A 57,671-nucleotide genomic window follows, 5' to 3' on the forward strand; every position below is an offset into this window, starting at 1 on the left:
GCGGTGGCCGAACGGTTGACGGGCTGGCCACGCAATGAAGCACGCGGCCGCTTGCTGGGCGAGGTCTTTTGCGTCGTCGATGAAATCACGCGCGAGCCGGTGTCGTCGTTCTTGCGCGCGGATGAAGACATCGGCTTGCCGAGCCGCAATCTGCTGATCGCGCGTCACGGCCACGAAGTGCCGGTGGAAGCGAGCGGTTCGCCTATCGTCGATGAACGCGGCGAAGGGCTCGGCATCGTGTTCGTGTTCCGCGATGTCACGCAACGGAGGCGCGCGGAAGAAGCGGAGATTTTGCGTGAGACCAATGCACGATTCGAAGCGGCGATGTGCGGATCGAATGTCGGCGTATGGGAAATCGACATGCCCGACGGCGATTTTCGCCACGGCAAGGCACGCTTCTCGAACATCTGGGAATGGCTCGGCTATGGCGGCAAGGAGCCATTGCTCGACTACGAGTCGTACATGAGCGTGGTGCATCCGCAGGAACGGGCCGCGACCGAAGCGGCCGTCGAGCGTTACCTCGAACATGCGGATGGCGTGTTCGAGATGGAGAACCGCCTCTTGCATAGCGATGGCAGCGATCGCAAGGTGCTGGTACGCGGCATGGCAAGGCGCGATGCGAACGGTAAGCCCGTGCGCTTCGTCGGGAGTCTGGTGGACATCACCGAGCTCAAGCACGCCGAGAACGAACTACGCGCGAGCGAGGAACGCTTTCGCGGCACCTTCGAGAACGCGGCCGTGGGTATTGCGCATTGCGACCTCGAAGGCCGCTTTTTGCGCGTGAATCAGCGTGCTTGCGAGATCGTCGGATACGAACGCGATGCGTTGCTCGGCAAGCGCCTGCGCGATGTCACCGACGACGACTTCGTGACCGGAAGCCTGCAACGCTATTTCATGTTGACCGAGGGCGGCGTTTCGCATTACTCGGAAGAGAAACCGCTCGTGAGACGCGACGGTCAGCGCGTGTGGGTCAATTTATCGGTGGCGCTGCAATACGACTCTTCCGGGCACACGAGTCACACCATCGCCATCATTCAGGACATCTCGGCGCGCAAGGCACTGGAAGATGCGGTGCGCGTGGCGCGCGACGCCGCCGAAGCGGCCAACAAGGCGAAGGATCAGTTTCTCGCGAATATCAGCCACGAATTGCGCACGCCGCTCAACGGCATTCTCGGCTATGCGCAAATCTTGCGACGCGATGAAACGTTGAGCCGCAGACAGTTGTCTAGTCTTGGCGTGATCGAACAGAGTGGCGAGCATCTTCTCATGCTCATCAACGATTTGCTGGACTTCGCGCGCATCGGTGCGGGCAAGCTCGAAATGCAGGTGCGCGATGTGCCACTCGGTCCGTTTCTCGATGTCATCGCGGAGATCGTCGGCGTGCGCGCCCAGCAAAAGGGCCTGCAACTCCACTATCATGCGGCGCCGAATCTGCCGCGCGCGATCAGCGTCGATGAAAAGCGCTTGCGTCAGGTGTTGCTCAATCTGCTCGTCAATGCAGTGAAGTTCACGGATCAGGGCGAAGTCAGTCTCGCGGTTTCGGAAATATGGCCCGGACGTCTGCGCTTCGAAGTGAAGGACACGGGAATAGGTATCAGCCCCGACCGGCTCGATGTGATCTTTCAGCCCTTCGAGCAGGCGGGCGAACTCACGCGTCGGAGCGGCGGCGCGGGACTCGGTCTTGCCATCAGCCGGCAACTCGTGCGCATGATGGGAAGCGATATTCACGTCGCGAGTTCGCTTGGCCGAGGCAGCGCGTTCTGGTTCGAACTCGACGCGCCCGGCGCCACGGCGCAACCCGTGCCCGCGATTCTGCCGGTGGGCGTCACGCGCTATGAAGGCCGCGAGCGTCACATACTCGTGCTCGACGATGTCGCGGCCAATCGCATCCTGCTCGTCGATACCTTGCAACGTAGCGGCTTTCGCGTATCGCAAGGAGAGAACGGCCGCGAAGGACTCGCGATGGCGAGCGAGGACCGGCCCGATCTGATCGTCGTCGATACGCTCATGCCGGTGATGGGTGGCATCGAGATGCTGGAGCGTCTGCGCGCGCTGGAAGCGTTGCGCGACGTGCCGGTGATCGCCGTATCGGCCGATGCATCGCGCGGCAATGCGCAGGCCAATCTCGCGGCGGGCGCTAATGTGTTCATCGAAAAGCCGCTGAATCTGCATGTGCTGCTCAAGGAGATTACCGGCCTTCTGGCGTTGCAATGGGCGCCGCGCACGGGAAGACATGCTCGGGCCGACGAAGCGCTCGTCGTGCCGCCGCCCGAGGAAATGGCGCTGCTGCATCGCTTTGCGCTGCTCGGTTCGATGCGCGACATCATCGAGCGGGCCGAGCATCTGACGGTACTCGACAAGCGCTATGAAATTTTCGCAACGCGTCTGCGATGTCTTGCCGCCGGGTACGAATCGCAAGCGCTGTTGTCCCTGATCGAAGAACATCTGGACCCAAGCTCGTGAGTACGCAAGACTTACCCGATACCGCCACGCCAGTCGTTCTCGTTGTCGACGATACCGCAACGAATCTCGGCCTCGTGGTCGATGCGCTCGAAGGAAACAACCTGCGCGTGACCGTTGCGCGCGATGGCCGCGAGGCGCTGGGCCGCGCCGAACTCGTGCAGCCCGATCTGATTCTGCTCGACGTGATGATGCCCGGTCTCGACGGTTTCGAGACCTGCCGTCAGCTCAAGGCCAACCCGAACACGCGCGACATTCCGGTCATCTTCATGACCTCGCTCACGCAGACCGAGGACAAGATCACGGGCTTCAGCGCTGGCGCCGTGGACTTCGTCACCAAGCCACTGCACATGGAGGAAGTCGCCGCGAGAGTGCATACGCATCTCAAGTTGCGGGCTTTGCAGAAGTTGCAGCGCGAGCAGAATGTGCGGCTCCAGGAAGAGGTCAACACGCGCAAGCAGGCGCAGGAAGCGCTGATCGAAGTCATCAACGGCGTGCGCAACGTGTCGAATGCAATCGCCCATGATTTGCGTACGCCGCTTGCCGAACTGCGTTCGCGTCTCGAAGTGCTGATGATCGGCTTGCGCAAGGAAGGGAATGAAGCCACGCTCGCGCAACTGGAGCCCGCGCTTGCGGATGTCGATCGCGTGATCGGCATCTTCAATGCGCTCTTGCGGCTCGCCGAAATCGATGCGGGCGTGCGTCGCTCGGGTTTCGAGTCCAGCGACTTGCTCGCCATTGTCTCGGATGCAGTCGAGTTCTATCAGCCCGTGGCGGAACTGCGTGGCGTGACGCTTTCCATGACGCAGGCGGACGAACTGTACGCTGTGGTCGATCCCTTGCTGCTGGCGCAGGCTATCGGCAATCTGATCGATAACGCTATCAAGTTCGCGCGTGAAAATGGCGAGGTCGAAGTGTCGCTCCTGGCGCGCGATGACGGCATAGAGTTATCCGTATCCGACGATGGCCCCGGTATTCCCGACGCGGAAAAGCACAAGGTCACCGAGCGGTTCTATCGCGGCGACGCGAGCCGTGGGACGCCCGGTGTGGGACTTGGGCTCGCGCTCGTCAAGGCGGTGGCGACGTTGCATCACGGCAAACTCGAATTCGCCGATAAGCATCCGGGATTAAGCGCGGTACTGACTATTCGGTCGGCTGACATGCTCGCTTCGTAGCGAGCATGTCTCGTGAAGCATCAGGTTTGCAAAAACGCCAGCAGATCCGTATTCACGCGATCGGCTTCCGTCGTGCACATGCCGTGCGGCGCGCCAGCATAAACCTTTAGCGTCGCGTTCTTCACGATCTCCGCCGTGCGTCGTCCCGACGCTTCTATCGGCACGATTTGATCGTCGTCGCCATGCAAAACGAGCGTGGGAATGTCGATTTTCTTCAGATCATCGGTGTAGTTCACTTCCGAGAATTGCTTGATGCACTCGTACTGGCCTTTGATCGAACCCATCATGCCCTGCCGCCAGAACTCGTCGATGTTGCCTTGTATGACCTTCGCGCCGTCACGGTTGTAGCCCAGAAACGGTACGGCCAGATCCTTGAAGAATTGCGAGCGATTCGAAGCCGTATTGTCGCGGATGCCGTCGAACACCGACATCGGCAAGCCGAGCGGATTACTCTCGGACTTGAGCATCATCGGCGGCACGGCTCCGATCAGCACGGCCTTCGAGACGCGCGCGCTGCCATGACGTCCGATGTAATGCGCAACCTCGCCGCCGCCCGTCGAATGGCCGACGAGCATGGCGTCCTTCAGATCGAGCGCGTCGAGCACGGCGGCGAGATCGTCCGCATACGTGTCCATGTCGTTGCCTTCCGAAGTCTGGTCGGAGCGGCCATGACCGCGACGGTCATGCGCAATGACTCGGTATCCCTTCTGCGCCAGAAACAGCATTTGCGGGTCCCATGCATCCGCGCAAAGCGGCCAGCCATGCGAGAAGACCACCGGCTTGCCGCTGCCCCAGTCCTTATAAAAAATATTCGTGCCGTCCTTGGTCTTTACGGTGCTCATGGCGTGTCCTTTAGCGATGTTGGTCGAGCGCGTGCGCTAAGAATCATTCCTTGAGCGCGACGCGTGGACCGAATCTTAGCCGCGTGGAAGACGCCTGAACTTGAGAAAAGATTAATTGTTCTTAAGGCGGTTTAATCGCGGTGCATGCTCCCGCCAGCGAAAGGCGAAGTCCTGAAATTCATTTCCTGAAAATCCCACGCGCGAAAAATTGAAGTGCATTTTCTTAGCGAATATTCGTTAAGAACAATTAAGGGATTTTTCAAGGACTCGGCGAAGACGCGTGGCTATCATCCATCTCAATCCTTCCAGCCGCTCACCCGAGCACGGCATGTTCGTCCTGACTGCCGCATCTTTTCCAACGGAGCCTGCAAATGCCGCAAGAACTATTGACCCCGGATACCTGCGCGGTTGCGCTGATCGACTATCAGCCGCAGATGTTTTTTGGCACGACCTCGCATGAACGCACCACCATCCTGCATAACGTGCAGGCTATCGCCAAGGCGGCGAAGTTGTTCAAGGTGCCGACCATTCTCACTACCGTTGCCGCCAAAACCTTTAGCGGCGACATGGTGCCCGAAGTGCAAGGCGTGTTTCCGGAGCAGCAGCCGGTCGACCGTACCTCGATGAACTCGTGGGAAGACGCGGGCTTTCGCCGAGCAATCGAAGCGACGGGCCGCAAGAAGATCGTGCTCGCGGGTCTTTGGACGGAAGTATGCGTGACGTTTCCGACCGTGCAGATGATCGCGGAAGGCTATCAAATCTACGTCCCGACCGATGCTTGTGGCGACATCACGCACGAAGCGCACGAACGCGCCGTGCAGCGAATCATCCAGGCCGGCGCGGTGCCAATGACGTCGCTTCAGTTCATGTTCGAACTGCAACGCGACTGGGGCCGCACCGAGACTTACGAAGGTTGCATGGACATTCTCAAGTCGCATAGCGCGTATGGCATCGGCGTGCGTTATGCGAAATCGATTCTCGGCGAACACGCAAGCGAAGCGGGCTGATTCAGCTCGCAGTGGTATCGAAAAGGCTGGCGCGAAGTTCATCGCGCCGGCTTCCAGCAAGCGCCGCGTCGCGGCACGCCTCACACGAGAACGCCCATGAATTCAAGCACGAGCTCAGGCACGGGTTCAGGCACGCCCGCGCGCGCCGATACCGTATTCTTCAACGGCAAGATAGCCACGCAGGACGACAAGCGTTCGTTCGCGGATGCACTCGCCGTTGCCGATGGCAAGGTCATCGAAGCAGGATCGCGTGAAGTCGTGATGCGTCATGCGAACGACGCGACGCGCCTCATTGATCTCAACGGGCGCACCGTGATTCCCGGCCTCAACGATTCGCATCTGCATGTCATACGCGGCGGCCTCAACTTCAACATGGAGTTGCGTTGGGATGGCGTTCCGTCGCTTGCGGACGCGCTCGACATGCTGAGGAAGCAGGTTGCACGCACGCCCGCCCCGCAATGGGTGCGCGTGGTCGGCGGCTGGAACGAATTTCAGTTTGCGGAGCGCCGTGGTCCGACGCTCGAAGAGATCAACGCGATTGCACCGGACACGCCGGTGTTCATCCTGCATCTGTATGACAGCGCATTGCTCAACGCGGCGGCCTTGCGCGCGGTCGGCTATACGAAGGAAACAGCCGATCCGCCCGGCGGCGAAATTCAGCGCGACAAGCGCGGCAATCCGACCGGCATGCTGATTGCGCGGCCCAACGCGGGCCTTCTTTACGCGACGCTCGCCAAGGGTCCGAAGCTGCCGCCCGACGAGCAGCGCAATTCCACGCGCCACTTCATGCGTGAGTTGAATCGTCTTGGCGTGACGAGCGCGATCGATGCAGGCGGCGGATATCAGGCTTATCCCGACGATTACGCTGTCATCATGGACTTGGCGAAGCACAACGAATTGACCGTGCGTATCGCGTACAACCTCTTCACGCAGAACGCAAAGAAGGAGATTGAAGACTTCGCGAAGTGGGTGAAGATGACGAAGCCCGGCGAAGGCGACGACTTCCTGCGCGTGAACGGCGCAGGCGAAATGCTGGTGTTCTCGGCGGCTGATTTCGAAGACTTTCTGGAACCGCGCCCCGACCTGCCCGACACGCTCGAAACCGAACTCGAAGCGGTAGTGCGTCTGCTCGTTGCAAACCGCTGGCCGTTCCGTCTGCATGCCACTTATAACGAATCGATCGAACGCTTCCTCAATGTGTTCGAACGTGTGAATGCCGACATTCCCTTCGATGGCTTGCGCTGGTTTTTCGATCATTGCGAGACCATCACGCAGAAAAATATCGACCGTGTAAAGGCGCTTGGCGGCGGTATCGCAATCCAGCATCGCATGGCGTATCAGGGCGAGTACTTCATCGCACGATACGGCGAGGAAGCCGTGAAGCGCACGCCGCCTATCCGCCACATGCTCGATGCCGGTCTGCCCGTGGGCGCGGGCACCGATGCCACGCGCGTGGCGAGCTTCAACCCGTTCGTCTCGCTTTATTGGATGGTGTCGGGCAAGACGGTCGGCGGCACGGCCATGTACGACGGCGCGAACAAACTCGACCGCATGGAAGCATTGCGCCGTTATACCGTTGGCAGCGCGTGGTTTTCAAGCGAGGACGATCGCAAGGGCGCGCTCGTCGCGGGGCAGTACGCGGACTTCGCGGTGCTATCGGAAGACTTCTTCACCGTCGATGAAAGCCGCATCAAGTTTCTCGATTCGGTCATGACCGTGGTGGGCGGCAAGGTCGTCTATGCGAGCGACGAGTTCACCCCATACGGTCCCCCGGACTTGCCGGTGAGTCCGTCATGGTCGCCGGTGGCGGAGTTCGGCGGCTATAGCCGTTACAAGCCGACCGCGGTTGCCTGCGTGGACGGTTGCGTGAATCTTTGCAACGTGCATGCGCATGCGCACGGTTTCGCGTGGCGCAAGAACGTACCTGTCAGCGACTCGAACGGCTTCTGGGGCGCGCTGGGATGCAGTTGTTTCGCGTTTTGAACAAGGGCGAGTGACGCGATGCCGACCCTGACCGATGGCCTGCTCTTCGGCATCGCGATACTCGTCGTAGACTTCCTCGCGTGGCGCTTCATGGACCGCAGAAGCGAGCCTATGCGGCTCGCGTTTCGTGCGTCCATGTTCGCGTTATCGACGTGGGTGTTGTTCGCGCACGGCATGAATCCGCTCTTTGCGGCGCCCTGGCCCAACGAACCGCTGCGGCATCTGCTTGCCCAAGTGCTGGAGTTGATGTGGTGGCTGCAAGGCGCGCGGCTCGTCACGATCATGCTCGACCGCATCGTGCTGCCCGAAGCGTGGCACAAGGAGCGGCTCTTTCAGGACGTGCTCGGTGCGCTCGTCTATCTGGCTGCCGCGGTCGCGGCCGTTGCGTTCGTGTTGCAGTTGCCCGTGCGCGGGTTGCTGGCGACCTCGGGCGCGGTGGCCATTGTCATCGGCCTTGCAATTCAAAGCACGCTCAACGATGTGTTCTCGGGCATCGTGCTCAACGCGACGCAGCCGTTTCGTCTGGGCGACTGGATCACTATCGGCGATGCCGAAGGCAAGGTCGTCGAGAGCAACTGGCGTGCGACGAGCCTGCTCAACGGGCAGGGCAACATCGTCGTGATCCCGAACAGCGTCGCGGCGCGCACGAACATCGTTAATTCGAATCAGCCGTTCGATACGAACGGCATCAGCGTCGTGCTCTCGGTGGATCCATCGGTGCGTCCCGCTGTCGTGCTCGATGCGCTCGGCGATGCCGCAGCAAGTTGCATCGACGTTATCGACCGTCCCGCGCCGGTCGTAAGTGTGCGGCGCGCGACCGAAGACGCCATCGAATACGAGATTCTTTGTTACGTCGATTCGCTCGACAAGAAAGTTTCGGTGCGCAGCGATCTCTTCGATCTGGCGCATCGGCATCTAGGTTCGCGTGCGGTCGTGTTGCGTCCGTTGTCGGCGCCACGGCAAACGACGCAAGCCATCGACGAGAAGCTCGTGTTGTTGCGCGACGTGACCATCTTTCATACGCTCGATGCGGACGAACTGAACGAGCTCTCCAAACGCCTCACACGTCATGTTTTCGAAGTGGGCGAAACGGTGTTTGCAGCGGGCAGCGACGAAGGTCAGGCGTTGCACATCATTGCGCGTGGCGTGGCAAGCGTGACGGTGCCGAAAGCATCGCACGATCTCGAAGTGCGAAGACTTGCGCCCGGCGATTCCATCGGTCAATCCGGCATTCTCGCGGGCGTGCAAAGCGATGTGACCGTGCGTGCGACGACGCGCGTCGTCGTGTACCGGCTCGACAAGGAGGCGCTCACGCCTATTCTCGCGCGACGTCCCGAGGTCACGAGCGAGATGTGCAGGCTGCTTTCCGAGCATCGCGCGAGCGACCAGATGTTGCGCGCGGCGCCTGCCGGGCAGGCATCGGAACATAGCAGTCTTTTCGGATGGATTCGCGAGGGCGTGAAGCGTTTTCATCAATTGACCTTTTGAGGTCTTAAGGTTTTTTAAGCTTTATCCAAGGCCAATTATCAATCGGCTTGCTAGGCTTTCCCTTAAGGGAGAGACAGCGTTTCTTCTTTAGGAAAGGATGGGACAGAGAACATGGGCTATGTCATTTCACTCGGTGTGGGCTTCGCGGTCGGCCTGCTTTATTGGCTCTTGCGCGTGCAGTCACCCGCGCCGCCCTTGATCGCGCTAGCGGGACTGCTCGGCATGGTGCTCGGCGAACACGCAATACCGGTCGTGAAGTCGCAGTTCTTCGCGCAAACCGAAAGCGTGAACGTCGTATCGAAGGACAAGGCAGGCACGTCGCGTGAAGGCGGCTGAGGTTTCACCGGAGAAGTCCCTTGAAAGAGCATGAAGAGACGGTGCTCGCGTTGATAGCGGGATACGTCGATACGCTGGGATTCGTCGCGTTGTTCGGCCTCTTCACGGCGCATGTGACAGGCAACTTCGTGCTGATCGGCGCGGAGGTCGCGGGCGTGGGGCAAGGCGTGCTGCTCAAGCTGCTGGCGTTTCCGGCGTTCATCGTCGGCGTGGGATCGGCGAGCGTGGCGGCAAAGATCATGAAGGCACGTGGCGACGCCTACATCGCCGCAGCATTGCATCTGTGGCAAGCGTTGCTGTTGTTCGCGTTCTTCGGCACAGGACTGCTCGCGTTGCCTATCGATGACGCTTCATCGGGCATGGTGCTGCTCTGCGGCGTGTTGGGCGCCACCGCAATGGGCGTGCAGAACGCGCGCCCCAAAGTCTTGCAGAAGCCCGGGCTGCCCAACACAGTGATGACCGGCAATGTCACGCAGATCGTGCTCGATCTGGTCGATCTCGCGCATCGCGGTTCGCATCATGCAGAAGGGCCGCAAGTGCTTGCGCGTTTGCGCGCCACGCTCACGGCCATGCTTGCCTTTGCTATCGGCGCGGTGGGCGGCGCGCTCGCCTTCGTGCATCTCTCGTTCTACGGCCTGATCTTGCCCATCGCGCTGCTTCTGTTGCTCGCATGGCCGCCGCGCGTTGCCCGGGCGGCGTGACTTACGGTTCGCTCACTTCAAACATCAATGAGTATCGACATGATCAAGCTCGTTCGCTCAAGCGCCATCGCGGCGGCATTTCTCATCGGCATTGCGCCTCTCGCATCGTTCGCGGATGCCGGTCCGCATGACGCTACCGCTGCGTCCGCCATCAAGGGTCGAGTCGCGGTCGGTCCGCAATACGATACGACCCACGTCTACGTCGCATCCGCCGATGTCGATACCTTCGTGCAGAGCTTTCTCGCGACCTTCGGCGGCAAGGCATCGCAGAAGGCGGTTTTCACCGTGACGCCCACGCCGAGCAAGACGGCTTCGCAATACGTGCAGACGCCCGTGGGCATGCTGTCCGTGTTCGGCTTCGAAACGCCCGTGCCTTATCCGTTCGGCAACGAGCGCACGGGCTATCTCGTGACCGATATCGACGACGCCGTGAAGGCCGCGCGCGCGGCGGGCGCGGACGTGATCGTCGAACCGTTCGACGACCCCATCGGCAAAGACGCGATCATCCAGTGGCCGGGCGGCCTCGTCATGCAGCTCTACTGGCACACCAAGGCGCCGAACTACGCGCCGCTGCAAAGCGTGCCCGACAACCGCGTCTATGTCTCGCGTTACGAAGCAAATAACTTCGTGCGCCGCTGGCTGCGCTTTTCTCATGGCAAGGTGGTCTCGGACAATGCGCGTGCCGATGCGGGCGTGATCGGCAAACCGGGCGAGACGTTCCGGCAGATTCGCATCGACTCGAATTTCGGGCGCATGGTCGTCTTCGTGACCGATGGCAAGCTGCCGTTTCCGTTCGGCAAGGAAACGACCGGCTATGGTGTCGATGACCTCGCCGCGACCCTGCAACGTGCGCAAGCGGCAGGCGCGAAGGTGCTGGTCCCGGCTTATGCGAGCGCAAGCTACAAGACGGCGATGGTCGAGTTCCCGGGCGGATATATCGCCGAAATCCACGATGGCCGCTGATCGTTCCAGACGCTGCCGTGCGCTGCGTTCGCTGCGTATGTTCTTGATCGGCACGGGGATCGCGGCGGCGCTGCCCGTATCCGCAGCGGATACGGCGCTCGGCAGCGCAGGCGACGATACCAACGCCAGCGCCGCGCCAGGGGCATCGTGCGCTCGCCCGGCGATCAAGTTCAATCGCTGGCAGGAAGACTGGTCCGTGCTCGGTCTGCCTTGCGTGCCGAAACGCCCGCTCGACGCGCTCAAGTACATTCCGCTGTTCGGCAATCCGGACGCGTATGTGTCGCTCGGAGCGGTGCTGCGAGAACGCGTCGAGATGAACGACGCGCCGCTCTTCGGCCTAGGCTCCGGCCGCGACGATACCTACGTGCTGCAACGTCTCGAAGTCCACGCCGATGTGCATCTCGGCCCCTATGTGCAAGTGTTCACGCAACTGGAAGACGCGCGTCCGTATGGCAAGGACAACGTGACCTCCGTCGACAAGAATCCGCTCGATCTGCGTCAGGCGTTCATTGCGTTCACGCATCCGCTCGCGGGCGGGCTCGTCAAATTGCGCGCGGGGCGGCAGGAGATGGCGTTCGACTTGCAGCGCTTCGTATCGGTGCGCGACGGCCCGAACGTGCGGCAGGCTTTCGACGGTTTCTGGGGCGACTACGAGACCGGTCCGTGGCGCTGGATCGCCTATGCAACGCAGCCGGTGCAGTATCGCTTCAACACGGATTTCGACGATGTCTCCAATCGTCATCTCACCTTCAGCGGCGCGCGCGTCGAACGTCAGGGCGTGGGGCCGGGTGATCTGTCCGCGTATTACTCGCGCTATAACCGCAGCAATGCGCGCTTTCTCGATGCCAGCGGCGACGAGCATCGCGATGTTTTTGACATGCGATACGCGGGCAACGTCTCGCATATCGACTGGGACGTGGAAGGCATGTATCAAAGCGGTCATGTCGGCGAGAAGACGATCAGCGCATGGGCCGTGGGTTCGCTCGCCGGTTACACGTTGGCGGCGGCGCCCTGGACCCCGCGTCTGGGCATTCAGATCGATGCCGCCTCGGGCGACCGTCATCCGGGCGATGGGCGCGTCGGCACGTTCAATCCGCTCTTTCCGAACGGCTATTACTTCACGCTCGCGGGCTACACGGGATACACCAACCTGATTCATATCAAGCCGTCGCTCACGCTCAAGCCCAACAGCAAGCTCTCGCTGCTCGCGGGCGTCGGCTTGCAATGGCGTGAGACCACCGCGGACGCCGTCTATGGACAAGGCTCGGCGGTCGTGCCGGGAACAGCCGGGCGCGGCTCGCGCTGGACCGGCTTTTATACGCAAGTGCGCGCGGACTATAACGTCGCGGCGAATCTCGTGGCCTCGGTCGAGGCCGTGCATTTTCAAGTCGGCTCGTCCTTGCGCGATCTCGGCGCGAGCAATGCCGACTACGTGGGCGCCGAACTCAAGTTCGGCTGGTAAAGCATTCGATGGAGCCTGAGTCATGAGCGATTCCGATCTACCGAGGCCGTTCGGGCGTGCCGCGACGCCATCCGAACTCGAAGTGCCTTTTTCCTCGCTTGAATTTCGTCAGCACCAGATGTTTCCGCGTCTTTCGGATACCGAGATCGAAAGCGTGCGGCGTTTCGCGCGGCCCATGTCGTTCAAAAAAGGCGACATGATATTCGAAACGGGCAAGGTGGCGCTCGGTCTTTTCGTGTTGCTGAAGGGGCGCGTGCGTATCTCTTCGCGCGACAGCTTCGGGCGCTCCACGCTCGTCACCGAACACGACGACGGGCATTTCATGGCCGAGATGGCGCAACTCTCGGGCAAGCCCGCGCTGATCGACGGCGTCGCGCTCACCGACGCCGAAACGCTCGTCATCGAACCCGACAAGCTGCGCGCGCTGATCGTCGCCGACGCGCAACTCGGCGAGCACATCATGCGTGCGCTGATCCTGCGGCGGCTCGGATTGATCGAGCAGGGGCTCGGGCCGATCATCGTCGGCAATGGAGACGATGCGCGGCTGATCCGTCTGCAAGGCTTCCTGCGCCGCAACGCGCACCCGGCAACCGTGGTCGATGCCCGCACCGATCCCGAAGCGGTGACGCTGCTCTCCGGCATGACGACCGGTCCGGACGACTTCCCGCTCGTCTTCTGCCCGAACGGCTACGTGTTGCGCGCGCCGGACGAGGCGCAACTCGCGTCGTGCCTGGGACTCGTGCCGGCGTTCGAGCCTTCGCATATCTACGATGTCGCTATCGTCGGCGCGGGACCGGCCGGGCTCGCGGCGTCGGTGTATGCGGCCACCGAAGGGCTTTCGGTGGCCGTGTTCGATCAGCGCGCGCCGGGCGGTCAGGCGGGCGCGAGCGCGCGGATCGAAAACTATCTCGGCTTTCCCACCGGCATCTCGGGCCAGGCGTTGGCGGCCCGCGCGTTTCAGCAGGCGCTCAAGTTCGGCGCGCACCTCGCCATTCCGGGCAAGGTGACGTGCGTCACGCCCGAGAACGACGTCTTCGTCGTCACGCTCACCGATGGCCAGCGCGTGAGCGCACGCACGATCGTGGCGGCGAGCGGCGCGGCGTATCGCAAGCCGGACGTCGAGGACTTCGACCGCTTCGAAGGGCGCGGCACGTACTACTGGGCGTCGACCATCGAGGCGCGGCTCGTCAAGGGGCAGGACATCGTGTTGATCGGCGGCGGCAATTCGGCCGGTCAGGCGATCGTCTTTCTTGCCAACTTCGCGCGCAGCGTGCGGGTGCTCGTGCGCGGCGAAAGCCTGAGCGCGAGCATGTCGCGGTATCTGATCGACCGCATTGCCTCCCTGCCAAACGTGATGCTCTGCACGCGCTGCACGTTGAGCGGCCTCGAAGGCGACGAGGCGGGCCTCACGCACGTTCGCGTCCATCATGCGGACGAGGCACGTGACGAGGCCATCGCGACGCGGCATCTGTTCCTCTTCATCGGCGCGGACCCGGAGACGCGCTGGCTCGCGGCGAGCGGCGTCGCGCTCGACAACCGCGGCTTCGTGATGACGGGATCGGGTCGCACGGAACACGGCACGCGGCTGCGCTTCGCGCTGGAGACGAGCGTGCCGGGCATCTTCGCGGTTGGTGACGTGCGCTCGGAATCGGCCAAGCGCGTGGCTTCCGCGGTCGGCGACGGCGCGGCGGTGGTCAGTCAGATTCATGCGTATCTGAGCTTGTCGGTCACCGCCGATTAATAACATTTAAGGACGATTAGCGCGTCTGCCGATTTATGCGTGGCTATGCTTCGTGAGAACCGGTGCGTGCAAGGGAAACGCTCATGTCGAAGTGGAGAAGTCTCGGATGCCTCGTGCTTTGCGTCAGCGCCTTCATGACGACGGACGCGGCATTCGCCCGCGCGCCGATGGTCGGCACGCAAGGGCCGGGCTTTTATCGCCTGATGCTCGGGCAATTCGAAGTCACGGCGCTGTCCGACGGCACGCATCCTTTTCCCATCGATACGGTGGTGGAGGGTGTATCGAAGAAGGAAATCGCCGAGGACTTGCGGCGCGATTTCCTCGATGCGCCGGTTCAAGGCTCGATCAACGCGTTCCTCGTCAACACGGGCGCGAAGCTGATTCTGATCGACTCCGGCGCGGGCGTGTTGTACGGCGCGTGCTGCGGCCGGATGATGGCGAACCTGCGGGCGGCGGGGTATCGGCCGGAAGACGTAGATGAGATTCTGCTCACGCATCTGCATAAGGATCACGTGGGCGGCGTCATCGTCGATGGCGCGATGGCGTTTCCAAACGCCGTGCTGCGCGTAAACCGGACCGAGGCGGACTACTGGCTCGATGCCGCGAACAAGCCGAAGGCGCCTGCGTTTCTCTCGACTTTCTTCGATGCCGCGAGCGCATCCGTCGCGCCTTACGTGGCGGCGGGCCGTTTCGTGCCGTTCTCGGGCGATGTCGAACTCGAACCCGGCATTCGCGCCATCGCGACGCCGGGTCATACGCCGGGACACACGACGTATCGCATCGAAAGCGGCGGCAAGACGATGCTCGCGTGGGGCGACGTGATCCACGTGGCGAGCATTCAGTTGCGCAATCCGCAGGCGTTTGTCGAGTACGACACCGATGCACCGGCCGCGCGCCGTTCGCGCCGCGCCGCGCTCGATCTCGTGGCGCGCGAGGGCGATCTCGTGGCGGCGGCGCACATCGCGTTTCCGGGTTTGGGACATGTGAGAAAGGAGGGCGCCCGCTACGAGTGGGTGCCCGTCAACTACGAAGGCGATCCGGGCCATTGACGCGCCCGGCGCCTGACCACGCGGAGATGCGCGATGCCAGAAGCCCTCGTAGCAGAACGTAGAACCCTGCCGCCACGTGCCGCAAGAGGGGCGGAGGTGATCGCGAATCTCACGCGCGGCGCGGTCTGGACGCATGTGATCGATGCGCTGCAAGGCGGCAACGACATGGCGCATCGTGCGGCGCTGGAAGCCTTGAAGCGCATGCGCGGACGCGAGACGCAGCCGTTTGCGGACCATGCGCGCATCGAGGTGCTGGAGCGCCTGTCGTCGAGAACCATCGCGATTCTCTGGCAGGACGCGACGCGTTGCCGCTATGCGGATCAGGTCTGGGTGCGTTGCCAGGCGCGCAAGATTGGCCGTTGCGCGCTCACGGGCGCGGGGATCGTGCGTGGCGATATCGTCTACAAGCCGCAACGGCGCAGCGCTTCGTTGGGCAATGCACGCGCCATGATCTTGGCTTCCGCGTTGCCCGACTAGGTTCGACGCTGCGCCGCATGTGCAAAACGCATGTGCAAAATTATTGAACGATAAGCCCGGTTTTTTCCAAACATGGGAGAAGGCGGGTGCTCTATGCTTCGGGGGCACTTTCCAGGCGCCAGAATTTTGGGTGCGGCACCGGGGCTACGTTCAAACCTTCATATGCTGGACCATTGCGCATGATTCGCATCGGACCGCTTCAGGTGGATCTCGAGCGTCGGCAATTGCTGCTCGATGACGAACCTGTTCGACTCGGAAGCCGTGCGTTCGATATTCTCGCCGTGCTCGTGGCCGCCGACGGCGCGCTCGTCTCGAAGAACGACCTGCTCGCGGCGGTATGGCCGGATACGCTCGTCGAAGAGAACAATCTGCAGGTGCACATGTCGGCGCTGCGCAAGGTGCTGGGCGCGAACCGCGTGCTGATCCAGACCGTCTCGGGACGCGGTTACCGGCTCGTCAGGACGAGGCAACCGGCCGATGCGCCCACGAGCGTCGCCAACGCCGGCGTTGCACACAACCTGCCTTCGAATACCTCCCCGCTCGTCGGACGCGATACCGCCATCGCCGATATCCTGCTCGCGCTCGAAGCGGCGCGGCATGTGACGCTGATCGGCGCGGGCGGGATCGGCAAGACGCGGCTTGCCATCGAAGCCGGACGGCGCTCGCTCGACCGCTTCCCCGACGGCGTGTATCTCGTTTCGCTTTCGCCCGCGCAAGATTTGCCAAGCGTGCTGGCGGCGTTCACCGGCACGCTTCGCATCAATCCGGCGGCGGGGTCGCGCTCGCTTGCCGTCATCGCGCAGGAATTGCGCGAGCGCCGCATGCTCGTCCTGCTCGATAACTGCGAACACGTTCTCACGCCTGCGGCGAGTCTCGCCGATGCGCTTTGCACGGTGAGCGATTCCATTCGCGTGCTGGCCACGAGCCGCGAACCGCTCAAGGTGGTGAGCGAGCATCTTTACTGGGTCGCGCCACTCAGCGTGCCCGCGCCAAGCGCCTCGGGCGTCGACATAAAGCGATGCAGCGCCGTGCAACTGTTTCTGGCTCGCGCGCGCGCCATCGACCTGCGCTTTTCGTGCGATGAACGCAGTATGGAACTCATCGGCACCGTTTGCCGGCGGCTGGACGGCATACCGCTCGCCATCGAACTGGCTGCATCGCGCGCCACGATACTCGGTGTCGAAACGCTTGCGGCGCATCTCGATGACCGCTTTCGCATGCTCACCGGCGGCAATCGCACGGCGCTGCCACGGCATCAGACCTTGCGCGCGACGCTCGACTGGAGCCACGCCTTACTCGATGACGCCGAACGCACGACCCTGCGCCGCCTCGGCATTTTCGTGGCGGACTTTTCGATGGAAGCGGCGGTCGCCATCGTCGGCGACGATGCATTGCGCGAGTTCGATGTGATCGCGGCGGTATCGGGACTCGTGGAGAAATCGCTCGTCGCACGGCAGACGGGGAATGGCCGCGCGGCGTATCGTCTGCTGGAATCGACGCGCGCCTATGCTTTGCAAAAACTCGATGACAACGGCGAGCGGCAACGCGTATCGCTCGGTCACGCCAATCATTTCGCGAGCCTTTTGAACGACGACGCGCAGCATGGCGGCGGACATCACTCCGAAGGTTGGCAACGGCGCATGCGCGACATGCTCGGCGACCTGCGCGCCGCGCTGACATGGACGCTTTCGCCCAAAGGCGATGCCATTTTGGCGGAAACGCTGTGCGTGAAATTCGTCTCGCTGCTGTTCGAACTTTCGCTCGTCGAGGAATGCTGCGTGTGGGCGCGGCGCTCGCTTGCCGCGCTGCAAACCGGACGCGAGGCGGAAGCTTTCTCGCATCGCTGCATGCGCGTGCGGATGCGTCTGCAGGCGGCGCTTGCTGCCGCGCTCGTCTATGTGCATGGTCCGGACAAGGAGACTCGCGCGTTGTGGTCGGAAGTGCTGGCGTTGTCGCTGGCGCTGGCGGATCGCGTCTTCGAGGCGCGCGCGCTCTGGGGCATGTGGAACGCGAGCCAAAGCGCGGGCGAAGTGCGCAGCGCGTTGTCGTTCGCCCGGCGCTTCGCGGCACTCGCCGCCGATTCGCAGACCACCGACGCCGAGCCGGAATCGACCGATGTGCTGCTCGGCTACCGGCTGCTCGGCATTGCTTCCCACTATGCGGGCGAACAGGCGAAGGCGCGGGCATCGCTCGAACACTTTCTGCAGCATGCGGCGCGCTTGCAGACGCGTATGCCGCTTGGGAGATCGGTCGATCAGCGGATCGTCGGGGAGGCCACGCTTGCTCGCGTGCTCTGGCTGCAAGGCGCGCGCGACGAGGCGCGGCGGTTGGCCGAAGCGTGCGTCGTGGATGCATGCGCCGCCGAGCAGGCTATCGTGACCGCTTATGTGCTGATCGAAGCGCGCATCCCGCTGGCGTTGCTCTCGCGCGAACGGGAGGCGGCGCGGCAGGCTATCGACATGCTGCTTCGGATTTCGATGCGCACGGGTTTGAACGTTGCGCAGGCGTGCGGCGCGGCATTCGACGCGTACCTGATTTCGCTCGATGACATCACGCCCGACGTCCTTCAAGCGTTCGACGCGGCCTTGAAGGAACTCGATACGCTCGGCTTCAACGCGCCGCGCTCCATGCTTGCCGCGCAATATGCGCGTGCGCTCGGGCAGGCGGGACAGCACGGCGAAGCCATCGACACGACCGTGCGCGCGCTCAAGCGTTGCAACGACAACGGCGACGCGTGGTATGCGAGCGAACTCTTGCGCACGCAGGGCGAGCTTCTGCTGATGGGGCCGCCGAGCGAGGCCGTGTCGCTCGATGCGGAAGTCTGCTTTGCGTCCGCGCTGGAAACGGCGTCGATGCAGGATAGCGATTCGTTCTATCTGACCGCGGCCACGAGCTACGCGCGTCACTTGCATGTGAGCGGCCGCAATGCGCAGGCCGTGACGGTGCTGGAAACGGCGTGCGCGCGCTTTTCGCAATGGCGCGAGTGGGACGATTTTCGCGCGGCGTTGCGCCTTTTGAACACGCTCAAGACCGCGTGCGATTCAGCGGATTCGGCGGATTCCGCGGATTCGAGGGAAGCGAGGCGCTGAGTCATCTGCTTGCTCTGGCGCGCGAGTTGGACAAACTTGTGCGCGGCTCTGCGCCCTCTGAATACGCTAAGAACGCGTTCGATTCGGCGCATTCGATGGAAGGCGGCGTTGAGCCGATCTCACGCGAGCGCCATGCGGCGATGCGTCCGCCGCACGCCTTTCAGAACCGCATCGCCATCACGCGGCCGCGATGCGTTGATGCGCGGCGTCGTCGATCAGGTCCGGGCGGTCGAGCTGATCGACCCACCATTGCAGCGCGCGTCCGACGCGATCGCTGCGCCACGCGAGATAGAAGTACGTGATATCTCGCATGCCGATGACTTCCTTGCTGACGAGCGTGCCGCGCCGGAGATGTTCATCGGCGAGACATTCGGGATCGAAGCACGCACGCTAACTGATAAGTAAAAGATCGATTTGTTGGCCTTAAAGCGGCTCTTTCCAATTAGACGCTGACACCCGACATACATACTAATGTTTTAACCAACAAATTCGCTTGCATTCAATGAGCGCCATCAATTAAGCGGGAAATATTTTGGCTGAAAAAATAAGACAAACCTCATGGTAGTGATTGGAGTTTGTGCTTTATTATTTTTCTGCCTTAGCATTGGCGCATACAAAGATTGTAGATGCTGACATCATAAAATTCGAAACAACGAATCATTAAAAAGCCCTCTTATTTTAGCTGGCTGAAGATGATTAAGTCGCAGGAGAGCACACCTCGGATTACGCGGTTTTAATCGACATAAGTAAAGCCGTTTTGTCGTGTTGTTTTGACGAGCAACATGACCCACGCATATGCGTGGTGATTTTAAATGTTCAATTCTTCGGAATGAAATTAATACGGCAATAATCTTACCGAAATGTAGTAAGCGCCGTCTACGGATCGCTTATTCTCGCGATAAGACAACGCAATAAATTCATTTCGATCATAGAGGCAACCTTTGAAAGAACAGAAAGTCAGTCTACCTGAATACAGCTCAATGATTTTAGATTCGCTCAATCAAATCCCGGATAAAAATCGTCGAACCCTTGTGCTGGGAAGTGTTGCAGGTGCAGCCACTTCGCTATTTCCAGTAGCAAGGGTATTTGCTGCTCCAACAGTCGATTTAGGAATGCTACCGCCGATCATGGTGTATGCGAATCCGCCTAAAGGGGATGCCTACTACGGTCTCGGGGGAAATGTTAACGGCCCACCGAGTCCCCCGCCGGGTTCACCGCCAACGAATCCTGACTTGCTTGCGGCAAATGTCATAGCCAATGGGGAAAGAGTCTTTGCCGCTGCGAATTCAGGCAATGCGTTAGCTGCGCTCGACGCATTCTTCCAAGGTCTTAGCGCGCGGTCAGCAGGCTATATTTTTGGACAAATCCAGTCGCTGGGCTTGTTTTCGCAATGGTTAGCGGCAGGAAACTATCAGCAGCTGATTAATGCGAATGCGTTTGGGTTTCTTCCAACCCAGGCGCAGTTTACCGCTACGATGTTCGGTTTGTATTACACGCAATCGCGAACGAAACCGCCTATTCAGGAGTTCCAATTCTACGGTACACCGTTGATGGACATCGCAGCGATCTACTATTGGATTGCTGGTAACGGGCAAGCTAGGGCAATGAACATGCGATCGCTCAATTTAACGATGACGATCGACGATTTCCAACCGATAAAGGATATTGTAAATAATCCTGCCATGGGGCCGGGAACATATCCTATTTCGGCGGCGTTTAGCACGAATCTCTTTAATCATGCGCCGACCAATCTTTGGGCTGCGGGCGTGCTGGGTCGCGTCGGAGGGCAGGTCAGTGGAACCTTGGTTCTAACATCTTCAAACACCTATACATTCACCGGCGATTTTGTTTTTGCACCCGACGCGTTCGACGCCGATAGTTCACACCGGCCATTTCCCCAAGAGGCCCTGACTACCTTCCTCAGGGCAATTGGCAACCTCTTCGACGCCAAAACCTATATCATCAATTTCGTGGGATCTCAGTCGGTTTCAATTTCCGGAACACGTCAGAACGGTCGCTAATGTCACCTAATTCGATATGAACTTCATCTGGGTAACTTTTTACGCCGTCGGATTGATGTATCCAGTGCTTCAGATAATCTACCTACGGCGCCAAAAGACGCGGCGGATGATTCTGGTATGGGCGGCCGCGGCATCGCTCGTAATTGCGGGCGGGACATTGACCGCTTGGACGGCGGTTGAAGCGCCTGAACTCAATGTCATTGCAGCATTAGGAATTGCCGTTGCCACTATCGGGGCCGCGTGGGGAAGCATTGGGCTGGTGATCAATCTATGTGTCTGGTTTTATAAGCGCATCAGACGATCTACGCGACCACCTGTATGTCGCTAAAGGGTTAAACCGTTTGACCGCAGTGCCTGTCTGTATGCAACTGTTCTTAACCCGCTGCCTCGCACGAAAGGAAGCCGTGCATCGCCATCACGCGGCCGCGATGCGTTGATGCGCGGCTTCATCGATCAGGTCCGGGCGGTCGAGCTGATCGACCCACCATTGCAGCGCGCGTCCGACGCGATCGCTGCGCCACGCGAGATAGAAGTACGTGATATCTCGCATGCCGATGACTTCCTTGCTGATGAGCGTGCCGCGCCGGAGATGTTCATCGGCGAGACATTCGGGAATGGTGCCGGCCGCGATGCCTTGCAACTGCGCGTGCAGTTTGGCTTCGAGCGACGGCACGGTGAGCACTTCCTGATTCGGCCCGATGGCGATGGTGCGCGGCGCGAGTTCACGCGAGGTATCGCCGATGGCAACGGCGCGGTGCTGCGCAACGGTATCGGCGGAAAGCGGCGCTTTTGCCGACGCGAGCGGATGATTGGGCGCGACCACGAACACATGCTTGAGCGAGCCGATTGGCTTGGCGATGAGATCGGGAATGAGCGGCGGCTCGCCTGCCGCGCCGACGACGAGATCCGCGCGGCGCGTGAGCAGCGCGTCCCACGAACCGCCGAGCACTTCCTTGGAGAGCACGAGGCGCGTGTCGAGCTTGAGACTGTAGAAGGCGCTGACGGGCTTCCACAACATGTCGAACGGAATGATTTCGTCGATGCCGAGCCGCAGTTCCGTTTCCCAGCCGTGCTGCACGCGTTTGGCTTTGCGTTCGAGATCGGCGGCGGCTTCGAGCAAACGGCGGCCTTCATCGACGACGAGGCGTCCTGCCTGCGTGAGCGTCGCGCGCCGCCCGGTGCGGTCGAAGAGCGTCACACCGAGATCGAGTTCCAGCTTCTGAACAAGATACGTCAGCGACGAGGGGACTTTGTGAAGCGCTTCCGCCGCTTTTGCGAAGGTTCCGGTGCGGTCGATGGCGTCGAGGGCCTGGAGGACTTCGAAGGAGAGGTTCATGGGGAGCGTCGGTATCGAAAGGAAAATCCCCTCAAAACGTCTCCACCCAAGGCCGAACCTCGATCTCCCAAGACCACGCACTGCGATGCTGTCGCAGCAAATCCAGATAAGTTTGCGCGATGGCATCCGGATCGAGCGTGCTGTCGGGCTTGTCCACGGGATCAGGCCGATGCTCCGCCCGCACGCCGCCATCGACGACGATATGCGCGACATGAATGCCCTTCGGCGCCAGTTCGCGCGCCGCGCTCTGCGCAAGACCGCGTAGCGCGAACTTGCCCATCGCGAAAGGCGCGGACAGCGCAAAGCCCTTGATACCCGCTGTCGCGCCCGTCAGCAGAATGGCGCCTTTGCCCGCCGGCGTCATGCGCTTCGCCGCTGCCTGCACCGCGTAGAACGCGCCCAACGCCGTGACGCCGAGCGCTTTCCCGACCTCCGCCGGATCGAGTTCTGCGATGGGACCGCGCACTCGCCCGCTCGCGTTGTACACGACGATCTCCGGCGCGCCGATGCGCGCTTCGGTTTCCGCAAGGAGCCGCTCGACCTGAGCGGGATCGGCGGCATCGACGGTCAGGGCGATGGCGCCGGTTTCATCGACGAGCGGCTTCAGCTTGTCGATGTTGCGCGCGGCAATCACGACCGGCAGACCGGCGTCGCGCAAAAGCCGGGTGAGCGATCCGCTGATGCCGGAGCCCGCTCCGATGATCAACGCGTTGCGGTAGGGCATCTCGGTCATGGTTTCTTCGCCTAAGGGAGCATGGTTCGGTTCGGTTCGGCTCTGGCGTCGAGGCGCCAGAGCCATGACGAGCATCATAAATGTTGATCGCGAATCGCGCCCGCCCGCACCGAGGCATCAAGGCAAGTGATTGCCGCCTGTCACACCATAGACTTCTCCGGTCACGAAACTAGACTCTTGCGATGCAAGCAGCACGTAAATGGGCGCGAGTTCGGCGGGCTGGCCGGGCCGCTTCATCGGCACTTCGGAACCGAATACCTCGATCTTGTCCTGCGGCTGGCCGCCGCTCGATTGCAACGGCGTCCACACCGGGCCCGGTGCGACCGCATTCACGCGCACGCCCTTCGATGCGACCTGTTTGGCGAGCGCATGCGTGAACGCAGTGATCGCGGCCTTCGAAGGCGCATAATCGAGCAAGGACGGGCTCGGCTGATAGCTCTGAATGGACGTCGTATTGATGATGGTCGCGCCCGGCGGCATATGCGGGAGCGCCGCCTTGCACAGCCAGAACATCGCGAAGACGTTCGTGCGGAAAGTGGCTTCGAATTGCTCTGTCGTCAGTTCGGCGATGGTTTCCACCGACGTTTGCTTGCCCGCCACGTTGACGAGAATATCCAGTCCACCCAGTTCGGCAACCGTGCGGCTGACGAGATCGCCGCAGAAGGTTTCGCTGCCGATGTCGCCTGGCAGCGCCACGGCTTTCACGCCTGCGGCTTGCACGAGTTCAAGCACTTCGCGCGCGTCCGGCTCCTCGGACGGCAAATAATTGAGGACGAGGTCCGCGCCCTCACGCGCAAAGGCAATCGCCACGGCGCGGCCAATGCCGCTGTCGGCGCCCGTGATCAGTGCGCGGCGGCCCTTGAGACGGCCGAACCCTTGATAGCTGTCCTCGCCGTGATCGGGACGCGGCTTCATGTCCCGAGCGAGGCCGGGCGCGGGCTGCGGCTGGCGCTCGAAGTCGGGACCGGGATACTGCTTGAGCGGGTCCTGCATCGTGTACTGGTTCTTCGTTGCGGTCATCGTTGCGTTCCTTACTTGCAAAAAGGGATGAGTGTTCGCGGCGTCATTTCAGGGCGCTGATTCTGGATTTAGCGTACGCGACGGTTACGGCTCGGCTCTGCAATGGCCATGCCTAGCGACAGCGGTAGTCGCTCGCAGCCCGATCCACAGTATTCCGATGCATGTGAAACGCACCGCGGCCGTGCGCTTGCGCACAGTCGTCGGAGAGAAAGTCCGTCCCGGCACGCCGCCTGCTTGTCGTAACTCAAATGCTGCAACGGAGAGAGCCATGAGATTCGCATTTCTTCAGAACGTGGACTTCGAACGCGTGTCATTCGACATGGGTCGCCAGTTTTCCCAGTTTCTGAAGGGGAAAGGCCTGGTCGATGAGGAAAGCGCTGCCCAAAGGAACATCGATTCCGCCGACGTATTCGGCGCGGTCGACGACAGCTTTTCCGAAGCGGTCAACTTTCGCTTCAATGTGCGTGGCGTGGAACACCGCGGAGCCGTCACGCACGACGCCTTGCGCGATCGTCACGGCGTGCCAGGTGTATCCGAGCCCGAACTCGCCCTGTTCATCAGGCATGCGCCGGCAATCGGCCGGGCGGCGATGATCAAGCAGGCGCGCAGCCGATCCGGCTTCGTCGTGCTGGAAAGTGGCGATCTATGACAAGACCTCGTTGGTCGGACTGGTATCGCGGCAATAAGCGTTGTTGAGGGTAATCACAATTGCCGGGGCTTCGACTTTAGGTAGCGCGTCGGCGCCGGTTCGTAGCCAATCATGGAGAAGACATGGAAGATCATAAGGAACAGGACCGCATTCGCCGCCGCGCCTATGAACTATGGGAGCGAGAAGGCAGCCCCGATGGACGTGCCGAAGAATTCTGGGAGCAGGCACGCACTCAACTGGAAGCCGAGGACCCGGATAGTTCCACGAGCGAAGAACCTGCCACGGCCAGCGCCACGCAAGGCAAATAACGTCTCTTCGCAGGCAAGGCATCCGATGCGTCACGCGGCGCATCGGAGTTCGATTGACTAGAATACGGGCGCAACGCGTTCTCTCAATCGGACCACACAGACTCCATGCTCGCAGCGCTAGCCACCTTGCTCGTCTTCCAGTGTCTGGGCGAAGGCGTCTCCTATTTGTTCGGCATTCCCGTTCCTGGACCTGTCGTCGGCATGCTCATGCTGCTCGGCTTTCTCGCGATACGTCCGCAGGCCGCCAACGCGCTCGAACCCACCGCGCTCGAAATACTCCGTCATCTTTCGCTACTGTTCGTGCCTGCAGGCGTCGGCATCATGGTGTCGGCGAAAGCGCTGAGTGGCGACCTCGTCGCGGTCGTCGTGGCCATCGCGGTTAGCACGACGCTGGCGATTGCGGTCACCGCGCTCGTCATGCGCGCGATGCTGCGCCGACAGCGCCGCCTCTCCAACGATACGAAAGGCGCCGCATGACCGCGATCCCACGCCTCGGAGGTATTTGGGTCTATCTGGCGGCCACGCCGCTGCTCGGGCTCACGATCACGCTGCTCGCTTACCTCATTGCGCAGCGCATCTACGCAGCCTTCAAATTCAATCCGCTGGCAAACCCGGTGTTGATCGCGGTGGCGATCGTCGTCGTCGTGCTAAAGACCAGCAACACGCCGTACGACACGTACTTCGATGGCGCGCAGTTCGTGCATTTTCTGCTCGGACCCGCGACCGTCGCGCTCGCGTTGCCGCTTTACCGGCAGCTTGCGAATCTGCGGCGGCTCGCGTTGCCGATCATCGTGAGCCTTGCGGCGGGCTCGTTGACGGCGATCGTCTCGGCGGTGTCGGTGGGCGCGCTCATGGGCGCATCGCGCCAGACGGTGGCATCGCTTGCGCCGAAGTCGGCTACGACGCCTATCGCCATGGCGGTTGCCAAACAGGTCGGCGGTGTGCCGTCGCTCACGGCGGTGCTGGTGATATCGACGGGCGTCTTCGGTGCGGTTGCCGCGCGGGGCATCCTCAACCTTCTCCGTGTGAACGAAGTCGAGGCGCGCGGGTTTGCGCTCGGCGTGGCGTCGCACGGCATCGGAACGGCGCGCGCGTTTCAGGTGAGCGAGGAGATGGGCGCGTTTGCCGGGCTTGGAATGGGGCTGAACGGTGTGTTCACGGCGTTCGTCGTGCCGGTGTTGTTGCCGATGCTGGCGCGGTTTGTTTGATGCGGTATCGACGGACTAAGGCCCGGTTCTGACCGCATGACCCGGCGCCGCAATCGCGCGCTGTGCGAAGTCTATGAACGCATGCACCTTCCGCGAATGACGCCGGTTAGGCAGGTAAGTCGCATAGACGAAAGCGTCGCCGCCTTCCGGCGTGACCTGCGCGCCGTCGAACAAGGCAGTCAACGATCCGTCGCGTACCGACGCCCCGACGAGCCATTGCGGCAGCAGAGCGATGCCCAGCCCGCCGAGCGCCGCGCCCGCGAGCATGTCGAGATTGTTCGTCAACAATTGACCGCCGACATCGACGGATTCGCTTCTGTCAGGGTAGCGGAATACCCACTTCTGCCGGTTCCCGGGCTTATACGCAAACCGCAGACAGTCGTGTGCAACGAGTTCCGAAGCTGTGTTTGGATGGCCTCGCCTCTGCAAGTACGCCGGACTTGCCACGACGCATCGCGCACTGTGGCCGAGCCGCTTCACGATGAGACGAGGGTCGGCGGTCGGCACGCCAACGCGCAAGGCCAGATCGATCTTCTCGCTGACCAGATCCATGTGACTGTCAGACACGACCAATTCCAGGTTCACGCGCGGATGCTGCTGTAGAAACGTCGCGATATGCGGGGCGATATGCAGCCGGCTATAAGTTGCCGATACGCTCACGCGCAACGAACCCATGGGATCGATACCGGTGTCGATGACGCTATCGTCGGCGCCCGCCAGATCGGCCAGCACCTGGCGCACTTGCTCGACGTAGGTCACGCCGGCGTCGGTGAGCGTGACGCTGCGCGTCGTGCGTGTCAGAAGCGACGTGCCGAGCGACGCTTCGAGTCCGTCCATCAGCCGCATGACGGAAGACGTCGTCTTGCCGAGTTCATGCGCGGCTGCCGTGAAGCCGCCGGATTCCGCTACCGCCAGCAAGGTTCTCAATGCCAACAGCTTGTCCATGTGCTCTCTATGAGTTCGACGCCGCGACCTTCGAGCGTCGCTGACAGTGTACTCATCCAGAAAGAGGAGGGCAGACTCGGTGCATCGAATGATCGCGTTCAGAACTTGTGACGAATGCCGAGCGTCACCACGAGCTGACGCTTGCTGCTCGACGGTCCGTAGCCGAGCACGGTGGCGTGCGTGGCATCGCCCGCAGCTTGCTGGGCGAAGGCGAGCATGGCGATATCCGTGCGCTTCGAAAGAATGTAATCGACCGTGACGTTCAGCTCGTGCCACATCGGCGACTGGTCGGGATTGTCGTATTTCCCGCGCGTGAAAACGTAGGCGGTGCCGATCAGCAAGTCGGGCCGAATGTTGTAGTTGACGCTCACGTTGAAGTTTTTCAGATTCAGATGACTCTGGTCGAGATAGCTGTAATCCACGTTCGTGAACATTGCGCCTAAGCGAAGCGGGCCTGCTACATAGAAGCCGCCGGTGCCGAGAATTCTTTGTTTGCTGGCATAGGCCTTCGAAGGCAACGCGCTGTGCGTGAATAGCAGGTACGTGGGCGAGTAATCGTTGTCGACGGCGCCCGTTTGGTTGGTGTTGCTGTAGGGCGAGTCGTACTCCGCATACGCAACGTTCCAGTTGAAGGGACCGTGGTCGTATCGGAGGCCGAGGCTGAAGGCACGGTTGTCCGCAAAGCCGCCGGATGAGTTGCTGAAGCCATACAAGGCAGTGGCCTTGATACCGTGGAAGTCCGGGCTCGCATACTTCAACGAATTCTGAATGCGAATATTGTTGAAGGTGTTGTCGCTATCGCCAATACTCCCGAGCCAGCTCCATGCCGTATTGGGTCCCAGATAGTCGACGACGGCATCGTACTGACGGCCAGCGGTAAGCGTACCCCACGCGTCGCTCGAAAGGCCGACAAAAGCCTGTCTGCCGAACTCGCGGCCGTTGTTGCTCAATGCGCCGTTCAACGCATTGAAGCCGTTTTCTAGCGTGAATACTGCCTTCAGGCCCGAGCCGAGATCTTCGATCCCACGCAGTCCCCAGCGCGGGCTCTGATTTTGTCCGGTGATGGCCTGATACGTATGATGACCGGATTGATTCGGCGAATAAGCGACGCCCACCGATATCAACCCGTACAACGTAACGCTGCTTTGCGCATGCGCAATCGGGACTTGCAGGCCAGTCAAAAGTCCTGCCGCAACAGCGAGGTGCTTGAACTTCACGTGATACTCCATGATTTTGGCGCGACAAACGGGCTCGTCATGGTCGCGACGATCGATATCGGCAATACGAAATGGGTCGATGCGGTTGTCCCACCCGTCACGGTGAGACGGACGTGGGCGTCGGGCTAAAGGCCGGTCACTGCCTTTGCGCCGTTTGCGATGTCGGGAAGCTCAAAGCTGCACGGACGCGCGGCGGATCTCCCGTTCTCCGTCGCTCGTTCTCACGCCGAGCGCATAAAATCCCGAGGTCTTGCCGTTGTAACGAATCTCGAACGGGAAATCGGAAGGTCGTGCAATCTCGCCGAGCCACTTGGCCAGCGCGCTTTCGTCTTCGCCGATCTCGATCCAGTCGAGACCTTCGCCGCGTACGCTTCCAGTTCCCGGTTCCACGGGCAGACTCGCGGTATGCGGAGCGTTACCGGGCTTGAAGTACAAATTTGGCTTGCCAATAGGCCACGCTGTCATCGCGCTGGGCGTTTGCAGCGCAAAGCCGCGATTGCCGTTCATCATCTGGCGCCCGGCATCCTTGCCGGTCGTGCTTTCATCGATCACTGTTCCGTGATGCCGGGCGAACGCTTTCAGTTCATCGAGCGAATCGGTCCGCAGGCACCAGCCGACGAAACAGTCGCCATTTCGTGTCTGTTGCTCGAAAAACCTTGGCAGAGGTTGATCGCGCTGGAGAACGGTGTGATCGACGATTCCTTCCACTTCGATATAGATATCCGGCGCGAGCGGTACGACTTTATGGCCGATGCCGTAGAGTGGAAAGAAGCCGCCGTCGTAGTTGCCTAAGCCGGTTTCACGGCTGAGCCGGAACGTGGCTTCATAGACGTTGAGCGCTGCAAGGCAGACATGGTCGAAGTGGATCATTGCGTCATTCCTGATGAAGTAATACGTACTCGTTATGTGACTGCTCAATCGGTCGAGGTCAGTCCGAAGTTCTCTTGCCGGTGCGCGTCGCCAGCGGTGCCGTCGTAACGTGGCAGCAAGAGGAAAGTGAAGGCGGCGCCAGCGGCCAGCGCGGCGCACAGCACGAGCGCCGGTTGATAGCTGCCGAGACGATCCGCGAGCCAGCCGATACCAAGCGGGCCCACACCGGCCGCGATGCACAGCGAGCCGTACTGCCATGCATAAGCGCGTGGAAACATGCGCAACCCGAAGTAGCGAGTGCACATATAAGCGACCAAATCGATCTCTCCGCCGAATGCCCAGCCGACCGTGAAGGCATAGAGCGGTGCAAAGGCGAGGCCGCCCAGTTTGAGCGACAGGACGCCGCCCATCCCGACGAGGCAGGAGAACGCCATGAGGCGCGGCGCATGCACGTGGTCGGAGAGCCAACCGACGATCAGGCGCACGCAGATCGTGCCCACGCCGATCAGGCTCATATACTTCGCCGCCGAGGTCGGTGTCGCACCGAGTTCGCGAAGCATCGGCGCCATGTGCTGCGCGCTGCCTGCAACGAATAGCGTCGACAACGTGAAGGCCACGAACATGAGCCAAAAGGTCCGGCTTCGCTTGACCGCGGCAAACTCCTTCGCCAGCGCTTCCGGATCGGCGACTTCGGGATTGTTTGAAGCGTTCGAGATGTCTTGCTGATTGTCCCGAAGGATCAGGAGCGAGACGGGTGCACCAATAGCCGCGATCGCCGCGAGCATCAGATAACCGGCATGCCAGCCGGATCGGGCGATCGTCATGGCGATGATCGGCGGCAAAATGGCTCCGCACAGTCCCAGCCCGACTTGTGTCAGACCCAGCGCGAATCCCCGACTGCGGTCGAACCAGCCGCTGATTACCCGTGTGAACGTGAGGCCGCTTGTGCCGCCGCCGAAGAAACCGGCCAGGCCCACGAGCACGATATACGCGATGGGCGTGGAGATGAACGCCGCCATCCCTGCAAAGCACGCAGCCAGAGCGAGGGCGCTGCCTGCTGCGGTGCGGGCGGCGCCGAAACGCGAAAGCAGCCGTCCCCACATTTGCAGGCCAATGGCGAGTCCGAGCGTGAATGCCAGATAGCCCGCGCCGTATTGCGTCTTCGTCAGGCCGACCGCACTTTGCAGGTCTTTGGCGAACAGGCCGAGATTGTAGGAGCCCAGGCCGATTACGCCAATTCCAAGGCCGACGGTCGAGCCGATCAACTGCGCCCATCCGCGTCTGAATTCGCCTGGTGTGTTCGTTGAAACATTCATGGAAGCAATCGCCAATTATCGGTTGATCAATAAAAATTCGGCACGACGCGTAAATGTGCGCAGCGTTGAGCGTTCAGCAAGGCAGACAGCTCAAGATGGAACAGAACTCACGATTCCACTTGAACCGGAGGACACCGGTGTATCTCCACTTGTTATGTAGCTTATTGATGCCAAAAAAATTGATAAACGGGGCTTCAAGGCAACGCAGCATTGCATTCGCTGCCATGCAGAGAGGGTGAAGCGGCGCCGAAGCGGGCGCGCCAATGCCGGCAGAATAGGGACGAGAAGAGGAAAGACGGAGTCGCGGTGGCAACTCAAGCATCGCCCACTCATCCATTCTTTGCAAAACTGTTCCGAAACGCACGGCAGCGTCGCCGACTATACGAAGGTCTATAAAAATCCACCTCGGTCGTGATCCGGCAATCCCCACGGATAGCTTTTTACGCAGCGCCATCCGGCCTATCCTCCTCTACACGACGACCGCTGCGGCAGGGCGGTTCACCCACATCGGAGGAAACAAGCCGGCCATGACCACCTCGCTTTCTCACGCGGCACCCATCGTTCAGATTGGCACGAGCGCGCCGGACTTCACCTTGCAGGCCACGCCGGATCAGAAAATCTCGCTCTCCGAATTGCGCGGCACGCCGGTAGTCATCGCGTTTTATCCGGCGGACTGGAGTCCAGTTTGCGGCGATGAACTCGGTCTCTTCAACGCCGCGCTATCGTCGATCCATCGGCTGGGTGCGCAGCTCGTCGGCATCTCCGTGGATAGCGCGTGGTCGCACGCGGCGTTCGCATCGCAACGCAAGCTGCACTTTCCACTGCTCGCCGACTTCGAGCCGAAAGGCGAAGTGGCGCGACGCTACGGCGTGTATCGCGTGGCCGAAGGCGTCGCCGAGCGCGCGTTGTTCGTGCTCGATGCCAACGGCGTGGTGCGCTGGGCCTACGTTTCTCCGATCACCGTGAATCCGGGCGTCGATGGAATCCTCGACGCGCTCGAGCAATTGAACTCATCCACGAAACAGGACGCGCAATGAGCCATCTCTCTCCGCCGGTCGGCCCGCTCGATCACATTCAGGGCGACGCTGAAGCACCCGTGACGCTCGTCGAATACGGCGATTTCGAATGCCCCTATTGCGGCGCCGAGTACGGCGTAATCAAGGCCGTGCAGGCGGCCATGGGCGCGCAATTGCGGTTCGTCTTCCGGCATTTTCCGTTGACCGACATGCACGCGCATGCGCTTCATGCGGCCGAGTTCGCGGAAGCCGCAGCGAGCATCGGCAAGTTCTGGGAAGCGCACGACGTGCTGTATGAGCATCAGGCGTCGCTTGGCGATCGCGCGCTCGCGCAATACGCGGCGCAACTCGGCGTGCCCGCGCACGCGCTTTCGAATGCGTTCGATGGCGCCTTCGACGCGCGCATCCAGCAAGACTTCGATGGCGGCTTGCGAAGCGGCGTGAATGGCACGCCGACGTTGTTCATCAACGGGCATCGCTATGACGGCGAGCGCGATGCGGCGAGCTTGCTCGAAGCGTTGCGGGCGGTGCTCGATCGCGTGCAATAACCGAAGCACGAGCGCCTCAAGTCTCCCGGGGCGTTGCATTGCGTGAGTTCTCGTCAGCCAGCGGCTTGCGTTTCAACCCGCTGCATTCGTGCGCGGCGGCTAGTCCAACCGCCGCCGCAGCCCGTCGCCCGCTAGCGGCATGTCACGCAGCCTCTTCCCCGTGGCGTCGAAGAGCGCGTTGCCGAGCGCGCCCGCGGTCGGTCCCATCGACGCTTCCGCTGCACCGAGAAACGGCGCGCCCGGTCTATCGATCAGATGCACGTTGACCGCGCGGGGCACGGCGGAAAATCGCAGGATCGGGTAACTGCTCCAGTCGAAGCTGCGGATGCGCTTCGTGTCGAACTGCAATTCCTCGTACAGCGTCCAGCTCGCCGATTGCAGCACTCCGCCCTCGATCTGATTGCGAATACCGTCGGGATTCACGATCTGCCCGGAATCCACCGCGACCTCGGCATGTTCCAGCACCACCTGACCGGTTTCGGGAACCACGGACACCTCGACCGCTATCGCCACATAAGCCATCAGATTCTTGTATTTGGCGAATGCGAAGCCGACGCCGTGATTGCGCTTGCGCGGCGCACGCGGCCAGCCGAACTTCTCCGCCGCAAGCGCGATGACATCGCGGGCGCGCGGGTCGTGCATATGCTTCAGCCGGAACGCGACGGGGTCCGCGTTTGCGGCGGCCGCCAGTTCGTCCATGAACATCTCGATGGTGAACACGTTCATATGCGCGCCGAGCGAACGCATGGCTGACGTATGCAGCGGCATCGTCGGCGAGAAGTTGTTCATCACGTGAAGATTGGGGAACGTGTAGAGCGGAATGGCGTTGCGGTCGCCGCCGCCTTCAGGCTGCACCATCGGCGTCGAAGGCGCGGGCGCGAACGGATGTTCCAGCATCTGCGCCGGAATCAACCGGCCCGCGTTCACAATCCGCTCGTTATGCGAGCTGCTCCAAAGCGCATAATTCCAGTCGACGATATTCCCGCCAGCGTCGAGCGACGCGCTCAATTCAGTGACCATCGCGGGCGTGTAGTGGTCCCACGTGTGCTCCTGTTCGCGCATCCATTGCACGCGCACGGGCTGGCCTTCCATTTCCCGTGCGATGAGCGCGGCGTGCGCGGCGACATCGTCCGCGCCGTTGTGACCGTAGCAGCCCGATCCTTCGACATGGATGCAACGTACCTTTTCCTTCGGCATGGACAGCATCTCGGCGAGGCCGTCGCGTAACGGATACACGCCTTGCGAATGCGTCCATACAGTCATCGCGCCGTGCTCGAACATAGCGACGGCGCAGGATGGTCCGATCGAGCCGTGCATCATGTAGCGGCGCGTGTAGCGAGCGTCGAGCGTCTTTGCCGGCGTGCCAGCCGCGCCGTGTGTATCGGCGATCTCGATATGCTGCGTCGAGATCGTCTTCAAATCGCGATGCACGGTGGCCGGATCGGGTAAGGCGCGCCCCGCGCTCCACTGGCTTCCCGCGGCGAGCGCGCGTTGCGCCTGCACCGCTTGCCATTCGCCTTTGGCCACCACGGCAAGCATGCTGCCGTTTCTGATGACCTTGATGACGCCCGGCATCTTCATGATGGCGGGCGTGTTGGTTTCCATGAGCCGCGCCTCGTACACGGGCGGCATCACCACGCGGGCGTGGACCATGCCGGGCATCGTCATGTCCTGAACATAGCTCACGCCGCCCGTGACCTTGCGCGGAATATCCACGCGCGGCAACGACGTGCCGATCATGTCGAAGCTCGCGGGATTCTTGAGCGGCGAGACCGCCGACGCCACGCGATGCAGATCGATCATGCCGACCGCTTCGCCGTACGTCATGCTTCGTCCGTCTGGCGCTTCGATGACCGCATCGTGCGTGCGGAGCACATTGCTGGCGACGCCGAAATGACGAGCGGCCGCATCGACGAGAAGCCCGCGCACTTGTGCCGATGCGTTCAGCAACGCGCTGCCGCTATCGGCAATGGTGTGACTGCCCGCGGTGAGGCCTTCGTCCGGCGAGGCGCCCGTATCGGCGGTGAGGAAGTCGATGAGCGCGGGCGCCATGTCCAGTTCCTCCGCGGCGATCTGCAGGAGCGCGGTTCGCACGCCCGTGCCTAGCTCGACCTTGCCGGTGTAGACGGTGACCTTGCCCGTACGATCGATCTTGATCCACGAATCGAGATACGGATTGGTCTTAAGGCTGCCCGCGAGCGCCTGCGTCGCCCGGCCGATGTGCACTTCGGCGCCTTCGTCGGCGATCACTTCCTGAGCCATGGCGCTCACGCCGGGAAGCATGCTGAAGCTCACGACGAGCGCGCCGGACATGAGAAAGCGCCGCCGTTTCTCGTCGATCCTGTCTTCCGCGACGCTCATTGCGCGCCTCCGTTCGGTGCGCTCAGATGCGCGACTTCGCGGATCGCGGCGAGAATCCGCATGTGCGTGCCGCACCGGCAAAGGTTCGGCTCCATGTGTTCGAGCAGTTCGCTCTCGGTCGGATGCGGATTGCGGTCGATGAGCGCCTGCGCGCGCATGATCATGCCGGCGATGCAGTAGCCGCACTGCGCGGCCTGATGATCGATGAACGCTTTTTGCAGCGCGCCGGGATGCTGGATCGTGCCGAGACTCTCGATGGTCCGCACAGGCCGCTTGCCGATGGCCGCGACAGGAATCAGACATGAGAACACGGCTTCGCCATCCACGATCACGGTGCAAGCGCCGCATTGCCCGAGGCCGCAGCCGAACTTCGCGCCATGCAGTTGCAGGTTCTCGCGCAGGGCATAGAGCAGCGGTGTCGAAGGATCGATGTCGAGCGCGTGCTGCGCGCCGTTGACGGTGAGGTTGATCATCGCGCGTGATTCTCCTTTCTGATGCTGGCCGCCATGGCGTCGATGCCGGTCCACGGATCGCGTTGCGAGTACGTCGCCCGAATGTAGGACGCGAGATCGGCGATCTGCCGGTCGTCGTAGATCTGGCCGAAGCCGGGCATGTAGTTCGTGCTGTCTTCGCCATGCCAGCCGTTGCCGCTCAACATCATCTGGATTGCGTTGCGCGGCGTCGCGGCATCGACGGCGCTGCTGAACGCGAGCGTGGGGCGCTCGCCGATAGACTGCATCGGCGCGGCCGGGCCGTGGCATTGCGCGCACGATGCGGCGAAGAGCGTCGCGCCACGTCGTATCGCGGGCGATGTGCCTTCCGGCGCGACGCCAATGGCGATGGCGGGCCGTGCTTTCTGTATCGACATGAGATACGCGGCGATTGCCTGCACGTCTTCTTCGGGCACGGTTGCGAGATCGCGCGTGACGGGCAGCATGGGGCCGGCGGCCGCGCCGTGTTCGCTCGCGCGACCGGTACGCAGATACGTCACGAGTTGCTCGCGCGTCCACGGCTTCGGCGCTGCATACAGTGCGTTGAGCGCGGGCGCTTCCCAGCCGTCGACGATGCCGCCATCGAACGCATGCCCGGCCTTTTCTCCGCCAATCGGATTGAGCGGCGAATGACATGATGCACAGTGACCGAGGCCATCCACGAGCAGCTTGCCGCGATTCCATTCGGCATCTTTGGATGCATCCGGGTGCTCCGCGCCCGGCCGCAAGAAGAGAACGTTCCAGAAGGCGAGCAAGGGCCGGAAGTTCAACGGAAAGATGAGTCGATTGGCGGGCGCACTCGCTTTCACGGGTTCGCGCGTCATCAGGTAGGCATAGGCTGCCGCGATATCGCTGTCAGGCATACGCGTGAAGTGGATATACGGAAAGGCGGGATACAGCAGGTGCCCGTCGCGCGCGATTCCATGGCGCAACGCGCGCGTGAAGGCTTCGAGCGACCAGTCGCCGATGCCTGTCGCAACGTCCGACGTGATGTTGGTCGCGTAGATCGTGCCGAAGGGCGTGGCGAGCGGCAGGCCGCCCGCGAACGGCTTGCCGCCCTTGGCCGTGTGACACACGATGCAGTCGCCCAACGCGACGATGCGCGCGCCCGCGAGCCGCGTGTTTGCGTCGAACGACGCCGGCGCGGGTGGCGTGACCGGTGCGATGGCCGGTTGCCACATCAGCCATGCGGCGATCATCAGCGCGGCGGCGATCACCACGCTTACGCCCGCCAGCAATCGGGACTTGCGAGTCATTCACGCACCTTTGGAAGTGGTCATGCAACTACCGGTCAAAGTATCGACCGCCCGCGAAAATGTCCTGAAGCGGCGCTGAAATCTTGTTAAGGCAAACGAGCTTTCATTAAGCGTGACGAGCCGCATGTCGCCGTCCGATGGCGAGATAGTGCGTGAGCGCGATCAACGGAAACGCCGTTGCCACCGTTGCCACCAGCGGCCAGCCGCCATGCTCGTAAAGCGGACTCGCCAGCGCCGATCCGACCGCGCCGCCCACGAAGATGCTCGTCATGTAAAGCGCGTTGAGACGATTGCGGCTCGCCGCGTGCAGCGCATAGATCTCGCGCTGGCCGAGCACCATGTTCATCTGCACGCCGAAGTCGAGCACGATGCCTGTCGCCACCAATCCGATCACGCCCCACGCCGGATGAATCAACGCCGGCGCGTATGCCAGCGCGCCTACCACCAACGCGATGAGCGTCGCGCGCACCGTGTGGCCCGCATCCGCGAGCCGTCCCGCTACCGGTGCCGACGTCGCGCCTATCGCGCCGACCAGCGCGAAGATGCCGATCTGCGTTTGCGACAGTCCGAAGTGACGCGTCAACTCGACGGGAATCGCGGTCCAGAAAAGGCTGAACGAAGCGAACATGAGCGCCTGATAAAACGAACGATGTCGCAAGACGGGCATCGTGCGAATCAAGTGTCCAAGCGAGCCGATGAGTTCGAAATACGTGGCCTTGTGATCCGGCTGGCGACGCGGAATGGTCAACGCGAGCACGCTCGTGACGACCGCCATCAACACGGCCGCGCAGCCGAATACCGCGCGCCAGCCGAAGTGACCGGCGACCACGCTCGATATGGGGCGCGACAGCAAAATGCCGAGCAAGAGTCCGCTCATGATGGTGCCGACCACCTTGCCGCGCGACTCGTCGGGCGCGAGATGCGCGGCAAGCGGAATCAGAATCTGCACGGCAACCGAACTGAAGCCGACCAGGAGCGAGACGCCGAGAAACAAGCCCGCCTGATGCGTGAACGCCGCGGCGGCAAGGCTCGCGATCGACACCAGCGCGGTGATGATCATCAACTTGCGGTTTTCCAGCAGGTCGCCGAGCGGTACGAGAAAGAACAGGCCGATTGCATAGCCGATCTGCGTGAGCGACACGATCATGCTCGCCGCGCCGCCCGACATATGGATGTCCGGTGCAATCAACTCGGTGATCGGCTGCGCATAGTAAAGATTCGCGACGATAGCGCCGCAACAGAACGCGAACAACGCAATGAGCCCGCGTGTCAGCTTGACGGGGCTGCTACTGCCCGTCGTGGTGGATGCCTGGGTCGACATGACGACTCCTCGAATCAAAAAGAAGAAAGCGGCGCGCTCAATGCCCGACCTTCATCAGGCGGTTGCCGAGCGAAATTCCTAGATCGGTCATGCGCCGGCCGAGTTGCAATTGCTGATGCTCCCAGCGTCGCAAAGCGGTATCGATGGTCTCGCCGCCATCCGCCACCGCCGACAACGCCAGCGCCAGCGCATGTGCGTTGGCCGCCGCCTTGGCGGTGCTGCCCGCCGTATGCGGCCGTGGCACGGACGCCGCATCGCCCAGCAGCAGCGCACGGCCGAACACCATTTGCGGCGAGCGCAGATCGACGATCGGCTGCATGAACGGATCGTCCGTGGATTCGACGAGTGCGCGGAAAGTCGGGCCAAGCATGGTCCGCGCTTCGTCGCGCAACTGAACGATGTCGGCGTTCTTGGTCGAACCCGGCGGCAACGAAAACGCGCGCTTCTCGCCATGACGATCGACGAGCAGTTCACCGAGCCGTTCGGCGCCGTACTTGCGATACCAGACCCAGTTCCAGCGACGCTCGCCTGGCACGGTCGAATCGTCATCGCCGGGAATGAGGTATGAAAGCCCCGAGTGCCCGTCGCCGTCCTGAAACGCGAAGCGGTCGCGCAGCATGTTCGCGGCGAAGATCGGCAGGTCGGGTTCCTCGACGAGTCCGCGCCACGCCACGTAACCTGCATAGACCGGCACGATCTCGGGCAAGAGCCGCCGCCTGAGTGTCGAGCGGATACCGTCCGCGCCGATCAGCAGATCGGCCTCGACGCTGCGGCCGCTTTCGAAGCGCGCGACGACGCGCTCGCCGTCCTGATCGAAATCGACGAAGGTCTCGCCCGCATGAAGCGCCTGCGCGGGCAAGGCGTTTTTCATCGCGCGATAGAGCAGGCTCCACGACGTCTGCATCTGCGGCATGTGGAACTGTTCGAGCACGCGGTCTTCGCGATCCAGATAGATGCGATCGCCCGAATTCACGCCCGGCGGATTCGGCACCGCGACGCCCGCAAATGCGAGCGCTTCCAGCACATCCGGCTGCAACACGACTCCGCCACCCCGGCTTTCGAGCTGGTTCGGCGAAGTTTCGAAAACATCGGCATGCCAGCCTGCCGCGCGCAGGGCGTTGGCCGTGAGCAAGCCGCCAAGCGATCCGCCGATGACGACGGCACGCGGTTTATCGAACGCGTTCATGCTGCTTTCCTTTGCGCCGCTAAACGCCGCGCGGTGATGAACCCTTCTGGAGCCGATGCACGCAGCTTATGCGTTGCGTCGCGATTGTTGAATATGGATAGAATGCAAGTTCGCGTTGCGTCGGGCGCAACGAAACGTGGATTACGGGCGAACATGGACAAGCTCCTCGCGGTCAGGACGCTGCTGGAAGTCGCGGAGGCTGGCGGCTTCTCGAAGGCAGCGCAACGTCTGGGCGTAGCCACGTCATCGGTCACGCGTCTCATGGATTCGCTCGAAGACTCGCTCGGCGCCGCGCTGCTCACGCGCACGCCGCGCAAAGTCAGCCTCACGGATGCCGGAATCGCGTATGTCGAGCAGGTTTCGAAAGTGCTCGACGACCTCGCCGAAGCCGACGAAAGCGTATTCGACAGCGGCGCGGCGCCCGTGGGCACGCTCAGGATCTCGGCGCCGTCCACGTACAGCCGCCTGTGCCTCGCCCCGCATTTCGCGGCGTTTCTCGCGGAGCATCCGCGCGTGTTTCTCGATGTCGTCATCGCCGATCACTTCACGGACCTCGCGCTCGATCGAATCGATGTTGCGGTCCGCATCGGCCGCGCCGACCGCGACGCCAATCTCATCGTCAAAAAGCTCGCGGACAATCCGCGCCATGTCGTGGCAAGCCACGCGTATCTCGCCCGCAACGGCACGCCGCAGACACCGCAGGACCTCGACGCGCACGAGTGCCTGCGCTTCGCGTACGGCGGCGGCTATCGCACGCGCCAGGTCTGGACCTTCCGGCGCGATGGCGACGAACAGCGTGTCGATGTGCGCGGTCATCTGCTGTCGAATAATCTCGACATCCTTCTCGAAAGCGTCGTATCCGGACGAGGCATTGCGTTGCTGCCCGAATGGCAAGTCGCGCCCGACATTCGCACGGGCCGCGTGGTGCGTCTCTTCGAACAGTTCGACGCCAGTCCTCACTCGGGCGATGCCGTGGTCTACGCCGCGTATCTGTCCAATCGCCGGCAATCCAGCAAGGTGCGCGCGCTCGTGCAGTTTCTCGAAACGCGTCTGCGCGCTTCGGGCGAAGACCGAGGCTCTTGAACTGAGTGCAGTGTAGGAACGCCGCGCGGCTAAAGTCCTGCAAAAAACGTGAAATGTTCTGAGGCGGCGCGTGGGCGCGGGAAAGACGCTTGAACGACATGCTTCGCCGCGCATCGGATTAAGAAGTTTTAAGGACCGTCGCGCTTAGTTGGCGCTTAGTTGGCGCGTGGTTCGGGCGTGGTGCGTTGAGACTGCCTGGCATCTCGCGTATTCACCGTCGTTCACGGTTCTTGGCGCCAATCCGCATCGCAGCGCTTAAGGCTTTTTTAGAACCCGCCAAAGCCTTTAAAGATTCGTTTCGCTACCCTCTGACAAAGAACGCGGACTGCGAACGGTCCTCGACGTCATGCGAATGCAGCGCGTCGTGACGGACCGCTCGCCATGTCTCGACACACAGGAGCGGGCATGAAGCTGACGATTGCAGGCGTGGCGATTCCCGATACCGCGATGGCGCAGGCCGCCACGAATCTGATCAGCGCCACGCAATCCGTCCTGATGTTTCATCACGCGCTTCGCTCGTTCCTGTTCGGCGCACTGACCGGCCACCGCGAGAACAGGCCCTTCGATGCCGAACTGCTCTACCTCGGCGCGCTGTTTCACGATGTCGGACTGAACACGCGCTTCCAGCACTCGCCGAACCGTTTCGAAGTGGACAGCGCCGATGCCGCGCGCGACTTCATGCGTCAGCACGGCGTGGCCGAGCGTCAGATCGAAGAGGTGTGGCTCGGCATCGCGCTGCATACGACGCCCGGCATTCCGGAACATCTTTCGACGCTGGTCGCGCTCATCGCCGCCGGCGTGCAGATGGACGTGACGGGCGCGCGTTACGACCAGTTCAGCGAGCCTGAGCGCGATGAGATCGTGCAGGCGTATCCGCGGGAAACCGGCTTCAAGAAGAAGTTGATCGAAGCGTATGCGCGCGGCATGGAGCATCGGCCGGATACGACCTTCGGCACGGTGAACGCCGACGTGCTCGATCGCTGGGACCCGAACTACCGGCGATTGAACTTCTGCGGGCTGGTGTTGGGATCGGACTGGCCGAACTGAAATCGAAGGCTATTGCACATGGCCGAAGGAGAGATGAATTGAGCACCGAGGCATTCATCGACGGGACGCGCAAGGCGTCGTCTGGCTCCGGCATCGCCGTGCATTTCGATCAGCTCTGGTTCGATCAGCTCGCACTCGAAGCGCTGCTCGTGGATGGCGAGATCGTGCGGCATCGCGCGAGAACGCAAGACGGCGCGCGGTCCTGGCTCGTCGCGGCGCCTGCCGGTCCTTCTTCCGATGCCGTGTTGCGGCGTCTCGGGCAAGAGTTTGCGCCGGCCGGGAAGCTCGATTCCGCGTGGGCCGTGCGGCCGCTCGCGCTCTTGAGGCTCGAACGCGGGCCGGTGCTCGTCTATGAAGACCAGGGTGGCGCGCCGATTCTTCCACGCGCCGACGGCACGATTGCACTCGGCCGCTTTCTGCGTATTGCCGTGGGCGCGGCGCAGTCGCTCGCGCTCGCGCACGAACGCGGCGTTCTGCACGGCGACATCAAGCCTTCGAACCTGCTGGAAGGCGCCGATGGCACGGTGCGCTTGCTCGGCTTTCGCGCTTCGACGAGCGAAGCTGCAGAGTCCATCGACCACGCCGATACCTTGAGCGGCACGCTGGCGTATATGTCGCCGGAGCAGGCGAGACGCGCGGAAGAACAGGCTGACGAGCGCAGCGATCTCTATTCTCTCGGCGTGACCCTATACGAGCTATTGACCGGCCACTTGCCGTTCGAAGCGGCGGATGCGGTCGAATGGATCTTCAATCACGTCGCGCGGCAGCCCGCCGATCCGCGCCGCTACCGCGCGTCATTGCCCGATGTGCTGGGTTCAATCGTACTCAAGTTGCTTGCCAAGAGTCCTGCGGAACGCTATCAAAGTGCGTCGAGTCTCGAAGCCGATCTGCGGCACTGTCTTGCCGACTGGAACGAGATGCAGCATATCGTCCCGTTCGAACCGGCCGCGAAAGACAACGTCAAGAATCTCGCCTTTACGCATCGTCTGTTTGGACGTGTGCATGAATATCAGGCGCTGCGGGACGCCTTCGATCGCAACGCGCGGCAGGGCGCCGCCGAACTCATCCTCGTGTCCGGCTATTCGGGCGCGGGCAAGTCGGAACTCGTGCGCAGCGTGCATCGCGCGACCGCGCAGAGTGCCGCGCTCTTCGCTTCCGGCAAGCTCGAACAGTACGGTCAGAACGCGCCTTATGCGCCGTTGATGCAGGCCATCCGTTCGCTCTTTCAGCGCATTCTCGGTGAGAGCGACAGCGAACTCGACCGCTGGCGCGCGGTGCTGTGCGAGGCGGTCGGTTTGCAGGGAAAACTCATCGTGAACTTCATTCCCGAGCTGGAACTCGTGCTCGGCGAGCCGCCCGACGTAGCGGAGTTGCCGCCCGTGGAAGCGCAGTTGCGCTTTCAGGCGCTGATCTCGCGGCTCTTGTCCGTGTTCGCGACAGAAGCGCATCCGCTGATTCTCTTCTTCGACGACGTTCACTGGTTCGACGAGGCCACGCTGAACTTCATCGCCGCTTTCGTGGCGCATGCCGATATGCGTCATATGCTTCTAATCTGCGCGTATCGCGATAACGAAGTGGATCGCTCGCCACGGTTCAAGGCGTTCCTCGATTCGTTGCCCGATGCCGGCGCGCGCGTGAGTTCGCTGGCTGTCGGGCCGCTCGATCCGGCGAATGTCGTGGCCTTGCTCGCCGACGCACTTCATTCCGATGCCGCGCATGTCTTTCCGCTCGCGGCGGTGGTGCACGAAAAAACCGGCGGCAACCCGTTCTTCATCAAGCAACTGCTGCTCGTGCTGGCGGAACATCGGATGATCGTCTACGACGGCGAGGCGCGTCGCTGGACGTGGGACCTGGAACGTATCGGCGAGTACGAATCGTCGGATAACGTCGTCGATCTGATGGTGACGCGGCTTTCGCGCCTGCCGCCAGCGGCGCAGGCGGTGCTCAGGCTGCTCGCGTTCATGGGACGACGGCTCGACCGTTCGACACTCATGCTGATCGATCCCGGCGATGGCGTCGAGTCGGCGCGGCGTCTGCAACCCGCGCTCGAAGCAGGGCTCGTCGTATCCGACCGCACGGGCTTTGCCTTCGCTCACGACCGCGTGCAAGAGGCGGCGTATGCGTTGACGCCCGAACACGAGCGCGGTGTCGAACACGCCCGCATCGCGCGCATTTTGCTGCGAGACTTCAATGCGCGGACGCTGCAATCGGCGTTCGACGTGGCGCACCATATCGAACGCGCTCAGGCGGCGGGCGCGCTTCTCGAACTCGATGCAGACGAGACCGACGTGTTCGCCACGGTCTGTTTGCAAGCGGCGCGTCAGGCGAAAGAAGCGATCGCTATCCGTTCCGCGCTGAATTATCTGGACGTCGTGCAGGCGCTGCTGCACGCGAACGGCGCGGCGCAGGCCCACGCCGCAACCTATGAAATGGGCGTGTTGCGCGTGCAGTGTCACATCCTGAACGCCGATTTCGACGCTGCCGGTAAAGAGATCGCCACGCTCTTGCGCGAGGACCTGTCTGTCGTCGCGCGCGCGTCGGTCTACAAACTCAAGGTCGACATGCAGCAGCATCTGTCGGACTATGAAGCCGCCGTCGAAACCGCGCTCGAAGGCGTTCGGCTGTTCGGCACGGTTCTGCCGCGCTTTCCGCAAGCCGCCGATGTCGAAGCCGCGTATGGCAAGCTCAACGCGTCGCTTGCATCGCGAAGCATCGCCTCGCTCGCGAACCTGCCGACGTTGCGCGACGAGAAGATCGAGTCCGAGATGAACCTGCTCGCGAGCGTCTACGCGCCCGCATCGTTCGTCGATGAACGGCTCGGTTTTCTGCATCTGTGCCACATGGTGCAGATGACCATCGACCACGGCATCACGGCAGCATCGGCGCACTGTCTGTCGTGGTTCGGCGTTTATGTCGCCGAGTTCTTCGGGCGCTACGAGGAAGGCTTCGAGTTCTCGCGGCTGGCGCGCACGCTGGTCGAATCGCGCGGCTTCAACACGGTCGCCACGAGCACGCTGGTGGCGCTCGATACGGTCGCCGTCTGGACCCAGCCGCTGCCCTACGTGCTGGCCTGCGCGCGCGATGCGTTCGAATCCGCCAGGCCGAGCGGCGACCTCACGATGAGTTGTTACGCATGCAATCACATCGTCTCCGATCTGCTGACGATGGGCGCGCCGCTCGAACAGGTCGATCGCGAAATCGACCTGGGTTTGTCGTTCGCGCGACGCGTGAGATTCCGGGATGTCGAGGACATCCTGGAACTGCAAAAGCGCTACGTACACAGCCTGACGGGCGGGCCGGGACTGCCGGGCAATTTCGGCTCGGTGGTGGACGGACGCATGACCTTCGACGCCGATCTGCTCGACACGCAGATGACGACGCTGCGTTTCTGGATCTGGCTGCTAAAGGGCATGTCCTGCTACTTTCATGGCGATTACCGCAACGCGTCGTATTGCCTCGCTGAAGCCGGCGAGCTGACGTGGGCGACGCCCGCGCACGTGCATCAACTGGATTACCACTTCTATTCGGCGCTCAATCTCGCGCAAATGTACGAAGCGGACGAAGCCATTGCGCGCATCGAACCGCATCTCGCGAAGCTTACGGTCTGGGCGAAACTCAATCCGGCGACGTTTCTCGACAAGCTGTTGCTGGTCGAAGCCGAAATCGCTCGTCTGCTCGGCAAGCCGCTCGAAGCGCTGGCGCGTTATGAGGAAGCGGCAGCCGCAGCGTCCGAAAGCGGCTTCAGTCATATCGATGCACTCGCGCATCGGCTGGCGTGCGCGTGCTGCGAAGCGAACGGGCTCTTTACGGCCGCGCGGGAACATCGGCGGCGCGCGATCGACGGTTATGCGCGCTGGGGCGCGCATGCGCTCGTCGGCCGACTCGAACGCGATGCGGGTCCGGCACGTGCGACGGCCGTGCGTCAAGCGCTGCCCGAGGTTCCGGTGGCGTCCCGTCCATCGGTCGAAATCGAGGATGCGCAGCATCGCTTTGATTTGCTGTCGGCGCTGAAGTCGTCGCAAGCGCTCTCTGAGGAGATCGTGCTCGACAAGCTGATCCGCACGCTCGTCACGCTCGCTATCGTTCACGCCGGCGCGCGCAGCGGCATCCTGATTCTCATGCAAGGCAACGTGCCCGTGGCCGAAGCGCGCGGACAGGAGACGCCCGAGGGCGTACAGGTTCAGCTGGCCGGCGAAGCGCCCGTGCGCGAGGATTTGCCCGCTTCGGTCCTGTACACGGCGCTGCGCACGCGCAAGCCCGTGGTGGTGGAAGACGCGCAACACGATCCGCGTTTTTCCTTCGATGCAGCCTTGTCCAGCAGGCCGGTTCGTTCCGTATGCTGTCTGCCGCTCGTGAAGCAAGGGCATGCCGTCGGCGCGCTTTACCTCGAAAACGATCTGACGACGGGCGTGTTCACGGAGAGCCGCACGTCGGTGCTCGAATTGCTCGCGTCGCAGGCGGCCATATCGCTCGAAACGGCGCGTCTTTATGCCGAGTTGCTCGAAGAAAACAAGCGTCGCAAGGAAACGGAAGCGGCCTTGCGCATGAGCGAGGAAGCGCTCGCGCTCGGGCAGCGGATAGGCCGCTCGGGAAGCTATATCTGGAACACGCTGACGGGCGAGCGCTATTGGTCGAAGGAACTCTACAACGTGTTTTGCTTGCCGATGGAAGCGAGCGGTCCCGCGACACGCGCGATCATGGAGCGCATTCATCCCGAGGACGTCGCGTTTTATCGGGAGATGGTCGAGCGTGCCGCGCACAAGCGCGTGCCCTTCCGGCAGAAGTTTCGCGTGGTCGCGCCGGACGGCGCCATCAAGCATCTCGAAGTGCTGGGCGAACCGTCCGGCGTGAGCAGCTTCGTCGGCGTGGTCACCGACCTGACCGAACGGCACGTGACCGAACTCGCCTTGCAGAACGCGAAGAGCGAACTGGCGAAGGCATCGCGCGCATCGACGATGGGCGAACTCGCCGCTTCGATCGCGCACGAGATCAATCAGCCGCTCGCTTCCATCGTGTCGAACGCGAGTGCGTCCGTGCGCTGGCTCAACCGGCCCGAGCCGGATCTGGCCGAGGCATCGAGCGGCTTGCGCGAGATCGTCAAGGACGGCAAGCGGGCGGGCGATATCATCCGCGCATTGCAGACGCTTGCGAAGGAAACCAAGCCTATTTTCGCGCCGGTCTATATCGATTACGTCGTGCGCGAAGTGTTCGAACTGGCGGCGGCGGAAATAGAACAACGCGGTGTCCTCGTGCGGCTCGATCTGGCTGCGCGTTGTTCGGTAACGGCTGATCGCGTGCAGCTGCAACAGGTGCTGTTCAATCTCGTCATGAACGCCGCCGATGCCATGAGCCATCTCGATGCGCGTCAGCGCCTGCTCGCCGTCACGTCCTGCATCGACGACAGGGGCACCGTGATCGTGTCCGTGCAGGACAACGGCGATGGCATTCGCGAAGACATTGCCGAGCGCATCTTCGACGCGTTCTTCACCACGAAGGACACCGGCATGGGCATGGGGCTCGCCATTTGCAGGTCGATCATCGAGGCGCATGGCGGGACGCTCACCGCGGGACCGGCGTATCCGCGTGGGACGGTGTTCGTCTTCACGCTGTCGGCGGTCGCTTGAAGTCGTTGCGTGAAGCTATCGTGCAAATCCACAAAAGCCGGGCGATAACCAAGCGTGCCGTGCCACGAATCGCGAATACTCCCTTCACGCATGACACACCGGCACGGGCCGGTCAATCAATCGAGAAGGAGTAGCGGACATGGCTTACATCACGACCAAGGACGGCACGGAAATCTATTACAAGGACTGGGGCACGGGCCCGGCGATCACGTTTTCTCACGGCTGGCCGCTCGATGCCGACGCGTGGGACGCGCAGATGATGTTCCTCGCCGAACGCGGTTATCGCGTGATCGCGCATGACCGTCGCGGCCACGGCCGTTCATCGCAACCGTGGAACGGCAACGAGATGAACACTTATGCCGACGATCTTGCCGAGCTGATCGAAGCGCTGGATCTGCAAGACATCATGATGGTCGGCCATTCGACCGGCGGCGGAGAAGTGGTGCGCTATATCGCGCGTCATGGCGCAAAGCGCGTGTCGAAGGTCGTGCTGGTTTCGGCCGTGCCGCCGATCATGCTCAAGACCGAAGCGAACCCGGGCGGCCTGCCGCTATCCGTGTTCGACGACATTCGCAAAGGCGTGCACGATAACCGCGCGCAGTTCTTCAAGGACCTCGCGATGCCGTTCTACGGCTTCAACAAGCCCGGCGCGAAAGTGTCGCAAGGCACGATCGATTCGTTCTGGCTGCTCGGCATGCTGGGTTCGATCAAAGGCATGTACGACTGCATCAAGGCGTTCTCGGAGACGGACTTCACCGAAGACCTGAAGCAGGTCACGGTGCCCGCGCTCGTGCTGCAAGGCGACGCCGATCAGATCGTTCCGCTCGACGATTCCGGCAAGCTCTCGTCGAAGCTCATGCCGAACGCGAAGCTGAAGATTTACGAAGGCGCGCCGCATGGCATGTGCACCACGCACGCGGATCGCGTCAACGCGGACCTGCTGGAGTTCATCCAGTCGTAAGCGGCGTGGCGGTCAGCGCAGGCTTGTGCAAGCGCCTGGAAAGCGGCCAGCGGGCGGGTCGCGCAGGCAGCGGCGGCGTCTCGTGGACCACGGGCGCCGCCGCTGTCAACGCCGCGCGCAGCCGCTTCTCGATCGCTGCGTCTGCCGTTCCCGCCGGCAGCTTCGCGATGGCATCGACGGCGAGCGCGGCGCGCATGCGGCACTCGTCGAACAGATGCGCGTCGCTTAGTGCGCCGACGAGATGCGACGCCAGTTCGATACCCACGCGGACATCGCCGTCCCCGGACATCGCCCAGTCGAGCGCGACGCGCGCATCGTCCAGCGTGTGCTGGAAGGCGGCCGGATGGTCGTCGAGGCCGCAGGCTGTGGCCGCGATCTGTCGTGCAACATGACGCGCATTGCGGCGGATGATCTCGCGCAATTCGCCGTTGGCGCGCAGCTTTTCCAGCGCATAGGCGCGCGTCGATTCCGACAGACGATAGCGCGCGGTGGCGCGCTCGAATTCGACGCTCACGAGCGACTTCGCGACCAGTTCGGTGATGCCGCCGATGGCGTCCGCTGTCGTGTGCTCTTCGTCGCAGACTGCCGCGCACATCGACTCGAAAGAGAACCTGCCGCTAAAGAGCGCGAGCCGCCAGAACACGGATTGCGTGTCGCGGTCGAGCAGCGCGAAGCTCCAGTCGAAAGTGGCGCGCAAGGTTTGATGACGCGGCAGCGCGGTGCGGTAACCGCCCGCGAGAATCGCCATGCGGTCGTCCAGCCTGCGGCAGACGCCTTCCACGCCGAGCGCGGCGACGCGCGCGGCGGCCAGTTCGATGGCAAGCGGGAGGCCGTCCAGACGCCGGCAGATTTCACCGACGAGCCGGATCTCCGCGCTGTCGGTCGCCACGCTTTCCTGCAACGAATCGGCGCGCAGGATGAAGAGGTTCACGGCGGAGCATCGGAGAATATCGGCGTCCGCGGCATCGGCGGGAGGCACGTCGAGCGGTTCCACTCGGAAGATGCTCTCTGCCATCACGCGCAACGGCTCACGGCTCGTCACCAGCACGCGCAGCTTTTCGTTGCCGGCGACGAGTGCATCGACGATCTGCGCCACGGCGCCGACCACATGTTCGGCGTTATCGAGCAGCAGGAGTTTCGACTGGCCGGCGAGTGTCGCGGCCACGCGCGCTACATCGATTTGCGTATCGGGCAAGGCAATGCCGCAACTCTCCGCGATGGCGCACAGCACGCCTTCGCGCGTCGTCAACGCGGCGAGTTCGACGAAGCACACCGGTTCTGGAAAGTCTTCGGCACTATGACGGGCCGCCTCGATAGCGAGCCGCGTCTTGCCGATGCCGCCCGCGCCCGTCACCGTCAACACGTGCGAGTTGCGCAGCATGGCGCGGATCGTGGCGATTTCCGTATCGCGTCCGAGCAACGCGGATTTTTGCGGCGGAAGACGGCGGCCGCAAGCGGGCTTGAGCCGCGCTTCATCGGATGGCGTGCTCGGCTTGCGTTGCAGGAGTTGATAGCCACGGCCGGGCACGGTGAGAATCAGGTCGCGGTCCGCGCCGAGCACCTTGCGCAACGCCGAGAGATGAACGTGAATATTGTTCTCCTCGACGACGGTGTCGGGCCATACGGCGTTCATCACCTCGTCCTTCGAGACGAGACGGCCGCCAGCCGCCGCGACCACGGCGAGGATATCGAAAGCGCGCGAGCCGAGACGCACGAGTTCGCCGTTTCGCCATAAGGCGCGCATCTCCAGATCGATCTGAAATCCGCCTATTTGCATCGTGACGTTTCCAGGTTGGGGAAAGGGAGCGAAACGGGAGGGAGAAGCTAAGGTCGGCGCGGGATAAGAAAGTGGCGTGCGCAGCCTCGGCACGATCAAGTTAGCGCAGCGCCGTTCATGCGTATTGCACGTAAGTGCGATGCTTTGTATGAAAGTCTATGGATGTGACGACGCGAGGTATCGACTGAAGAAAGGCTGTGTCAATTGCCCGCTTGCCTGCGCCAGTTTCCGGGCGGCGTGCCGACCAGTTGCGAGAACGTGCGGCTGAAGTGGCTTTGATCGGAGAAGCCGCATGCAATGGCGATCTCCGCAAGCGACCACGTCGATTTGCGAAGCAGCATGCGCGCATGTTCGATGCGTTGCTCCAGCACCCATTGATGCGGCGTGTGCTGCGTGGTCTCGCGAAACGCGCGGATGAAGTAGCTGCGCGACAAGTTGCATGCACTCGCGATGGCTTCGAGCGATACGTTGTCATCGGTTTTGGCGAGCAGCATCTCCTTGGCGCGCGCTTCCTGAATACTCGAAAGACGCGGCCCCGGCTTGAGCGCTTTCGCGGTCGCGTCGCCGTATCGATCCACGAGATGCGTGCCGATGGTGACGCCGAGTTGTTCGAGGAAAAGCGCACTGGTCTCGGACGAACGATCCAGCGTCAGCGCGAGCACCTGCGCGAGCTGGCCGAAGATGGCGTCCTCGCGTCCGGGCGGCGCCGAGAAGCCGGAAATGGTCGTGCCGTTTCGCTCATAGCCCGTGTTCACGATGAACGACCGCGAAAATTCCATCAGCACGAAGTCGAACGCGCCGTGCAGATCGGCGCGGTAGTCGTCCTCGAAATTGCGGATATAGACCGAGTCCTTCCTGAACTCGTGCAGCGCCGAACGGCTACCCGTGATGATGCGCCGGCGATGTCCCGCCGCGAGCGAGACACCGATGAGAAAGCCGCGATCGGACGCGGGCGTGACGACTTCGCTCGTCTTTTCCTCGCGCCTGCATTTGCGATAGAACGTGAAGTCGCCCGCGCGCAGTTCGAGGTCCTTGTGCAGCTGCGTCGAAAGACAGCCGAGCGAGTCTTTCTGACGCGGCGCCGTGGTGCTGGAAATATCTGTCTGGTTGAACATGGTCCGTCACCCTTGCTCGTCACGCTGCACTCACGCATGCGGCGTTTGCGTTGCCATAATCAAGCGATGGTCATAACCGGCGGAATCCGTGGATTATCTTGGAAATTGTCCGCGACAAATATTAATTTTCGTTCAGTCGCCGGGCGCCAATCTCATATCTTGAGCAATTGCGCCGCGTTGCCGCCGAGGATCAGGTTCTTCTGCTCGGGCGGCAGCTCGAGGCGGTCCAGAAACGTCACCGGCTGTTCATAACCCATATCGAAGCAGTAGTCGCTGCCGAGCACGAGCCTGTCTATGCCGATGTTCTTTATCAGGAAATCGAGCACCGGCCCGGAATGCGACACCGTGTCGTAATTGAAGCGGCGCAGGTAGCTGCTCGGCTTCTGCGCAAGCCTCCGCGTTTCGGGCCGCACGTTCCAGCCCGCATCGATACGGCCCATGAGGATAGGCAACGCGCCGCCCGCGTGCGGCAAGGTGACGTTGAGTCGCGGATGCCTGTCCATGACGCCACCGAGAATCAAATGCGATCCGGCAATGGCGGTATCGAATGGATTGCCGAGCAGATTGCTCAGGTAGAAGTCGGTGAGCCGCGCGCCGCCGACCGTCTGTTGCGGATGCAGGAACACCGGCAAATCGAGTTGTTCGATGCGCGCGAAGACCGGCTCGAACAACGGATCGTCGAGATCGCGGTTGTTGATGTTCGTGCCCATATAGACGCCGCTTACGCCCGGCAATTCGGACGCACGTTCGAGTTCGTCGATGGCGTCGTGCGCGTTCAGCATCGGCAGCGTCGCGAGGACGACGAAGCGCGTCGGATGCTGCACGTGCACCGCGGATGCTGCCGTGTTCCATGTCGTTGCCAGCTTCGCGTTGAAGGCGCGGTCGGCCCAATAGGCCATCGGCACGCTGAGCGAGAGCGCCTGTACGTCGACGCCGGACGCGTCCATATCGGCAAGCCGTTCGTCGATACGGATGAATTTGAGCGGCAGCGGACCGAGGCCGCCAGCAGGCGTCTGAAAGCTGAAGGTGCTCGCATCGCAGGTGAACTTGCCGCCGAATTTATCGCCGTCGCTGCCGACGAGTTCGCAATAGCTTTCGGGGTAATAGTGCGCGTGAATGTCGATCGATTTGCCTTTGACTGTCGCATTGGCTCGGGCGGATGCGTTCGGAAGGCCCGAAGCGAAGCCGCCCGCGAGCGCGGCCATGGTTCCAAGCAGACGACGGCGCTTCGGCGAGATGCAGCAAGTGCAATCCATGAGTCATGTCTCCGTGATGGATTTCGATCGGCCTGTCTCAGCCGTTTTTGATCATGCCGAGCTCGCAGTCCACGAGCTGATTGCCATAGAGCGCACGTTCGCGCACGGCGCGCGCCGAGTGATCGGTGATCGAGAAGAAGACCACGCTCACGAAGGCGACGAGCATGGAAAAGAGCGCGGGATATTCGTACGGATAGATGGCGTGCGCGTGACCAAGCACCTGGACCCAGACGGTCGGGCTCAGGATGGTGAGCGTGATGGCGGAGATCAGACCGAGCGAACCGCCTATCACCGCGCCGCGCGTGGTGAGGCCGCGCCAGTAGATCGACAGCAACAGCACCGGAAAATTGGAGCTTGCCGCGATCGAGAACGTGAGACTCACGATAAACGCGATGTTCTGCTTCTCGAACGCAATGCCAAGCAAGATGGCCAGCACGCCGAGCACGAGCGTGGTGAGCCGCGACACGCGCATTTCCTCGCGGTCCGTCGCGCGTCCGCGGCGCAGCACGTTCGCATACAGGTCGTGCGATACCGCCGAGGAACCGGCGAGCGTCAGGCCCGCGACCACGGCCAGGATCGTCGAGAACGCGACCGCGCACATGAAGCCGAGGAACACGTTGCCGCCCACCGCATGCGCCAGATGCAGGGCCACCATGTTCACGCCGCCGATCACGCCGCCGGATGCGCTGTGATAGAGCGGATCGGTCGCTACGAGCGCAATCGTGCCGAAGCCGATGACGATGATGAGCGCATAGCCGATTCCCACGATGCCCGTCGCGTACAGAATGCTCTTGCGCGCGGCGCGGGCGTCGCCGACCGTGAAGAAGCGCATCAGGATATGCGGCAGTCCGGCCGTGCCGAAGATCAGCGCGAGGCCGAGCGAAACGGCGGAGACGGGATCGGATACCAAACCGCCAGGGCTCATGATCGCGGCGTGTTTCGGATGCGCGAGGATCGCCTGTGCAAAGAGCGCGTTCATGCTGAAGCCGAAGCGGCTCAACACCATGAACGCCATGAAAGCCGCGCCCGCCAGCAGAAGCGCTGCCTTGATGATCTGAATCCATGTGGTGGCGAGCATGCCGCCGAAGAACACGTACACCACCATCAGCACGCCGACCAGCACGACCGCCGCCGTGTAGTCGAAGCCGAACAGCAATTCGACGAGTTTGCCCGCGCCGACCATCTGCGAGACGAGGTATAGCAGCACGATCACGATGGAGCTCGACGCGGCGAACGCACGAATCGGCCGTTGTTGCAGGCGATAGGACACCACGTCGGCGAGCGTATAACGGCCGAGGTTGCGCAACGGTTCGGCGATCAGAAAGAGGATGATCGGCCAGCTCGCGAGAAAGCCGATGGAATAGATGAGGCCGTCGTAGCCGCTCGTGAAGACCAGCGCGGAGATGCCTAGCAGCGACGCGGCCGACATGTAATCGCCCGCTATCGCCCAGCCATTCTGGAACGCGGTGATCTTGCCGCCCGCAGCGTAGTGATCGGACACGCTGTGGTTCTTCCTTGCCGCCCAGCGCGTGATGAACAATGTCGATGCGACGAAAACGAGGAACATGCCGATCGCTATCGGATTATGCGAGCGCGACGCCGACGCGACTTCGGCGGCATCGGCAGAGATCGCAGTGACAGCGCACATCAACGCGCCGAGCGAAAGAGAGATACGTTTCATTGCCGTGCTCCTTGCCGGATTTCGTTCACGGCGCGGTCATGGAAAGTGTTGGCTCGCGCGACATACACCGCCACGATGCCGAACGTGAAGACGAACATGCCGAAGCCGACTGGAATGCCCCACGTCGCGGGATAACCGGCGACAATCGGCCGGCCGAGCAACGCGGGCGCGAATGCCAGCGTGAGGATGAAGGCAAAGTACACCGTGAGCATGAGGAGCGTGAGCATCCACGAGAAGGCGCGGCGTTTTTGCACGAGCGCCTGAAAGCGCGGGTCGTCGAGCAATGGGTTCGCCATGTGCGGCGGCGGTTCTTCGGCGATGACGTGCGCGTTCATCGCATAGGTTGGGGCGCTGTGGTCCACGTCGTCTCCTTTGTCATCAGAACCGCGCGGGAACGGCGGTCTCGCGCATGACGGCATCGGGCGTGCGGTAGCGCTCGGCCATCTCGCGATCGACTTCCGTCTTCAACTGCGCCTGCATGTATGCGCCGAGATGGCGCGCGTGCTGCACGACAGCCGCGCCCACTTGCGTGCGTTCGAGGCTGTAGCCGGCAAGCGCGTCTTGCACATCGCCGTGCGTCTTCAGTGCCTTGACGAGTGTCATGGCGTCGCTGGCTGCCTTGGTCACGCCCATTCCGCAATGCGGACGCGCAACGAACGCGGCATCGCCCAGCAGCGCGATGCGGCCGATCGCCATGCGCGGCACTTCGAGATCGAAGATAGGCTGAAAGAGCGGTTGCGTCGCGCGCGTCACGACTTCGCCGAATTGCGGTGCGAGCAGCGTGAGCGCGGCGTCTTCCATGTCGGCGAGCACGTCGGCGCGAATGAGCGTCGGCGGAATGCCGCCGGTCCAGCGCTTGCCCGATGCATCGGTCAGCAGATCGGGAAGCTGGACATCTTCGCTCGTTGCGCGATACCACACGAAGTTGTAGCGGCGCTCGCCGGGCGTCGTGCTATTGCCTTGACCGGCCACGGGATAGCCGAGAATTTGCTCGCGCGGCGGCAGGCAAAACGCGAACTTGTCGAAGAGCGCGTCGCGAGTTTCACGCGACAGCGAGGCTTCATCGACAAGACCGCGCCACGCAATATAACCGGCATATTGCAGCTTCACTTCGGGCATCAAGCGCTCGCGAATAGCCGATTTGAAGCCATCCGCCGCGATGACGAGATCGGCATGCAATACCGCCCCGTCGCCGAGCGTGACGGTTGCACGATCGCCGTCATCTTCCACCGATGCCACCGTTACTCCAGCGTGATAGTGCACGTCGGGAAGCGCAGCGCGCAGCACGTGATACATCTTGCCCCACGCGGTCAGCGTTTGCGGCAGATCGCGTTCGGACAGCACCGCGCCGTCCTGCGCGAAGGTCACGCGTGAACGCACCTTCACGCCGATGCCATCGTCGATTTGAATGCCGGCTGCGCCGAGTGCATCGAAAAGTTCGGGATGCGTCACGATGCCCGCGCCGCGTCCGGCGAGTTCATCCGGCACGCGCTCGAACACGTCTACATTCCAACCGTTACGCACCAGCAGGTTCGCTGCGAAAAGCCCGCCGAGCGAACCGCCGACGATGATCGCTCTGGATCGTTTGGAACTCTGGACCATGCTCATTCTCCTTCGCTGACGGGGTTTTGCTTGCTCGACGGTCGTGCATGCGTGAGGCGGCTCAGTTCTTCGGCGGGGAAGTTGAGTTCGATAGTCACGCCCGACGGATCTTCGATGAACACTTGATGCAAGCCGAGGCTTGGCACCGTGCGATCGCGCCACGCGATGCCTTCGCTTGTCAGCGTCTGCCACATCTCTTCGACGCCCGTCGCGAGAAACGCAATGTGATCGACCGTGCCCGTTCCGCTCGCGGGCAAGGCCTTGTCGCCGAGATATGCGGTGAGTCCTTCGGGATTGTTCGGATCCACGCCAATGATATGAACCGTGCCGAAGTCCACTTCGTCGCCGCCTTTGTAGAGCCACGCGCCGGGAAAGTCGAAGGGCGGACGATAGCCGCGCTTGAAGCCGAGGATGCGTTCATAGAAGTGGCACGACTGTTCGAGATCGGTCGTGCGGATCGAGTAGTGGGCAAGTTTCGTAACAGGCATCTTCGGCTCCTGACAAATTATTTATCGATCGATTAGTGATCGTTTGATAAATTGTAGGTGAAGCGGGGAGCGGGATAAAGCGGCGCATCGCCGGTGTTTACCCTGAAAAACCACGAGGCGGGAGTGATGCGATGGGAATGAGACGAACGGCCGGCGCGTTTGCCGGCCTGGAAGCGGACTCAGGCTTTGGCGCCCGGTTTGATGCGCGCGGGCTGCTTGGTTGCGTGTTTGAGCGCGGCGGGCACGCCGTTCAAGAAGGCGTCGACCTGACGCGCGATGTGATCTTCAACGTCGTCGGTGACGGGCAGACCGTAGATCCACTTACGCACGCCGAGATAGAAAATGCTGGCGTGCAGACTCCAGATCAGTTCGAGGTCGATCTCCCGCTGACGCGCGCTGGCGGGCGCGGACAGTCCATAAGCAAGACGAATCTCCGCCATCACCGGAAGAAACACGCGCTCACGCAGACGCGTCAGATATTTCGAGTTGATGCCTTCGCGCGTCAGTCCCGCGAAGATGAAGATGCGAATCCACTCGCGCCGCAGGATCACCACCGAATACGCCGAATAGAACCGCACCATGCGTTCCTGAATGGGCAGGTCGCGGTCCTTGATGAGGTTCTCCCAGCTCGTGTCCCACTGATAGACCTCTTCATACACGCGGTCGATCAACGCTTCCTTGCTCGGAAAGTAGCGGTACAGAAGCGGCTGCGTGATGTCGAGTTGACGCGCGAGTTCACGCGTGCTGCCGGAGAATCCATGCGTGGCGAAATGATCGACGGCCTTGAGCACGATCTGCCGTTCGCGGACCTCCGGCGCCAAGCGGCGCGTGACGAGCTTTTCCTGTTCGACGTCTTCGATCTTCGGCGGGGTTTCGCTGTTCCGCGCTTTTCTCGGCATGGCTGGCTGGTACCTGTTGTGTTGGGACGCATCATACAAAGATTAGCCGGACCTGACTACGCGAGCACGTCTCAAAGCCGGTCATTTCATGCAGCGCATGCGCAAAAAGCGTGCGATTGTGCAATTGCCTGGTCCGCGTTCGCAGCAGACTCCATACCACGCGAATATCCGCACGAACAAGCGACGAGCGCCCCATGACCCTGCAAGCCGATACCGGCAGCGCGGCCCTGCCTCGATGGCGGGAAGAGCTGAAGACATACTGGAACGACGACGGACCCCGCTTCAGGCATATCGCGAAAGTGGCGCTTGCCATGTCGCTTGCAATGGGCGTGTGCATGCGGCTCGAACTGCGCACGCCGGCCACCGCCATGGTCTCGTGCATCATCGTGATGATGCATCAGCAAAGCGGCATGGTGATCGCGCGTGGCTTCTATCGCGGGCTCGGCATGGTGTGCGGCAGCTTTGCGGGGCTCGTGCTCATCGCGCTGTTTCCGCAGCAGCCGTGGCTTTTTTTGATCGCGCTCGCGGTGTGGATCGGCGTGTGCGTGTTCGGCGCGTCCTACTACCGCAATTTTCAGTCGTATGGTTTCGTGCTGACAGGATACGGCACCGCCATCACGGCCATACCGGCGTGGTCCAATCCTTATGGCGTGTACGACAACGTCGTATTCACCGTGAGCGAGGTGGTGATCGGCGTGGTCTGCGCGAGCGTGGTCAGCGCGGTGATCTTTCCGCGCTCTGTCACGCCCGCGCTCTATGCGGCCAGCCGCAAGAACTTCACGGACTTGCTCAACGCCATGCACGCGATGCTCGACCGCACCGCGACGCTTACCGGTTTCGACACCTTCCTCGCGCTGATTCGCGAGCGTGTGGAAGTGGAAAGCCTGCGCAGCGGCGCCGTGTTCGAAGACCCGGCTATCCGTCTTCACAACCATGTCTATCTCGATCTCGACCGCGGTTTTCTCGATACCGTCGCGTGGATTCACGCGCTGCATCAACTGAAGTTACGTGTCGCCGCCGAAGCTGACCCGCGCGCTCTCGCGGCCGTCTACGATCTCATCGACGCGTTGCTCGCCGTCGTGCCGAACGAGGCCGACGCGCAACTCGTCACGCTCGAAGCGGTGGAAACGCTGATGCGCGATCTCGATGCCTTCGAGGATGCCTTGCCCACGCGCCTCGGCAAGCTGTTACAGGCGCTCGCGGATCTGTCGGCGCATCAGCGTCAGTTCGTATCGACGACGGGCGCGGCACTGTTCTTTTCGATGGCCGATCTGCGCCTGATGTGCCGAAGCTATATCGACGCGCGCACCATCGGCCGCTTGCCGTGGTCGCAGTCGGTGCTGCAGGCAATCGGCCGCATCGGCAGGACTCGGGCCACGGCTAATCGCACGGCCGCGACCATCGCCGGTGCGCGCGCCGCCGTCGCCGTGCTCGCGGTCGGCGCGGCGTGGATCGCCTCGGGCTGGGTCGGAGGCGCAACCGCCATCGTCGCGGTGGCGATCACGAGCGCGTTGTTCGCGCTTGCACCGAACCCGACGGTCGCGAGCTGGCAAATTTTCGGCG

General features: G+C 62.1%; 47 protein-coding genes (2 of these 47 cut by a window edge). 25 read left to right on the top strand and 22 right to left on the bottom strand.

Features of this window, described 5'->3' with window-relative positions:
- Together LDZ28_RS29010 and LDZ28_RS29015 are read left to right on the top strand one after the other, a co-directional pair.
- Window positions 1–2,463: the 3' portion of a PAS domain S-box protein gene (locus LDZ28_RS29010; RefSeq protein ID WP_244831204.1), read on the top strand. Its footprint begins 480 nt before the window's first position; only the last 2,463 of its 2,943 coding nucleotides appear in the window; its start codon lies off the left edge, out of view; it ends in the stop codon at window positions 2,461–2,463.
- Window positions 2,460–3,635 carry a hybrid sensor histidine kinase/response regulator gene (locus tag LDZ28_RS29015; protein ID WP_244831205.1) on the top strand — a complete coding sequence of 392 codons (1,176 nt, stop codon included), beginning with the start codon at window positions 2,460–2,462 and terminating at the stop codon, window positions 3,633–3,635. The genes LDZ28_RS29010 and LDZ28_RS29015 overlap by 4 nt, the downstream gene beginning before the upstream one ends.
- A gap of 20 nt (window positions 3,636–3,655) precedes the next feature.
- Here the strand turns inward: LDZ28_RS29015 and LDZ28_RS29020 are convergent, their stop codons facing one another.
- Window positions 3,656–4,477 carry an alpha/beta fold hydrolase gene (locus tag LDZ28_RS29020; RefSeq protein WP_244831206.1) on the bottom strand — a complete coding sequence of 274 codons (822 nt, stop codon included), beginning with the start codon at window positions 4,475–4,477 and terminating at the stop codon, window positions 3,656–3,658.
- A 371-nt stretch (window positions 4,478–4,848) separates the two neighbouring features.
- On the opposite strand from LDZ28_RS29020, the gene LDZ28_RS29025 reads away from it, so the two are divergent.
- From LDZ28_RS29025 to LDZ28_RS29075, 11 genes are all read left to right on the top strand, one after another.
- On the top strand, window positions 4,849–5,484 hold the full coding sequence (locus LDZ28_RS29025; protein WP_244831207.1) for a hydrolase: 636 nt from the start codon (window positions 4,849–4,851) through the stop codon (window positions 5,482–5,484).
- A 96-nt stretch (window positions 5,485–5,580) separates the two neighbouring features.
- Window positions 5,581–7,467 (top strand): amidohydrolase, encoded by a 1,887-nt coding sequence (locus LDZ28_RS29030; RefSeq protein ID WP_244831208.1) that lies wholly within the window; start codon window positions 5,581–5,583, stop codon window positions 7,465–7,467.
- 18 nt (window positions 7,468–7,485) lie between these two features.
- Window positions 7,486–8,955 (top strand): mechanosensitive ion channel family protein, encoded by a 1,470-nt coding sequence (locus LDZ28_RS29035; RefSeq protein WP_244831209.1) that lies wholly within the window; start codon window positions 7,486–7,488, stop codon window positions 8,953–8,955.
- A 111-nt stretch (window positions 8,956–9,066) separates the two neighbouring features.
- Window positions 9,067–9,291: a DUF1427 family protein gene (locus LDZ28_RS29040; protein WP_244831210.1), complete on the top strand. Its 225-nt coding sequence runs from the start codon at window positions 9,067–9,069 to the stop codon at window positions 9,289–9,291.
- A gap of 20 nt (window positions 9,292–9,311) precedes the next feature.
- Window positions 9,312–9,992, top strand: a complete 681-nt coding sequence (locus LDZ28_RS29045; RefSeq protein ID WP_244831211.1) for a YoaK family protein — start codon at window positions 9,312–9,314, stop codon at window positions 9,990–9,992.
- Window positions 9,993–10,019: 27 nt separating this feature from the next.
- The gene (locus tag LDZ28_RS29050; RefSeq protein ID WP_370652272.1) at window positions 10,020–10,955 is read left to right on the top strand and encodes a glyoxalase; all 936 of its coding nucleotides are present in this window, start codon (window positions 10,020–10,022) and stop codon (window positions 10,953–10,955) included.
- Window positions 10,879–12,417 (top strand): alginate export family protein, encoded by a 1,539-nt coding sequence (locus LDZ28_RS29055; protein ID WP_370652273.1) that lies wholly within the window; start codon window positions 10,879–10,881, stop codon window positions 12,415–12,417. The genes LDZ28_RS29050 and LDZ28_RS29055 overlap by 77 nt, the downstream gene beginning before the upstream one ends.
- Before the next feature lie 22 nt (window positions 12,418–12,439).
- Complete coding sequence (locus LDZ28_RS29060) at window positions 12,440–14,158, top strand: FAD-dependent oxidoreductase (RefSeq protein ID WP_244831214.1); 1,719 nt, start codon at window positions 12,440–12,442, stop codon at window positions 14,156–14,158.
- 83 nt (window positions 14,159–14,241) lie between these two features.
- Complete coding sequence (locus tag LDZ28_RS29065) at window positions 14,242–15,207, top strand: MBL fold metallo-hydrolase (protein ID WP_370652274.1); 966 nt, start codon at window positions 14,242–14,244, stop codon at window positions 15,205–15,207.
- A gap of 33 nt (window positions 15,208–15,240) precedes the next feature.
- Entirely contained in the window at window positions 15,241–15,684 is a 444-nt protein-coding gene (locus LDZ28_RS29070) for a DUF3331 domain-containing protein (RefSeq protein WP_244831215.1), read from the top strand.
- A 179-nt stretch (window positions 15,685–15,863) separates the two neighbouring features.
- Window positions 15,864–18,773 carry a winged helix-turn-helix domain-containing protein gene (locus tag LDZ28_RS29075; protein WP_244831216.1) on the top strand — a complete coding sequence of 970 codons (2,910 nt, stop codon included), beginning with the start codon at window positions 15,864–15,866 and terminating at the stop codon, window positions 18,771–18,773.
- Window positions 18,774–18,950: 177 nt separating this feature from the next.
- Here LDZ28_RS29075 and LDZ28_RS29080 read toward each other — a convergent pair whose 3' ends face one another.
- Complete coding sequence (locus LDZ28_RS29080; protein WP_370652275.1) at window positions 18,951–19,085, bottom strand: hypothetical protein; 135 nt, start codon at window positions 19,083–19,085, stop codon at window positions 18,951–18,953.
- Window positions 19,086–19,714: 629 nt separating this feature from the next.
- Here LDZ28_RS29080 and LDZ28_RS29085 point away from each other — a divergent pair.
- Window positions 19,715–20,794, top strand: a complete 1,080-nt coding sequence (locus tag LDZ28_RS29085; RefSeq protein WP_244831217.1) for a lipid II-degrading bacteriocin — start codon at window positions 19,715–19,717, stop codon at window positions 20,792–20,794.
- A gap of 415 nt (window positions 20,795–21,209) precedes the next feature.
- Here LDZ28_RS29085 and LDZ28_RS29090 read toward each other — a convergent pair whose 3' ends face one another.
- The 3 genes from LDZ28_RS29090 to LDZ28_RS29100 all read right to left on the bottom strand — a co-directional run bounded on the left by LDZ28_RS29090 (window position 21,210) and on the right by LDZ28_RS29100 (window position 23,883).
- The gene (locus LDZ28_RS29090; RefSeq protein WP_244831218.1) at window positions 21,210–22,130 is read right to left on the bottom strand and encodes a LysR family transcriptional regulator; all 921 of its coding nucleotides are present in this window, start codon (window positions 22,128–22,130) and stop codon (window positions 21,210–21,212) included.
- A gap of 31 nt (window positions 22,131–22,161) precedes the next feature.
- Entirely contained in the window at window positions 22,162–22,863 is a 702-nt protein-coding gene (locus LDZ28_RS29095) for an SDR family NAD(P)-dependent oxidoreductase (protein WP_244831219.1), read from the bottom strand.
- Between the two features lie 117 nt (window positions 22,864–22,980).
- Entirely contained in the window at window positions 22,981–23,883 is a 903-nt protein-coding gene (locus LDZ28_RS29100; RefSeq protein ID WP_305038190.1) for an SDR family oxidoreductase, read from the bottom strand.
- Between the two features lie 307 nt (window positions 23,884–24,190).
- On the opposite strand from LDZ28_RS29100, the gene LDZ28_RS29105 reads away from it, so the two are divergent.
- The 4 genes from LDZ28_RS29105 (at window position 24,191) to LDZ28_RS29120 (ending at window position 26,048) form a co-directional block, all read left to right on the top strand.
- Window positions 24,191–24,532 (top strand): hypothetical protein, encoded by a 342-nt coding sequence (locus LDZ28_RS29105; RefSeq protein WP_244831220.1) that lies wholly within the window; start codon window positions 24,191–24,193, stop codon window positions 24,530–24,532.
- Window positions 24,533–24,654: 122 nt separating this feature from the next.
- Window positions 24,655–24,840, top strand: a complete 186-nt coding sequence (locus tag LDZ28_RS29110) for a DUF2934 domain-containing protein (protein ID WP_244831221.1) — start codon at window positions 24,655–24,657, stop codon at window positions 24,838–24,840.
- A gap of 105 nt (window positions 24,841–24,945) precedes the next feature.
- Window positions 24,946–25,317 carry a CidA/LrgA family protein gene (locus LDZ28_RS29115; protein ID WP_244831222.1) on the top strand — a complete coding sequence of 124 codons (372 nt, stop codon included), beginning with the start codon at window positions 24,946–24,948 and terminating at the stop codon, window positions 25,315–25,317.
- Window positions 25,314–26,048, top strand: coding sequence for an LrgB family protein (locus LDZ28_RS29120; RefSeq protein WP_244831223.1), 735 nt, complete (start codon window positions 25,314–25,316; stop codon window positions 26,046–26,048). The genes LDZ28_RS29115 and LDZ28_RS29120 overlap by 4 nt, the downstream gene beginning before the upstream one ends.
- 15 nt (window positions 26,049–26,063) lie before the next feature.
- On the opposite strand, the gene LDZ28_RS29125 is transcribed toward LDZ28_RS29120, so the two are convergent.
- From LDZ28_RS29125 to LDZ28_RS29140, 4 genes are all read right to left on the bottom strand, one after another.
- Window positions 26,064–26,993: a LysR family transcriptional regulator gene (locus LDZ28_RS29125; protein ID WP_244831224.1), complete on the bottom strand. Its 930-nt coding sequence runs from the start codon at window positions 26,991–26,993 to the stop codon at window positions 26,064–26,066.
- 98 nt (window positions 26,994–27,091) lie between these two features.
- The gene (locus LDZ28_RS29130; protein ID WP_244831225.1) at window positions 27,092–28,210 is read right to left on the bottom strand and encodes a porin; all 1,119 of its coding nucleotides are present in this window, start codon (window positions 28,208–28,210) and stop codon (window positions 27,092–27,094) included.
- 171 nt (window positions 28,211–28,381) lie between these two features.
- On the bottom strand, window positions 28,382–29,080 hold the full coding sequence (locus LDZ28_RS29135; protein WP_244831226.1) for a VOC family protein: 699 nt from the start codon (window positions 29,078–29,080) through the stop codon (window positions 28,382–28,384).
- Between the two features lie 44 nt (window positions 29,081–29,124).
- Complete coding sequence (locus LDZ28_RS29140) at window positions 29,125–30,396, bottom strand: MFS transporter (RefSeq protein ID WP_244831227.1); 1,272 nt, start codon at window positions 30,394–30,396, stop codon at window positions 29,125–29,127.
- A gap of 527 nt (window positions 30,397–30,923) precedes the next feature.
- Here LDZ28_RS29140 and LDZ28_RS29145 point away from each other — a divergent pair.
- Together LDZ28_RS29145 and LDZ28_RS29150 are read left to right on the top strand one after the other, a co-directional pair.
- Window positions 30,924–31,433, top strand: a complete 510-nt coding sequence (locus tag LDZ28_RS29145; RefSeq protein WP_244831228.1) for a redoxin domain-containing protein — start codon at window positions 30,924–30,926, stop codon at window positions 31,431–31,433.
- The gene (locus LDZ28_RS29150; RefSeq protein WP_244831229.1) at window positions 31,430–31,960 is read left to right on the top strand and encodes a DsbA family protein; all 531 of its coding nucleotides are present in this window, start codon (window positions 31,430–31,432) and stop codon (window positions 31,958–31,960) included. Before LDZ28_RS29145 ends, LDZ28_RS29150 begins: the two co-directional genes overlap by 4 nt.
- Before the next feature lie 99 nt (window positions 31,961–32,059).
- Here LDZ28_RS29150 and LDZ28_RS29155 read toward each other — a convergent pair whose 3' ends face one another.
- From LDZ28_RS29155 to LDZ28_RS29175, 5 genes are all read right to left on the bottom strand, one after another.
- The gene (locus tag LDZ28_RS29155) at window positions 32,060–34,321 is read right to left on the bottom strand and encodes a molybdopterin cofactor-binding domain-containing protein (RefSeq protein ID WP_244831230.1); all 2,262 of its coding nucleotides are present in this window, start codon (window positions 34,319–34,321) and stop codon (window positions 32,060–32,062) included.
- Window positions 34,318–34,794, bottom strand: a complete 477-nt coding sequence (locus LDZ28_RS29160) for a (2Fe-2S)-binding protein (protein WP_244831231.1) — start codon at window positions 34,792–34,794, stop codon at window positions 34,318–34,320. Before LDZ28_RS29160 ends, LDZ28_RS29155 begins: the two co-directional genes overlap by 4 nt.
- Window positions 34,791–36,011 carry a cytochrome c gene (locus tag LDZ28_RS29165; protein ID WP_370652292.1) on the bottom strand — a complete coding sequence of 407 codons (1,221 nt, stop codon included), beginning with the start codon at window positions 36,009–36,011 and terminating at the stop codon, window positions 34,791–34,793. The genes LDZ28_RS29160 and LDZ28_RS29165 overlap by 4 nt, the downstream gene beginning before the upstream one ends.
- A 163-nt stretch (window positions 36,012–36,174) precedes the next feature.
- Window positions 36,175–37,389, bottom strand: coding sequence for an MFS transporter (locus LDZ28_RS29170; RefSeq protein WP_244831233.1), 1,215 nt, complete (start codon window positions 37,387–37,389; stop codon window positions 36,175–36,177).
- 37 nt (window positions 37,390–37,426) lie between these two features.
- Window positions 37,427–38,575 (bottom strand): FAD binding domain-containing protein, encoded by a 1,149-nt coding sequence (locus LDZ28_RS29175; protein ID WP_244831234.1) that lies wholly within the window; start codon window positions 38,573–38,575, stop codon window positions 37,427–37,429.
- A gap of 153 nt (window positions 38,576–38,728) precedes the next feature.
- Here LDZ28_RS29175 and LDZ28_RS29180 point away from each other — a divergent pair, with 153 nt between their 5' ends.
- The 4 genes from LDZ28_RS29180 to LDZ28_RS29195 all read left to right on the top strand — a co-directional run bounded on the left by LDZ28_RS29180 (window position 38,729) and on the right by LDZ28_RS29195 (window position 47,290).
- Window positions 38,729–39,658 carry a LysR family transcriptional regulator gene (locus LDZ28_RS29180; protein ID WP_244831235.1) on the top strand — a complete coding sequence of 310 codons (930 nt, stop codon included), beginning with the start codon at window positions 38,729–38,731 and terminating at the stop codon, window positions 39,656–39,658.
- A gap of 405 nt (window positions 39,659–40,063) precedes the next feature.
- A complete protein-coding gene (locus LDZ28_RS29185) occupies window positions 40,064–40,705 on the top strand; it encodes an HD domain-containing protein (protein ID WP_244831936.1) in 642 nt (213 codons plus the stop codon).
- A 38-nt stretch (window positions 40,706–40,743) separates the two neighbouring features.
- Complete coding sequence (locus tag LDZ28_RS29190; protein WP_244831236.1) at window positions 40,744–46,329, top strand: AAA family ATPase; 5,586 nt, start codon at window positions 40,744–40,746, stop codon at window positions 46,327–46,329.
- Window positions 46,330–46,468: 139 nt separating this feature from the next.
- The gene (locus tag LDZ28_RS29195) at window positions 46,469–47,290 is read left to right on the top strand and encodes an alpha/beta fold hydrolase (RefSeq protein WP_244831237.1); all 822 of its coding nucleotides are present in this window, start codon (window positions 46,469–46,471) and stop codon (window positions 47,288–47,290) included.
- Here LDZ28_RS29195 and LDZ28_RS29200 read toward each other — a convergent pair.
- The 8 genes from LDZ28_RS29200 to LDZ28_RS29235 form a co-directional block, all read right to left on the bottom strand.
- Window positions 47,277–49,067, bottom strand: a complete 1,791-nt coding sequence (locus LDZ28_RS29200) for a winged helix-turn-helix domain-containing protein (protein ID WP_244831238.1) — start codon at window positions 49,065–49,067, stop codon at window positions 47,277–47,279. The two genes, LDZ28_RS29195 and LDZ28_RS29200, sit on opposite strands and share 14 nt — an antisense overlap.
- A 200-nt stretch (window positions 49,068–49,267) precedes the next feature.
- Entirely contained in the window at window positions 49,268–50,182 is a 915-nt protein-coding gene (locus LDZ28_RS29205) for a helix-turn-helix domain-containing protein (RefSeq protein WP_244831239.1), read from the bottom strand.
- A 152-nt stretch (window positions 50,183–50,334) separates the two neighbouring features.
- Complete coding sequence (locus tag LDZ28_RS29210) at window positions 50,335–51,438, bottom strand: amidohydrolase family protein (RefSeq protein WP_244831240.1); 1,104 nt, start codon at window positions 51,436–51,438, stop codon at window positions 50,335–50,337.
- Window positions 51,439–51,475: 37 nt separating this feature from the next.
- On the bottom strand, window positions 51,476–53,086 hold the full coding sequence (gene actP, locus LDZ28_RS29215; RefSeq protein WP_370652293.1) for a cation/acetate symporter ActP: 1,611 nt from the start codon (window positions 53,084–53,086) through the stop codon (window positions 51,476–51,478).
- Between the two features lie 29 nt (window positions 53,087–53,115).
- Window positions 53,116–53,481, bottom strand: a complete 366-nt coding sequence (locus LDZ28_RS29220) for a DUF485 domain-containing protein (protein ID WP_244831242.1) — start codon at window positions 53,479–53,481, stop codon at window positions 53,116–53,118.
- 16 nt (window positions 53,482–53,497) lie between these two features.
- Window positions 53,498–54,727: an FAD binding domain-containing protein gene (locus tag LDZ28_RS29225; RefSeq protein WP_244831243.1), complete on the bottom strand. Its 1,230-nt coding sequence runs from the start codon at window positions 54,725–54,727 to the stop codon at window positions 53,498–53,500.
- Window positions 54,724–55,209 (bottom strand): VOC family protein, encoded by a 486-nt coding sequence (locus LDZ28_RS29230; protein ID WP_244831244.1) that lies wholly within the window; start codon window positions 55,207–55,209, stop codon window positions 54,724–54,726. The genes LDZ28_RS29225 and LDZ28_RS29230 overlap by 4 nt, the downstream gene beginning before the upstream one ends.
- 179 nt (window positions 55,210–55,388) lie before the next feature.
- The gene (locus tag LDZ28_RS29235; RefSeq protein WP_244831245.1) at window positions 55,389–56,108 is read right to left on the bottom strand and encodes a TetR/AcrR family transcriptional regulator; all 720 of its coding nucleotides are present in this window, start codon (window positions 56,106–56,108) and stop codon (window positions 55,389–55,391) included.
- 194 nt (window positions 56,109–56,302) lie between these two features.
- Here LDZ28_RS29235 and LDZ28_RS29240 point away from each other — a divergent pair, with 194 nt between their 5' ends.
- Window positions 56,303–57,671: the 5' portion of an FUSC family protein gene (locus LDZ28_RS29240; protein WP_244831246.1), read on the top strand. 809 nt of this gene lie beyond the right edge of the window; the window shows 1,369 of its 2,178 coding nt (coding positions 1–1,369); it begins with the start codon at window positions 56,303–56,305; its stop codon lies beyond the right edge, outside the window.

The organism is Caballeronia sp. TF1N1, from assembly GCF_022878925.1.
Taxonomy (GTDB): Bacteria; Pseudomonadota; Gammaproteobacteria; order Burkholderiales; family Burkholderiaceae; genus Caballeronia.

Excerpts from the sequence above, each read along its gene's own strand:
- LDZ28_RS29235 (WP_244831245.1), bottom strand. The coding sequence starts at position 56,108 with ATGCCGAGAAAAGCGCGGAACAGCGAAACCCCGCCGAAGATCGAAGAC.
- LDZ28_RS29035 (WP_244831209.1), top strand. The coding sequence starts at position 7,486 with ATGCCGACCCTGACCGATGGCCTGCTCTTCGGCATCGCGATACTCGTC.
- LDZ28_RS29200 (WP_244831238.1), bottom strand. The coding sequence starts at position 49,067 with ATGCAAATAGGCGGATTTCAGATCGATCTGGAGATGCGCGCCTTATGG.
- LDZ28_RS29060 (WP_244831214.1), top strand. The coding sequence starts at position 12,440 with ATGAGCGATTCCGATCTACCGAGGCCGTTCGGGCGTGCCGCGACGCCA.
- LDZ28_RS29080 (WP_370652275.1), bottom strand. The coding sequence starts at position 19,085 with ATGCGAGATATCACGTACTTCTATCTCGCGTGGCGCAGCGATCGCGTC.
- LDZ28_RS29150 (WP_244831229.1), top strand. The coding sequence starts at position 31,430 with ATGAGCCATCTCTCTCCGCCGGTCGGCCCGCTCGATCACATTCAGGGC.
- actP (WP_370652293.1), bottom strand. The coding sequence starts at position 53,086 with ATGTGCGCTGTCACTGCGATCTCTGCCGATGCCGCCGAAGTCGCGTCG.
- LDZ28_RS29135 (WP_244831226.1), bottom strand. The coding sequence starts at position 29,080 with ATGATCCACTTCGACCATGTCTGCCTTGCAGCGCTCAACGTCTATGAA.
- LDZ28_RS29030 (WP_244831208.1), top strand. The coding sequence starts at position 5,581 with ATGAATTCAAGCACGAGCTCAGGCACGGGTTCAGGCACGCCCGCGCGC.
- LDZ28_RS29170 (WP_244831233.1), bottom strand. The coding sequence starts at position 37,389 with ATGTCGACCCAGGCATCCACCACGACGGGCAGTAGCAGCCCCGTCAAG.
- LDZ28_RS29185 (WP_244831936.1), top strand. The coding sequence starts at position 40,064 with ATGAAGCTGACGATTGCAGGCGTGGCGATTCCCGATACCGCGATGGCG.
- LDZ28_RS29020 (WP_244831206.1), bottom strand. The coding sequence starts at position 4,477 with ATGAGCACCGTAAAGACCAAGGACGGCACGAATATTTTTTATAAGGAC.
- LDZ28_RS29230 (WP_244831244.1), bottom strand. The coding sequence starts at position 55,209 with ATGCCTGTTACGAAACTTGCCCACTACTCGATCCGCACGACCGATCTC.
- LDZ28_RS29165 (WP_370652292.1), bottom strand. The coding sequence starts at position 36,011 with ATGATCGCCGCATGGCTGATGTGGCAACCGGCCATCGCACCGGTCACG.
- LDZ28_RS29075 (WP_244831216.1), top strand. The coding sequence starts at position 15,864 with ATGATTCGCATCGGACCGCTTCAGGTGGATCTCGAGCGTCGGCAATTG.
- LDZ28_RS29205 (WP_244831239.1), bottom strand. The coding sequence starts at position 50,182 with ATGTTCAACCAGACAGATATTTCCAGCACCACGGCGCCGCGTCAGAAA.
- LDZ28_RS29095 (WP_244831219.1), bottom strand. The coding sequence starts at position 22,863 with ATGACCGAGATGCCCTACCGCAACGCGTTGATCATCGGAGCGGGCTCC.
- LDZ28_RS29155 (WP_244831230.1), bottom strand. The coding sequence starts at position 34,321 with ATGAGCGTCGCGGAAGACAGGATCGACGAGAAACGGCGGCGCTTTCTC.
- LDZ28_RS29160 (WP_244831231.1), bottom strand. The coding sequence starts at position 34,794 with ATGATCAACCTCACCGTCAACGGCGCGCAGCACGCGCTCGACATCGAT.
- LDZ28_RS29100 (WP_305038190.1), bottom strand. The coding sequence starts at position 23,883 with ATGACCGCAACGAAGAACCAGTACACGATGCAGGACCCGCTCAAGCAG.
- LDZ28_RS29210 (WP_244831240.1), bottom strand. The coding sequence starts at position 51,438 with ATGGATTGCACTTGCTGCATCTCGCCGAAGCGCCGTCGTCTGCTTGGA.
- LDZ28_RS29025 (WP_244831207.1), top strand. The coding sequence starts at position 4,849 with ATGCCGCAAGAACTATTGACCCCGGATACCTGCGCGGTTGCGCTGATC.
- LDZ28_RS29120 (WP_244831223.1), top strand. The coding sequence starts at position 25,314 with ATGACCGCGATCCCACGCCTCGGAGGTATTTGGGTCTATCTGGCGGCC.
- LDZ28_RS29140 (WP_244831227.1), bottom strand. The coding sequence starts at position 30,396 with ATGAATGTTTCAACGAACACACCAGGCGAATTCAGACGCGGATGGGCG.
- LDZ28_RS29175 (WP_244831234.1), bottom strand. The coding sequence starts at position 38,575 with ATGAACGCGTTCGATAAACCGCGTGCCGTCGTCATCGGCGGATCGCTT.
- LDZ28_RS29055 (WP_370652273.1), top strand. The coding sequence starts at position 10,879 with ATGCGAGCGCAAGCTACAAGACGGCGATGGTCGAGTTCCCGGGCGGAT.
- LDZ28_RS29040 (WP_244831210.1), top strand. The coding sequence starts at position 9,067 with ATGGGCTATGTCATTTCACTCGGTGTGGGCTTCGCGGTCGGCCTGCTT.
- LDZ28_RS29125 (WP_244831224.1), bottom strand. The coding sequence starts at position 26,993 with ATGGACAAGCTGTTGGCATTGAGAACCTTGCTGGCGGTAGCGGAATCC.
- LDZ28_RS29195 (WP_244831237.1), top strand. The coding sequence starts at position 46,469 with ATGGCTTACATCACGACCAAGGACGGCACGGAAATCTATTACAAGGAC.
- LDZ28_RS29070 (WP_244831215.1), top strand. The coding sequence starts at position 15,241 with ATGCCAGAAGCCCTCGTAGCAGAACGTAGAACCCTGCCGCCACGTGCC.
- LDZ28_RS29110 (WP_244831221.1), top strand. The coding sequence starts at position 24,655 with ATGGAAGATCATAAGGAACAGGACCGCATTCGCCGCCGCGCCTATGAA.
- LDZ28_RS29145 (WP_244831228.1), top strand. The coding sequence starts at position 30,924 with ATGACCACCTCGCTTTCTCACGCGGCACCCATCGTTCAGATTGGCACG.
- LDZ28_RS29050 (WP_370652272.1), top strand. The coding sequence starts at position 10,020 with ATGAGTATCGACATGATCAAGCTCGTTCGCTCAAGCGCCATCGCGGCG.
- LDZ28_RS29115 (WP_244831222.1), top strand. The coding sequence starts at position 24,946 with ATGCTCGCAGCGCTAGCCACCTTGCTCGTCTTCCAGTGTCTGGGCGAA.
- LDZ28_RS29225 (WP_244831243.1), bottom strand. The coding sequence starts at position 54,727 with ATGAGCATGGTCCAGAGTTCCAAACGATCCAGAGCGATCATCGTCGGC.
- LDZ28_RS29180 (WP_244831235.1), top strand. The coding sequence starts at position 38,729 with ATGGACAAGCTCCTCGCGGTCAGGACGCTGCTGGAAGTCGCGGAGGCT.
- LDZ28_RS29065 (WP_370652274.1), top strand. The coding sequence starts at position 14,242 with ATGTCGAAGTGGAGAAGTCTCGGATGCCTCGTGCTTTGCGTCAGCGCC.
- LDZ28_RS29090 (WP_244831218.1), bottom strand. The coding sequence starts at position 22,130 with ATGAACCTCTCCTTCGAAGTCCTCCAGGCCCTCGACGCCATCGACCGC.